General features: G+C 46.2%; 46 protein-coding genes. 44 read left to right on the top strand and 2 right to left on the bottom strand.

Annotation, left to right across the window (positions count from 1 at the left end):
* On the bottom strand, positions 1-1145 hold a 1145-nt coding region (locus OCV96_RS18135; RefSeq protein ID WP_262595097.1), incomplete at its 3' end, for an ATP-binding protein.
* Between the two features lie 193 nt (positions 1146-1338).
* Between OCV96_RS18135 and OCV96_RS18130 the strand changes: the two genes are divergently transcribed.
* From OCV96_RS18130 to OCV96_RS18035, 20 genes are all read left to right on the top strand, one after another.
* On the top strand, positions 1339-1542 hold the full coding sequence (locus tag OCV96_RS18130) for a helix-turn-helix domain-containing protein (RefSeq protein WP_262595096.1): 204 nt from the start codon (positions 1339-1341) through the stop codon (positions 1540-1542).
* Complete coding sequence (locus OCV96_RS18125; protein WP_055214723.1) at positions 1520-2191, top strand: response regulator transcription factor; 672 nt, start codon at positions 1520-1522, stop codon at positions 2189-2191. The genes OCV96_RS18130 and OCV96_RS18125 overlap by 23 nt, the downstream gene beginning before the upstream one ends.
* Position 2192: 1 nt before the next feature.
* Positions 2193-3200: a sensor histidine kinase gene (locus tag OCV96_RS18120; protein ID WP_262595095.1), complete on the top strand. Its 1008-nt coding sequence runs from the start codon at positions 2193-2195 to the stop codon at positions 3198-3200.
* Positions 3201-3316: 116 nt separating this feature from the next.
* Positions 3317-3997 carry an ABC transporter ATP-binding protein gene (locus OCV96_RS18115; RefSeq protein WP_055214727.1) on the top strand — a complete coding sequence of 227 codons (681 nt, stop codon included), beginning with the start codon at positions 3317-3319 and terminating at the stop codon, positions 3995-3997.
* Entirely contained in the window at positions 3997-6513 is a 2517-nt protein-coding gene (locus OCV96_RS18110; RefSeq protein ID WP_262595094.1) for an ABC transporter permease, read from the top strand. Before OCV96_RS18115 ends, OCV96_RS18110 begins: the two co-directional genes overlap by 1 nt.
* A 54-nt stretch (positions 6514-6567) precedes the next feature.
* A complete protein-coding gene (locus OCV96_RS18105; protein WP_055214731.1) occupies positions 6568-6942 on the top strand; it encodes a hypothetical protein in 375 nt (124 codons plus the stop codon).
* Between the two features lie 773 nt (positions 6943-7715).
* A complete protein-coding gene (locus OCV96_RS18100) occupies positions 7716-8330 on the top strand; it encodes a class I SAM-dependent methyltransferase (RefSeq protein ID WP_262595093.1) in 615 nt (204 codons plus the stop codon).
* Position 8331: 1 nt separating this feature from the next.
* Positions 8332-8940, top strand: a complete 609-nt coding sequence (locus OCV96_RS18095; protein WP_117568767.1) for a class I SAM-dependent methyltransferase — start codon at positions 8332-8334, stop codon at positions 8938-8940.
* A 14-nt stretch (positions 8941-8954) separates the two neighbouring features.
* Positions 8955-9860 carry an alpha/beta hydrolase gene (locus OCV96_RS18090; protein WP_262595092.1) on the top strand — a complete coding sequence of 302 codons (906 nt, stop codon included), beginning with the start codon at positions 8955-8957 and terminating at the stop codon, positions 9858-9860.
* A 195-nt stretch (positions 9861-10055) separates the two neighbouring features.
* The gene (locus OCV96_RS18085; RefSeq protein WP_262595091.1) at positions 10056-10757 is read left to right on the top strand and encodes an L-2-amino-thiazoline-4-carboxylic acid hydrolase; all 702 of its coding nucleotides are present in this window, start codon (positions 10056-10058) and stop codon (positions 10755-10757) included.
* On the top strand, positions 10757-11248 hold the full coding sequence (locus OCV96_RS18080; RefSeq protein ID WP_118668897.1) for a hypothetical protein: 492 nt from the start codon (positions 10757-10759) through the stop codon (positions 11246-11248). Before OCV96_RS18085 ends, OCV96_RS18080 begins: the two co-directional genes overlap by 1 nt.
* A 42-nt stretch (positions 11249-11290) precedes the next feature.
* Positions 11291-11512, top strand: a complete 222-nt coding sequence (locus OCV96_RS18075; protein WP_262595090.1) for a DUF6796 family protein — start codon at positions 11291-11293, stop codon at positions 11510-11512.
* A complete protein-coding gene (locus OCV96_RS18070; protein ID WP_227732531.1) occupies positions 11509-12141 on the top strand; it encodes an L-2-amino-thiazoline-4-carboxylic acid hydrolase in 633 nt (210 codons plus the stop codon). The genes OCV96_RS18075 and OCV96_RS18070 overlap by 4 nt, the downstream gene beginning before the upstream one ends.
* Positions 12142-12147: 6 nt before the next feature.
* On the top strand, positions 12148-12429 hold the full coding sequence (locus OCV96_RS18065) for a hypothetical protein (protein WP_262595089.1): 282 nt from the start codon (positions 12148-12150) through the stop codon (positions 12427-12429).
* A 387-nt stretch (positions 12430-12816) separates the two neighbouring features.
* Positions 12817-13257 (top strand): helix-turn-helix domain-containing protein, encoded by a 441-nt coding sequence (locus OCV96_RS18060; RefSeq protein ID WP_262595088.1) that lies wholly within the window; start codon positions 12817-12819, stop codon positions 13255-13257.
* Complete coding sequence (locus OCV96_RS18055; protein WP_262595087.1) at positions 13236-14588, top strand: MATE family efflux transporter; 1353 nt, start codon at positions 13236-13238, stop codon at positions 14586-14588. Before OCV96_RS18060 ends, OCV96_RS18055 begins: the two co-directional genes overlap by 22 nt.
* Positions 14589-14796: 208 nt before the next feature.
* The gene (locus tag OCV96_RS18050; protein WP_262595086.1) at positions 14797-15417 is read left to right on the top strand and encodes a non-canonical purine NTP pyrophosphatase; all 621 of its coding nucleotides are present in this window, start codon (positions 14797-14799) and stop codon (positions 15415-15417) included.
* A gap of 104 nt (positions 15418-15521) precedes the next feature.
* The gene (locus OCV96_RS18045) at positions 15522-16349 is read left to right on the top strand and encodes a YhfC family intramembrane metalloprotease (protein WP_262595085.1); all 828 of its coding nucleotides are present in this window, start codon (positions 15522-15524) and stop codon (positions 16347-16349) included.
* A 107-nt stretch (positions 16350-16456) separates the two neighbouring features.
* On the top strand, positions 16457-17299 hold the full coding sequence (locus tag OCV96_RS18040) for an HD domain-containing protein (protein ID WP_262595084.1): 843 nt from the start codon (positions 16457-16459) through the stop codon (positions 17297-17299).
* 257 nt (positions 17300-17556) lie between these two features.
* A complete protein-coding gene (locus OCV96_RS18035) occupies positions 17557-17811 on the top strand; it encodes a hypothetical protein (protein ID WP_022153493.1) in 255 nt (84 codons plus the stop codon).
* Here OCV96_RS18035 and ymfI read toward each other — a convergent pair.
* Entirely contained in the window at positions 17786-18520 is a 735-nt protein-coding gene (gene ymfI / locus OCV96_RS18030) for an elongation factor P 5-aminopentanone reductase (RefSeq protein WP_262595083.1), read from the bottom strand. The genes OCV96_RS18035 and ymfI overlap by 26 nt on opposite strands.
* A gap of 217 nt (positions 18521-18737) precedes the next feature.
* On the opposite strand from ymfI, the gene trxB reads away from it, so the two are divergent.
* From trxB to OCV96_RS17910, 24 genes are all read left to right on the top strand, one after another.
* Positions 18738-19652: a thioredoxin-disulfide reductase gene (trxB, locus tag OCV96_RS18025; protein ID WP_117465499.1), complete on the top strand. Its 915-nt coding sequence runs from the start codon at positions 18738-18740 to the stop codon at positions 19650-19652.
* Between the two features lie 284 nt (positions 19653-19936).
* Entirely contained in the window at positions 19937-21127 is a 1191-nt protein-coding gene (locus OCV96_RS18020) for a C40 family peptidase (RefSeq protein WP_118537757.1), read from the top strand.
* Between the two features lie 634 nt (positions 21128-21761).
* Positions 21762-22289: a ribosome hibernation-promoting factor, HPF/YfiA family gene (hpf, locus tag OCV96_RS18015; RefSeq protein WP_022313187.1), complete on the top strand. Its 528-nt coding sequence runs from the start codon at positions 21762-21764 to the stop codon at positions 22287-22289.
* A 165-nt stretch (positions 22290-22454) separates the two neighbouring features.
* Positions 22455-23495: a M23 family metallopeptidase gene (locus OCV96_RS18010; RefSeq protein WP_262595082.1), complete on the top strand. Its 1041-nt coding sequence runs from the start codon at positions 22455-22457 to the stop codon at positions 23493-23495.
* Between the two features lie 158 nt (positions 23496-23653).
* Entirely contained in the window at positions 23654-24838 is a 1185-nt protein-coding gene (locus OCV96_RS18005) for an acetyl-CoA C-acetyltransferase (protein ID WP_022313185.1), read from the top strand.
* Positions 24839-24927: 89 nt separating this feature from the next.
* Positions 24928-25752 (top strand): enoyl-CoA hydratase-related protein, encoded by an 825-nt coding sequence (locus OCV96_RS18000; RefSeq protein WP_022313184.1) that lies wholly within the window; start codon positions 24928-24930, stop codon positions 25750-25752.
* Positions 25753-25792: 40 nt separating this feature from the next.
* On the top strand, positions 25793-26665 hold the full coding sequence (locus OCV96_RS17995) for a 3-hydroxyacyl-CoA dehydrogenase family protein (RefSeq protein WP_022313183.1): 873 nt from the start codon (positions 25793-25795) through the stop codon (positions 26663-26665).
* Positions 26666-26762: 97 nt separating this feature from the next.
* Positions 26763-27929 (top strand): acyl-CoA dehydrogenase, encoded by a 1167-nt coding sequence (locus OCV96_RS17990; RefSeq protein ID WP_022313182.1) that lies wholly within the window; start codon positions 26763-26765, stop codon positions 27927-27929.
* Positions 27930-27980: 51 nt separating this feature from the next.
* Entirely contained in the window at positions 27981-28766 is a 786-nt protein-coding gene (locus OCV96_RS17985; protein ID WP_022313181.1) for an electron transfer flavoprotein subunit beta/FixA family protein, read from the top strand.
* A gap of 15 nt (positions 28767-28781) precedes the next feature.
* On the top strand, positions 28782-29843 hold the full coding sequence (locus OCV96_RS17980) for an electron transfer flavoprotein subunit alpha/FixB family protein (RefSeq protein ID WP_022313180.1): 1062 nt from the start codon (positions 28782-28784) through the stop codon (positions 29841-29843).
* A 255-nt stretch (positions 29844-30098) separates the two neighbouring features.
* Positions 30099-30590: a Cys-tRNA(Pro) deacylase gene (gene ybaK, locus OCV96_RS17975; protein ID WP_262595081.1), complete on the top strand. Its 492-nt coding sequence runs from the start codon at positions 30099-30101 to the stop codon at positions 30588-30590.
* 56 nt (positions 30591-30646) lie between these two features.
* Positions 30647-31741 carry an S-methyl-5-thioribose-1-phosphate isomerase gene (gene mtnA, locus OCV96_RS17970; protein ID WP_022313178.1) on the top strand — a complete coding sequence of 365 codons (1095 nt, stop codon included), beginning with the start codon at positions 30647-30649 and terminating at the stop codon, positions 31739-31741.
* Between the two features lie 10 nt (positions 31742-31751).
* Positions 31752-32417 (top strand): YkgJ family cysteine cluster protein, encoded by a 666-nt coding sequence (locus tag OCV96_RS17965; RefSeq protein WP_022313177.1) that lies wholly within the window; start codon positions 31752-31754, stop codon positions 32415-32417.
* A complete protein-coding gene (locus tag OCV96_RS17960; protein WP_262595080.1) occupies positions 32395-34164 on the top strand; it encodes a methyl-accepting chemotaxis protein in 1770 nt (589 codons plus the stop codon). The genes OCV96_RS17965 and OCV96_RS17960 overlap by 23 nt, the downstream gene beginning before the upstream one ends.
* On the top strand, positions 34151-35641 hold the full coding sequence (locus tag OCV96_RS17955) for an AAA family ATPase (protein ID WP_227063911.1): 1491 nt from the start codon (positions 34151-34153) through the stop codon (positions 35639-35641). Before OCV96_RS17960 ends, OCV96_RS17955 begins: the two co-directional genes overlap by 14 nt.
* Before the next feature lie 104 nt (positions 35642-35745).
* A complete protein-coding gene (locus OCV96_RS17950; protein WP_118504856.1) occupies positions 35746-36321 on the top strand; it encodes a cysteine hydrolase family protein in 576 nt (191 codons plus the stop codon).
* 54 nt (positions 36322-36375) lie between these two features.
* Complete coding sequence (pncB, locus tag OCV96_RS17945; RefSeq protein ID WP_262595079.1) at positions 36376-37590, top strand: nicotinate phosphoribosyltransferase; 1215 nt, start codon at positions 36376-36378, stop codon at positions 37588-37590.
* Between the two features lie 36 nt (positions 37591-37626).
* Positions 37627-38850 carry an acyltransferase family protein gene (locus OCV96_RS17940; RefSeq protein WP_262595078.1) on the top strand — a complete coding sequence of 408 codons (1224 nt, stop codon included), beginning with the start codon at positions 37627-37629 and terminating at the stop codon, positions 38848-38850.
* Entirely contained in the window at positions 38837-39334 is a 498-nt protein-coding gene (locus OCV96_RS17935; RefSeq protein WP_117465507.1) for a DNA-deoxyinosine glycosylase, read from the top strand. Before OCV96_RS17940 ends, OCV96_RS17935 begins: the two co-directional genes overlap by 14 nt.
* Before the next feature lie 285 nt (positions 39335-39619).
* Complete coding sequence (locus OCV96_RS17930; protein ID WP_262595077.1) at positions 39620-42019, top strand: hypothetical protein; 2400 nt, start codon at positions 39620-39622, stop codon at positions 42017-42019.
* A 50-nt stretch (positions 42020-42069) separates the two neighbouring features.
* On the top strand, positions 42070-42318 hold the full coding sequence (locus OCV96_RS17925) for a hypothetical protein (RefSeq protein ID WP_262595076.1): 249 nt from the start codon (positions 42070-42072) through the stop codon (positions 42316-42318).
* 315 nt (positions 42319-42633) lie between these two features.
* Entirely contained in the window at positions 42634-43131 is a 498-nt protein-coding gene (locus tag OCV96_RS17920) for a hypothetical protein (protein ID WP_227732499.1), read from the top strand.
* A gap of 378 nt (positions 43132-43509) precedes the next feature.
* Positions 43510-43755 (top strand): hypothetical protein, encoded by a 246-nt coding sequence (locus tag OCV96_RS17915; RefSeq protein ID WP_227732497.1) that lies wholly within the window; start codon positions 43510-43512, stop codon positions 43753-43755.
* A 6-nt stretch (positions 43756-43761) separates the two neighbouring features.
* The gene (locus OCV96_RS17910; RefSeq protein WP_262595075.1) at positions 43762-44595 is read left to right on the top strand and encodes a DUF6602 domain-containing protein; all 834 of its coding nucleotides are present in this window, start codon (positions 43762-43764) and stop codon (positions 44593-44595) included.
* Positions 44596-44671 lie beyond the last annotated feature (76 nt).

Genomic DNA, 44671 nt, shown 5'->3' with positions numbered 1-44671 from the left:
TTTACATTTTTCAAGATGACTCTGAAATCTGTCGCTGTTGAGGAAAATTCGGGCTTATATGCCTCTGTGTATCCAGGCAGCTTTTCGGTTTCACTGACGATTTTGCGTAGGCCACTTCCACGGCGTTCCATGTACTTCATGCGGTGGAACAGGTCAGCAATCACAGGGTTTCGTCGCATGGAACGGATACTGTAAATATCGTATTCCTGAATTGAGCCGCCGCCAAACATACCGCCCGGAGATGTGATTTCCACCCGATCATCAAACATATCAATATGGATTTCGCTGCCAAGCACAATATAATCACGATGGATAAGCGCATTAACAAGAGCCTCTGTCACAGCTCGTTCAGCATAATCCGGCTTGTCTACACGATACTGTGCCTTTTTGACAAAACGGACTTTGGAATTATTGCGAATAAATTCACTGCCGCTGTTCAGTAAATAAATCAAATTTCCCTCGTATTCTTTATCGTCCAGCGCATCATCAAAGATAGAGCCTTTTTCCAAGCCATTCCACCGGGTACAGAACATACGGGAGTTATAAACCGTGTGCTGATCGGTCATGAGTTTTCCGGCATTGGTCAGGAGTCCATTTTTATCAGTCAAACCAAAGGAAACATAATCGGATGGCTCAAAGCGGAGACCGGTTCGTTCCAGATAGGTTGCTTCCAGAAGTGTAAAGCTGTAATCCTTTTTTACCGCGTCTGTTGTTAGGGTATCAAAGGACTGATTGGTTCCCTTTAAGATCAGTTCATTCACAATGTAATCCGGTGCAATTACGCTTTCATTTCCAACACGGATATATGCTTCCATCACTCCGTCTGCCTTGTAATAGTATGGGGTGCTGCGGCCAGGAGAAACATCCAGAGCCAACAGATTTTTACCATCTTCCTGCAATGGCTTTAAGATAAACTGTGGTAATGGTGTGATACGTTCTTTGATTAAGCGGCTGATCGCTTCGGCATCCTTTTGAACATCGGACAAGCCGATAGGCTCCCGGTCATCAGAGACTCCGAAAAACAGAGTGCCGCCGATCCCATTGGAAAAGGCACTGACACTTTTTAACCAGCTTTTTGGCTTTTTTGTTTCGAGAGCAACTTTGAAATCACATTCCGTTGCTTCGGCAATGAGCTGTTCTATCATAAAATCCCTCCTTTGAGGTTGTAGAATGTTCTTTTTTATTATACCCAGCGGAGAAAGTTATTGCAACGATAGAAGCAAAGAGGACTGTTAAAACGGTATAATAAGGTTATTCCGATTATTATTGGAGAGGTTGTCTGCATACTTGTACTCTTCGAGCAAAAGAATTATAATGTAGTCTGTGGAGGTATGCGGTATGGATTACATGACATTGAAAGAGGCAAGCGAAAAATGGGGCGTGACCCCACGATGGATAAACTATTACTGCACTGCGGGTCGCATCCCCGGTGCTGTAAAAATGGCGACGATTTGGCTGATTCCGAAAACTGCGGAAAAGCCGATTGATGGTCGGACAAAAAGAAGAAAGGGAGATAAGCATGAAAAAAATACTGCTGGTTGAAGATGACCCCAATATAGTGTCCTCCCTTACTTTATTTATGAAAAATGAAGGCTATCTGGTTGACAGCGCAAATGGACAACAAACTGCTTTACAGAAAATAGCTCAGGAACAATACGACATTATCCTTTTAGATATTTCGTTGAATGATGGAAATGGTTTTAGCACTTGCTCAGCAATTAAGAGCCAAAAAGACATTCCCATTATCTTTCTGACCGCAGATGATGATGAATTTAGTGTTGTTAGCGGTCTGGAATTGGGTGCAGATGATTATATTTGCAAGCCGTTCCGCCCAAGAGAATTATTGGCAAGAATCAACACTGTGTTGCGCAGAAAAAATGGAAAAAGTGAATTTCTGTCTTGTAAAGATATTACAGTTGATGTTCAAAAGGCGGTTGTCCGAAAAGGAAATACAGAGCTATTCCTTTCGGCATTAGAATACCGTTTGCTGTTGGTGTTTTTGCAGAATCCGGGTGTTGTATTTTCAAGGAAAAAACTACTTGAAATGATTTGGGATGTTACAGGTGATTTTATTAGTGACAACACATTGACTGTCTATATGAAAAGATTGCGAGATAAAATTGAAACAAATCCACAAGAGCCGGAAATTCTTTTGACTGTTCGCGGGCTTGGGTATAAGGCTGGTGAATAACATGGATTTTTTACGAAACAAGGAAGTTCGATTGCAAATAATGCTCTGTATTGGTGTGACGGTGATTGGGAGTGTTTTAAGCTATTTCTTTTGCATGAAGTTCTATTGGGTTACATTTTTAACTGGCTGCGCCATCACCGCTATTTCCCTTATATTCACATATCGCCGCTATATGAAGATTTCTTCTTTAAGTCAGGATATTGATAGACTATTACATGGTGAAGAAAGTATTCGTTTTGACGATTATGGTGAGGGAGAGTTAGCTGTTCTGGAAAATGAGATTTCAAAAATGACATTACGGCTTTTAGCGCAATCGGGACAGCTGCAAAAAGACAAAAAATATTTAGCGGATTCTTTGGCGGATATTTCCCACCAATTAAAGACACCGCTGACTTCTCTTGAAATATTGAATGCTGCGCTTTCACAAGAAGGTATTGACTTCGAACAGCAATCTTCACTATTGCATGAACAGTTATTACTGTTGTCACGTATGGAATGGCTGATTGACGTTTTATTAAAGCTGTCGCGTCTTGATGCAGGGACAATCAAATTCGAAAATAAGTCCTTTCCTGTGGAAAAATTAGTCCAGCAGGCAACAGCGCCATTTGATATCATGCTGGATATTAAAAATATTAAAATGGATATTTCAGATATAGAGGAAATTCAACTATACGGGGATATCAAGTGGCTTGCAGAAGCTTTGTCTAATGTTGTAAAAAATTGTATTGAATCTACTCCCGATGGAGGACAAGTAAAAATCAGCGCTGAAGAAAATGCCATGTATGTGAAATTGTGTGTTATCGATAGCGGAACAGGCATAGCGGAGGAAGATATTCCACACTTATTTGAGCGTTTCTATCGAGGTAAGAACTCCGGCAAAAACGGGGCAGGGATTGGCTTGGCCTTAGCAAAAGCGATTATCACGCAGCAGAACGGAAGGATTATCGCTGAAAACATAATGCCATGTGGGGCAAAATTTACAATTTTCTTTGACAGAGGGGTTGCATAATGCAATCCCTTTTTTGCAAAGTGACATTTTTGTAATGAAAGCGTAATAATAGAGTTATTTAAATTTGCTATGATTTCATCATTGTACGGAATTACTTTCAGCAGGAGGAAACAACAATGGAAATATTAAGAGTTGAAAATGTTTGCAAAACATACCACACAGGTGAAACCACAGTGAATGCCTTGACTGATATTTCATTTTCAGTGCAAAAAGGAGAATTTGTTGCAATAATTGGCGCATCTGGCTCTGGTAAATCCACTTTGCTCCATATTCTCGGCGGTATTGATCGTCCCACATCAGGCGAAGTAATTGTAGATGGTCAAAGTGTGTATGAACAAACGGAAGATCAACTTGCCGTGTTTCGCAGACGCCAAGTAGGACTGATTTACCAGTTCTATAACTTGATTCCGGTCTTGAATGTAGAGGAAAATATTACCCTGCCTATTAGGCTGGATGGGCGAAAAATAAATAAGAAGCGTTTAGCAGAATTGTTAGAGGTACTTGGCTTAACAAAGCGTAGAAAGCATTTGCCAAGTCAGCTTTCAGGCGGGCAGCAACAACGTGTGTCCATTGGTCGTGCGCTTATTAACGCTCCTGCAATTCTCTTAGCTGATGAACCTACGGGAAACCTGGATACACAAAACACACAAGAAATCATGCAACTTTTGAAAGCTTCTAATAAATCCTATCATCAAACGATTGTCCTGATTACCCATGACCGGGAAATCGCTTTACAAGCAGATCGGATTTTGGAAATACAGGATGGTCAGCTTGTCAGGGATGAGGTGATTCGCTGATGGAAACAATATTTACCCTTACATTAAGGACACTGCAACAAAACAAAAAGCGTGCATTTCTTACGATTTTCACGATCATTCTTTCGGTAGGTATGATGACTGCTGTCTTGTGTGGCGGCTGGTCCATGCTTCGCTTTTTGCAAGAGAAAGAAGCCGTATACGGTGGAGATTATGCGTATCGTATTGAACTCACCTCGCAGCAGCAAGCGGAAACTCTTATGCAAGGAAAGAATATAGAGAATGTGTCGTTGCTACGTTTCGCTGGAAGTAGTTTTTACGGAGAACCATCTAATAAAAATTTGCTTGCCATTGCAGAAATCAACGATGCATTTGTCGAAAATTTTTATCTGGAACAATATTTACTGGAAGGCCGTTACCCGTTCAATGAAAATGAAATTGTCTTAACGCAAGATTTTATTGACGATAATGGGCTTACATTCTCTGTTGGGGATACGATACAACTTTTACTTGGTACGCGAGTGTGGGACGAAATCGACACAGAGTTATATGGATTAGTAAATTATCTGGGTGATAGGGAAAGTTTTCACCCAGATACTGCGGAGCGGACATATACCATTGTTGGTATTGTATCTGAAATGAATGGGTCTAAAGTAGCCAGTGATTTTAACGCTTATATCGGAATTAGCAATAATGAAACTAATTTATCGGCATTTGTAAAGTGCAAGGATATTTCTAAGTCTATATACGCCGAAGCGGAAGAAAATGCAAAAGCAGTTGGTGGTATTGTGTCAGCATTCCATTCTGATTTGCTCATTTATCATGGTGTGACTGCGGGTAAGGGAGCTGTAAAGATGATTGCGGCTGTTGCTGTAGTTATTTTATTGCTAATGGCTGCTTGCTCTGCCATGATTAGCAATGTCCTTTCGATTTCTCTGCAGGAACGTATTAAGCAGCTTGGTATGCTTGCGAGTATCGGTGCAACAAGTAAACAGAAGAAAGCCAGCGTTACCATAGAAGCCTTTCTACTTGGCATAATTGGTATTCCATTGGGCCTGTTATTTGGTTTGGGTTTAACGGTTGTTGTTCTGGCAATGATACGGATTTCCTTTAAAGACACTTTTACTTTTGGAATGATTGAGCTAAAAACATATATTTATTGGCTCCCTTTTCTCCTGGGAGCAATTTCAGGTATTGGTTCTTTGTTTTTTGCTTGTAAAACTCCGGGAAAAATCGCTTCAAAAGTTACAGTAATCGATACATTGAAGCAAACCAACATTTATCAAGTAAAGCAAAAATGGATAACACATGGAAAACAAATGTCAATATTTTTTGGAATCTACGGATCGTTGGCTTCAAAAAATATCCATCGGAATCCGAAACGCTTTCGTGCGATAACGCTTTCTATTTTTTTAGCTGTGGTTCTTGGGTTATCCTTGTATAGTTTTTCGGATTTTATGCTTTTTCAAACATCTATGGATATGAAAGAAGATGGTTCAAGTTATACAGATGTTCAAGCTGCTGTTCCGTATAAAGATTTAGCAACTGCTGCGAAAGCAATTTCTGATGAGGGTATTTCAGCAGACATATCCTATCGTATTTCCCGATACATGACAGCTGCATTTGAGGAAGAAAATATCAATTCAGGTATGGCGGGATACTTTATAAATGGCAACTTTGCAGAATTATATGTTGTGGGTATTGATGAAGAACATTTTCGCGCTATTTGTAAAGAAAATGATTTGAATTATACAGGATATGATGGCAAACCAAATCACGGAATACTATTCAATCATGCAACTGGGAATTATGGTACGTCTCCAAATCGTGTTGTAGTTGGTTCTCCGTTTGTGCTTGAAAATGGGTGTAAAATCGAACTGGAATACGGCGACGATACAAATAAAACGGTCATTGTTCAAGATATTGTGAATGGAAATAATGCGAGTATTCAATCACAATTTGTTCAAGATAGAGCTGTCTTGATTGTTCCAATGTCTTTTTTTCAGTGGCTGCTGAATGATGATACCGTTATTGAACTTACCATTAACACAGCACAGCACGAAGAAGTTGCGGAGTGTTTAGCGGATACGGGATTTTTTCAAGTGGTTGATGTGGCAAGTACAACGGAAAATTCCCGCCAGACATATATGCTTCTCAAAATGATGGTTTGCATCTTCACGGTCTTAATGACAATGATTATTGGACTAAATGTATGCAATACGATTTCAAATACCATAGATGTCCGTAGAAGTGAGTTTGCAGTATTGCGATCTGTTGGCATGACATCTGGTGGTTTAAAGAAAATGTTACTTTTGGAATCTGTATTATATGGCATGAAGTCGCTGATATTTGCAATACCGATCAGCTTAATCATTCATTATGTCATGTATTCCATGATTTCGAAAGGAATGACCCCATTTGTGTTTTATATCAATTGGGGAGCATACGGAATCGCTGTTATTATGGTTGCACTTGTAGTAGTAACGGCAATGCTGTTTTCTTTGCGAAGTATTGAAAAGGTTGAAATTGTGAAAGAATTGAAAACTGGGAGCATGTAGTTCAAGACAATCGGGAATTAGGCACATCTCGTAAAATGAAAGGAAAGAAATGAAATGAACAAAAAACATATTACTCATGGCAAGTTGAAAGTATTTATGATATTATTTTTGGCTGTTATTTTGATTGTTCTGGTTGTAGTATGCGCCAAGAAAATTAAACTTTCTCAAAACGAAAAAAATATTATCGGCACATGGAAAAACAGCAATTCAGAAAATGTAATTACAGTTCAAGACAGTGACACTCTAATACTGTACAATGACATTCCTGAAGCAGGTTTATATCATGGTAATGCTTCTTATCATTTCAGTTACACAGATACTATCTGTGTAACACAGGATGACATCAGTGCGGAGTTTTGTGTTGATGTTGATGAAAATCAATTGATAATCTACTTTGCAGGTCAGGTATATTTAGTGTTGCAAAAATAGTAACAGCGCGTAAATCAATTTAAGTATGTAGCATCATAGTACATATCGGAAAGCGGGACTCTCACCAGCTTTCAGTTACCATCCGAAAATCCAAGGCAACGCCTATTCTGATTCTGGCTTCCCAATTTTGTCATGCGGAGCACATGTGGGTATTTCGGCAAGGCGCACACGCATACATTTGAGAGCTGTATTTGACAGAGAAGTTTCTGGCAAAGGCTCAGGCACTCATACAGTTATATTGCGAGCTGAAGAAGTAGCTGGAAATATGCTATACGCTGGCTTTCGGCAAAGACCTTGTGATTGAGCCATTATTCAGGTGAGTGATACTTTGTCATCGCTCATTTTGAAAGGGATGGACAAGAAAATAAAACAAACACAATATTTCTAATAATCTGCCGTACGACGGCAAAAGAAAAAAAGCCGTCGTACAGCAGAGGTATTTTCACACACCTAGGGTTATAGTATGATGAAAATTACAAAATAGAATACTATACCATTGCAAATCAGAAGCAAGCACGGTATAATATAGACAAAAAAACGAAGGCTACTGCAACGGTGCAAAAAATAGATTTTGGCTGTTTCCACAAGGAGCAGATTGAGAATCGTTATCCTCAGTGGCTGAAAACGCTGGTGTGCAGTGCATGGAGGAAGTTATTTAATAAGGCGAAAGGCCGCAGAAATGCGGCTTTTCTTAAACACACGAGTTAACCGAACCTAACTTGCAGATCTGCGCGTGCTGGTTAGAGTGGTCTAACTATAAAAGGGAGACGGCAATGCAAGATCACAAGAATTTCTGGGACAGAAATGCAGGTCTGTATGACTGCTTTATGCGAAAAGACAGGGCAGCATACGAAAAAATATATGAGCTGATCCGTCCGGTCGTGAAAGACAAAACAGTGCTGGAGCTGGCTACAGGAACGGGACTGATCGCCAAGCATATCGTAAAAGTAGCGGCATGCATTGAGGCGACGGACGCCTCTCCAAAAATGATTGCAGAAGCCAAGCGGGGAAATTGCTCTGCGAAGCTGCATTTTTCCGTGCAGGATATGTTTTCTTTGCCATACGCAGGCAATTCATTTGATGTGGTGATCGTATCCAACGCATTGCACATCGTGCCGCAGCCAGAGAAATCACTGCGAGAAATCAAACGGGTGCTGAAGGACGATGGTGTGTTGATCGCACCAACCTTTACTCATGCGGAAAATTCACTTAGAGGAAGGATCAAAGTCCATTTTATGAAATTGGCAGGATTCCCTCTGCATAGCAGGTGGACGAGTGAGGAGTATCTGAGTTTTCTGCGGCAGAACGGGTGGAGGGTGCGAAAAAGTGCTGTGCTGGAAGCGTCCTTCCCGCTGACCTATGTCGAATGTGTGAAATCGGAGGTGTGATATGTCATTCTTTGAAAACACCCGAAAGCCCGTAGGACTTGGCGGGAAGATCATGGTTGCCATGATGAACTTCGGACACAGCGCAATGGCAGCGTGGGGACTTCAATTTTTGCAGCCTGCCCCGGATGCCATGGTACTGGACTGCGGCTGCGGCGGTGGAGCGAACATTAAAACGCTGTTGAAACTGTGTCCCAAAGGCAGGGTGCAGGGCATCGACTACTCAGCCGTCAGCGTGGAAAAAGCGCGAAAAGTCAATGCCAGAGCCATTGCGGCAGGACGGTGCAACGTGCAACAGGCAAGCGTGACAGAGCTGCCGTTTGAAGCGGAGCAGTTCGATGTGGCGACCGCCTTTGAAACGGTCTACTTCTGGCCAGAGCTTGCACAGAATTTCAGAGAGGTCTATCGGGTGCTGAAGCCCGGCGGGATCTTTTTCATCTGCAATGAAGCAAACGGCGAAACAGCAAAAGATGACAAATGGACACAAATTATCAATGGTATGACCATCTACACGGACACTGCACTGAAAGCATATCTGGAGCAAGCAGGATTTTGTAAGATCCAGAGCCACAAAAACAAAAAGGGGTGGCTGTGCGTTACAGCGCGGAAATGAGAGGAAAAAAAGCCATGAGCATTTTTGCATCCATCCTGCGGGCAGTGTATAGACTCTCCGGAGTGAAAAAGTCTTTCACATTGCCAGAGAACGAACTGCGAAAGGAAATTGAAAAGCAGAACCGACATCGAGGCGTTTTTACGCCGACCGACCACAAGGCATATTATGAGACGATTACAGTCAACGGTTTTCCATGCCTGATCGTACGTGAAAATCCGAATCCGTCAAAGCGCGCCATCCTCTATTTCTTCGGCGGCGGTATGGTGATCGGCCCGGACAAGGGCGATCTGCCAGTCATGCGTAAGCTGTGCCGTGAGACCGGCTGCGATGTGTGGTTTCCGTTCTACCCGCTCTGCATGGAGCATTGTATCACCGAAACCTACGAAATGGTCTATGAATGCTACCGCAGAATGCTCGAATTGTACGGCGGTGGAAATGTCAGCACCTGTGGCTTTTCCTCCGGCGGCGCACTGGCTCTGGGAATCGCAGCGCACAATAATGCGCAGCCGGAGCCGTTGCCGCAGCCACGGCATATCGTTGCCGTATCACCCGGCGAAGTGCCATGGAACGATGGCGAAAAATCGCGGATGAAGGCATTGAATGAGAGAGACGTTTCCATCGATTATGCCTTTATGGTGACGGTGGAAAAGTTTATGCGGCATGGCTGTAAGAATGTGCCGGACTATATGCTCTCCGGCTCCCGGGGGGATTTTACCGGCGTTGGCGATATTCACTTCTTCTATTCTGCGGATGAGGTGCTATACGGTGCGCTGCCGGACTTTGAGGAGGCCTGCAAACGCGCTAAGGTTTCCTATACAGTGTCCGCCCGCCCGAAGATGGTGCATTGCTACTGTATGCTACCAATCTTCAAGGAGGCGCGCGAGGATTTCAAGAAAATTACGGATATTTTGAAAAAATGATGCCGGAAACGGCCATATGATTATTGGTATCTGGAGGAAGAAACATAGAGCGAAAAGAAGCCATTCGCAGTGCCTATCGGCTGACAGGCGGCAACAATTTTTATGACGGCACGATCACCTGCTCTATGATGCCTACGACGAATCGGACGACACCGAAGAAAATGCAAAGAGCGGTTTTCGGAAAGGAGTGGGAAGATGAAGGACAGCGAATTACAAATTGACCGTAGCTGCCATGTGCTGTATTCCAAACCCTGCAAAAAGGAAATTCTGGCGAAAATCACTCTGCACTATCCGGAGGTGGAGCGCAAGGCGGTCTGGGAGCAGGTGCAGCTGAGATACGCAGAGCTTCTTTCCAAGTGGCGCACCGACCTCGGCGGTAAAAAGAATTTTCACAACGGCACGGGCGGCACCTACGACTGCATCGCCATCATGTGCTTTTACGATGTGTGCCGAGATGTGACCACATTCCGTGAAATTGAAGAGATCGAAGAAAATCTGATCCTGCCGGCCTTCCGGAAGCTGCGTTTCGTTGACGCCAACAAGCCATTCTGGAAAAAGCTGATGTATCGGGCATTCAGTACCGCCCAAAAGCACTGTGACACATGGCATGATTACGAGATGGATGTTGCACCTTACGAAAACAGCAAGCCCATCTATTATGAATTTACGGCGTGTCCGGCGGCGGAATTTGCTAAGCGGTTCGGATTTGCGGACATTATGCCCGCCCTGTGCAATGTGGACTATGCGTCCATGGAACTGCTCCATGCAAAGCTCGTGCGGACGACCACCTGCGTGGACGGCTGCCGATGCGACTATACCATCTGCGGCGATAAGGATCCATACGTAAAGGAACATCCCGAATACCGGGATGAAAACGGATACAGGAGGAATAAGTAATGCTTTTACAGGTGATTCTGGAAGGTCTTGGGTTGGGGGCTTTGCTGGCTCTTGTCTGTGCTGTGGGCATCCGCAAGGGGGCTGTTGGGATGGTGCATCTCTACAGCCCGGCAGTGCAGCAGCGGTGCGTGAAGCTGGGACTTACGACACACGAGAAAATCAAGCGCAATTCTCAACTTTTCAAAGCTGTTTGCATTCCCGGCTATATTGGTTATGTGCTGGTCTGTGTCTATGGGATAAACGGTGCGAAAGGCTTTGCGGCGGGCTTCTGGCAGCTGCTTGTCATCTTGTCCGTTATGAATCTCATTGACCGCTTTTTGATTGATGGCTACTGGGTGGGGCACACGAACGTATGGACGATTCCCGGAACAGAAGATCTGAAGCCCTACATTACTGCAAAAGACAAGCAGAAAAAGTGGCTTTTCGGCACGGTGGGTATGGCAGGTATAGCAGCGGTGCTGGCGGTCCTTATGACGGCTTTTATTCACTGAGGAAAGGAAAGACAATGAAGTTTAAGACATTGGGAAATCGGAATGCTCCCGCTGAAAAACACAGCACAGCGGATATTGGCATCCTTCTGCAACCCCATCGTTTTTACGGGGATTGTGGGAAATCTCTTCACGCTTCTGCCGTGGCCGCTGGATCAGATCAATCACGGCACGGAATCCACCGGACACCTGCTGGTTTTGGTATTGGGGCTGGTGTTGCTGCGGGAGAAGGCAAAATGCGGAGAATGTAAGGAGGCAGTGCAATGAAATACATGGGTATGCCAATGGGAATGTGGGCGTTGTTTGCAGGCTCATTCCAAAAGCAGTTGACGGCGGTGTTCGGCTATGATGCCGATGCGGCACAAGCGATCACGAAAAAAGCAAAGCCGAAGTACAAAGCAATCATTGCAGACCTGCCGGAGTTTGAAAAATCGGACCGCTTCAAGATGAACATCGTCAACTGCGCAATGCTCGGCGCGTTCATTCTCTCCATGCCGCAGCGCCCGGCGGTAGACCGCCTGACGGATTACTACGCAAAGGCGATGATGACAGCGCCCATGCAGTGGTTCTGCCGTAAGAGCGGAAAAAGCAAGTTCACCGCAAAGGATATCGCTGCCATGAAAACCACTGCCGCTCTGAAAGCCGCCGACCGCAACCCCTATTCGTGGAACATGGAGTTTTACGAATACCCGGATGGCAGCGGCTACGAGGGACGCTTTACCAAGTGCGGCATCTGTGTGCTGATGAAGGAGCTGGGGCTGTACGACCTGACCCCTGCTTTGTGCCGTCTGGACTACACCATGAGCGAAGCGGGCGGCGTGACAAATTTTGTGCGGCAGTACACCCTTGCCTCCGGCGGGCCCTACTGCGACTGCGGATACAAAAAGAAAGGGTAACGGACGATGAAGAGGAAGGAAACCTATCTTTCCCGTGATTTCCGGGAGACTGCGGCACAGCGCTTTCCCGCGCGGGCAAAGGAACTGAACACCGCTTTCGATATGCGCCTGAGTGCGCTGCTGGCTGAAAATGCAGATGCAAGCAAGGAAAAGCAATACCACCTCAAGCGGCAGATCTTGCCGGACATTGCGGCCTACGAGACCTTGCAGCGGGTCATGCCGAAACGCGGGATCTTGGCGTGTTTGGCAAGCTGCGCAACTGTTCGACATGATTCTGTTCCACACTAGGGTATGCGAGAATGGGAAGAAGATGGAGCAACCCTTGGAGAATAAGTGATGAACAATGTTCTGGGGAATGGCCCTTTGATCAGGACAAGGTGTACGGGGGATTTCTAAGAGAAAATCAAATCGGAAATGCAGGATTGGCCTGGAGAACAGAAGATTGTGCAGGAAATCTTGAAAGAGGACGAGCAGAAGAAAGAGAAGCTGCATGAGCAGGAAGAAGAAAATAGACAGAGCAGTTGACGATGGAATATCCGGTGCAGTGTGGGTGTAATGCTCATGTTGCATCGGTTTTTTTGCGTAAAAATAATATTTGATAATGTTGATTTTCAACTGTTCTTAACTCAAATATTGTATCTTAACTCAAAAAGAGTTAAGATTGGAGGCGAACACATGGAGTATCGCAATAAAGTCCTTGGAATCGAAGTGGCTTATGAGGATTTGCAGGAACGGTGCAGCGCCGAAAAAAAGACAAGGGAAGAAATACTTCCATCGGCGCAGATGCTTCTACTGCATTTCATTTATGGAGGCGCACAGGAACTATCTACAAGTCAAGCCGCGAAGAACTTGGAACTGACACCTACTTCTATATCAAGGGCATCGAAACAGCTTGAAGAAATGGGATTGCTGCATATAAAGAAAGAAGGTGTGCCGCAGTTTTATCGGTTTAGTCACCCAATTACAAATCAGTATCCTGCGATGATTGAACTTTTCATGCGAAAGCTGGATGCCATCCAACTTCCAGAAGATGCAGATGAACGAGTTGAAGAAGCCATGGAAGAATGCAGAAGGAACTGTGGAGGAATAGGATCATGTCAAAAGATGAGTATTTGATTACCGATGCACCGCTGAAAGCGCTGACGGTTTTTGCAATGCCGATGATTCTCGGCAGTTTTTTTCAGCAGGTATACAATATGGCTGACTCCATTATCGTCGGTCAGTTTGTGGGTTCCTCTGCACTGGCAGCTGTGGGTGCCTGTGCAGCCCTGACGAATGTTTTCATTTGTGTGGCACTGGGTGCCGGTGTCGGTGCTGGTGTGCTTGTGAGTCGCTATTTCGGCGCCAAAGAGTATGGCAAAATGAAGACCATTGTGTCTACGTCACTGATCAGCTTTTTGCTTCTGAGCATCCTCCTTGGTATCTTTGGCTTTTGCTTTTCCCATGCGATGATGAGCGGGTTACAGACCCCTGCCGATATTCTGGAGGAAGCGGTACTGTACTTGCGGGTCTATTTTGTGGGCTTTCCGTTTTTGTTCATGTACAATATTCTCTCCACCATGTTCACTTCCATTGGTGAATCAAAAATTCCGCTGGGGCTGCTGATCTTTTCATCCATTCTGAATATTGTGATGGATCTTTGGATGGTAGCCATTCTGGGGCTTGGTGTATTCGGCGCGGCGCTTGCAACCCTGATTGCCCAGGGAATTTCCGCTGTTTTTTCACTTTTGATTTTCTTATACCGGATGCGGCAATACCAAAGCCCGTTTCAGTGGTTTGACGGGCGCAAGCTGCGCTCGATGCTTCGGATCGCAGTGCCCTCGGTCCTGCAGCAGTCTACCGTGTCGATCGGTATGATGATCGTACAGGCAGTGGTAAATCCCTTCGGCACACAGGCACTTGCAGGATATGCGGCAACGATGCGGGTGGAGAATGTTTTTTCCCTGATCTTCGTGTCCATCGGCAATGCAGTTTCGCCGTATGTTTCCCAGAACCTTGGGGCAGGAAAAACCGAGCGTATCAAAAAAGGTTATCATGCGGCATTGGTGTTGGACGTGTGTTTTGCGGTGGTTGCCTTTCTTGTCATTGAAACACTGCACACGCAGATTTCTTCGCTATTTCTTGGAAAAGACGGAACCGCGCTGGCTTATCAGGTGTCCGGAGATTATATGAGATGGCTTGGTTACTTCTTTATCTTTATGGGAATTAAAATGGCGACCGATGGAGTTCTTCGCGGACTTGGAATCATGCGCCCATTCCTTATTGCCAACATGGTAAACCTTGCGATCCGCCTGTCCGTGGCTTTGATCTGTGCGCCGCGTTTTGGCATTGACTTTGTCTGGCTTGCTGTGCCTGCAGGCTGGCTTGCTAACTTTTTGGTTTCCTATGCGGCGCTCAGAAAATCCTGGCCGGGCGAGAAAGTGGAGCCATCTCGAATATTTTCATAATCCTTGAAATTGTCCTTGAAATATGCCATCATTAGTCCATGGGATGCAAAAGTATAAAAGAGTTAGAAAGAGCAGGTATCATATATGAAAAAGAAGATCATTGTTGCAGTAGTGGTAGTTGTTGTGATTTTGGCGGCGATCGCGATTATCTCTGTCCTGGCACAGACACCGGCGCTGATCTGACCGGAAAGGAAGCAGGACAACGCTTATGAAACTGTTATACGGTACCGGCAATCCGGCAAAGGCAGCTGCCATGCAGAACCGCATAGCCGGACTTGGCATTGAACTGATCAGTCTGCAGGATCTGCAGGCACAGGGTATGGAGATCCCCGATGTCCCGGAGACAGGCAATACGCCTCTGGAGAATGCCAGGCAGAAAGCGCATGCTTATTATGAAGCTTTTCGTATGCCTGTATTTTCCTGTGATTCCGGGTTGTATTTTGAAGATGTCCCGGAGGCGGTCCAGCCTGGGGTACATGTGCGTACGGTGAACGGTGTGTATCTGACGGATGAGCAGATGCTGGAGCACTATATCGGACAGGTAAAACGCTATGGGAGGCTTACGGCAAAATACCGCAATGCCATCTGCTATGTGCAGGATGAGGAACATGTATATGAGGCGATGGAGCCTGACATGGAAAGTGAGAAATTCTGGCTGACGGATGTACCCCACAGCAGCATCCGCAGAGAGGGGTTTCCGCTGGACAGCATTTCCCTGGATCCCGGAACCGGGAAATATTTCTATGATCTGCCTGAGACGGCGGTGGATCAGGTGGCGGTAGAGGAAGGTTTTCTTACCTTTTTCCGGAGAATCTTACAATACAGATGAAGAAATGTAACTATTCAGAGGCGGTTTTGCGAATGGGGTTCTGAATAGTTACAAAGAAATCATAAAACAACAAAGTGCGGAGAGGCGCCTGGATAGGAGAATATATGGCAGTTGAGAGTATAACAGAAACGGCAATGATCTGGGGAACTGTAAGCAGTGCAAGTATGGTGGGGATGGTGATATCTCTGCTATTATCCGTGGGTTTACCCATATTTTTGTGTATTTTTATCTATAAGAAGACAAAGGCGTGGGTGCCGGCATTTTTCATCGGCTGCGGTATCTTCGTGGGCTTTGCCATGATCTTAGAGCAGATCTGCCATGCCATCGTGCTGACGGTGACCGGAAGCGTGATCCGGGACAATATCTGGCTGTATGCGATTTACGGTGGGCTTGCAGCAGCACTTTTTGAGGAGTGTGGCCGGTGGATCGCCATGAAGTTCTGCCTGAAAAAGCATCTGACCCGGGAAAATGCGTTGATGTACGGCGCCGGACATGGCGGCATTGAGGCTTTTCTGATCCTTGGTATGTCTTCTATGAGCAATCTCCTTACCGCAGCCATGATTAACGGTGGCCTGATGGAGAAGACTATGACGGCATTGGAGCCCGCACAACAGGAGGTAACCTACCATCAGCTCTCTGTTCTCTGGACCACGCCGGCTTACCAGTTCTACCTCGCACCGGTGGAGCGGATCAGTGCGATCGCCCTGCAGATCGCGTTGTCGATTCTTGTATACAGTGCGGTGAAGACAGGCAGAAAGTTGCATTTGGCAGCAGCCTTCGGACTGCATTTTGCAGTGGACTTTCTGACTGTGGTGTGTGCCTCCACGATTCCTACATGGGCATTGGAGCTTGGATTGCTGATGGTGGTTGCAGTGATCTGTGTAGCGGTATACAAGCTGGCCTATGTATCGTCGGCAGAGAAAAAGGCCTGACAGAGACAAAAACCATCAGATAAGAAGGAATGGATTTGAAAAAAACGAACAGGTCATGAGTCATGAAACATGATATAAGAGATAAGAGGCAAAAGAGGCAACGAACAATGAAGATCAACAGAGAAAAAGCACTGGCAGCATTTCAGGAATACACGGACCGTTATGACAGCAGCCGGGACATGATCCGCCTGAAAATAGAACACACCTACCGGGTCTGCGGATTGTGTCAGCAGATCGCCAGATCTCTGGACCTTCCGGAGGAAGAGGTGGACATTGCGTGGCTGACCGGACTGCTCCATGATGTGGGACGCTTTGAACAGCAGCGGGTATATGGTACCTTCACCGATGCAGATTCCATCGATCATGCGAAATACGGAGCAAGGATTTTATTTGGTAAGGTCTGGGAAGAGAAACACGGACTTGCTTCCGGAAGCGAAGAAAACCTGTCCGAGGAAATTCAGGCAGACGCCGGAATCAGTATCCGGGATTTCGTGGAAGATGCTTCCTGCGATGAGCTTCTGTGGACGGCGGTGTTTTATCACAGCGCCTACCGGATTCCGGAAGAACTGGACGAACGTACGGCAATGTTCTGCCATATCTTACGGGATGCGGATAAGATTGATATCTTGAAGGTCAATGTGGAATTCCCGCTGGAAGAGATCTACAATGTGGACACCGAGGTATTATATCAGGAGGAAGTGACGCCGGAAGTGTTGCAGAGCTTTGATGAGGAGCACGCTGTACTGCGTTCCCTGAAGAAAACAGCGGTGGATAATGTGGTGGGACATATTTCACTGGTGTACGAGCTGGTCTATCCAGAGAGCTGCCGTATTGTGAAGAGACAGGGGTATCTGGATAAGCTGATGAATTTTGAATCACGGAATCCTCAGACGAGAAAACAGTTCGAGCATATCAGAGAACATATGAGAGAATATCTTGCCGGAAAATAATGTTGGATACCTGACAGACAGAAACCAAACTGAAAATCTCACGGATGGCGGGGAATACCGTTATTCGTGAGATTTTCATTTACAAAGAGCGAGTTTTCGTTTTGTATATCGCAGATTCCTCCTGCACAGACTAAACAGTAGCACTTGATCGATAACATATGCAAAATTATGTTATCGATCAAGTGCACGATTGTTATGCAAAAACAGGATGCCTGTAAAATGAGGCATCTTCGCAGAACGCGGGAAAGGAGTTTGCAATGGATGGATTGACTGGGGGAAGCGGCGGAACAGAAGCGTTTCCCTTGAATGAACTGCCGGTAGGATTCGGCATGGCGCTGGCGATGAATGAACAGGCCATGCAAGGCTATGCGGCACTGACAGAGACGGAGAAGGAACATCTGATCCTCCGGTGCCGGGATGCTGGATCCAAAGAAGAGATGGAGCGGATCGTGGCATCACTGGTACCGGGAGAATCGGCGGAGAGTGTTATTGCCAGCCTCCGTCAAGAGTAAGGATCTGTCCGGTGAGATAGGTTGGCGCCTGGATGAGCTGGAGGACAAGTTTTGCGACTTCCTCCGGCTGGCCCAGACGGTCGGCGGGAATCTCTTCCCGGAGGGCGTTCATTTCCTCGGGGGAGAAGCAGTGGTTCATGGCAGTATCAATAACACCGCAGGAGATGGCGTTGACCTGGATATTACTGGGAGCCAGCTCCTTGGCCAGTGCTTTGGTGAAGCTGTTCACACCACCCTTGGAGGCGGAGTAAGCCACTTCCATGGAAGCTCCCACATTTCCCCAGACGGAGGAAATATTGATAATGCGTCCGCTGTGCTTCAGCAGCATCAGAGGCACTGCCAGACGGCTGGTGTAGAAGCAGGAGCTCAGGTTCGTATTCAGGACATGCTGCCATTCTTCGACACTCATATCCGTGAGCAGACCAATGTAAGAGATTCCGGCGTTGTTGACCAGTACATCCAGATGGTCCAGGGAGGCAAAAACTTTTTCGATGGCAGCGGGTTCCGATGCGTCCGCAGCCATGGCGGTGCAGGTGATGCCATATTTTTCTTCTAAACAGGCGGCCACTTCCTGAAGGTCCGGCAAGGTATGGCTACAGGTGAGGATCAGATGGTAGCCGGCTTCGGCCAGGGCTTCTGCGATGGCCCTACCGATGCCGCGGGAGGCACCGGTGACAAGAGCCAACGGTGCGTTCTTTCTTGTATTCATGTAAAGTATCCTTTCTGAATTATTGTTTTTCATTCACGGCGGCAGCCCGGCATAAGTCATCCGCAAAGTCCATCAGCTACCACGGGTTCCGCTATTCTACAGCAAACTTTGGAGATAAAACAGTGCCGGATGCTAAAAACCTGTAAAACGAGTGTAGCACAGATGGACTTGCTTTTCCATAGGGGAACTGCTACACTGGACAAAAGGAGAGAAAATTATGTACGATTTGATCATTATCGGTTCCGGTCCCGCAGGGCTGTCAGCTGCAGTCTATGGTAAGAGAGCGGGACTGAATCTACTTATTATAGAAGAAAAGCCCATGAGCGGCGGTCAGATCCTCAATACCTATGAGGTGGATAACTATCTGGGACTTCCCGGCATCAGTGGATTCGATATGGGAATGACGTTCCGGCATCATGCAGAGAAACTGGGAGCGGAGTTCCTGGAGGCTACGGTACACAGTGTGGAAGAACGAGGCGATTACAAATGCGTCTATGCGGGCAACCAGGAACTGGAGACCCGTACGGTGATCTTTGCCACCGGTGCGGAACATGCCAGATTAGGAGTACCCGGCGAGGAAGAATTGAACGGCATGGGGGTATCCTACTGTGCTACCTGTGACGGTGCCTTTTTCCGGGGCAGAACGGTGGCTGTGGTCGGCGGCGGTGACGTGGCACTGGAAGATGCCATCTATCTGGCAAGAACCTGCGAAAAGGTGTATCTGATCCACAGAAGAGATAGTCTGCGGGGGGCTATGGTATTGCAGGAGGAATTAAAGAGTCTCCCTAATGTGGAGATTCTCTATGACCATGTGGTTACAGAGATCTGTGGCGAGGACATGGTGGAAAAGCTGCGTATCAAAAATGTGAAGACAGAAGCGGAAAAAGATCTGGAGGCAGCAGGCATCTTTATCGCTGTAGGCATCCATCCCAACACGGAACTGCTGCGGGAACTGGTGGCAGTCGGGGAAGACGGTTATATCCCTGCGGATGAGACCGGAGAGACCGGCCGCCCCGGCATTTATGTGGCCGGAGATATCCGTAAGAAACCTCTGCGCCAGGTCGTAACAGCGGTGGCAGACGGTGCCAATGCAGCAGTCAGCGCGGGAAATTACTGCAACCGTTTTCGTTAACAGACACAGATTAGTAATAAATTCATTAAGAAATTCGGAAGAAAACCGAAGAATATTTAAAGAAAAGAGTCACCTGGATGGTGGCTCTTTTTATGTAAAAACACCGCAAACCCGCATGAAATGGGAATTTCTTACAACATTGACAATTAATTCACTATATTGACAAATGGGAGTTCGCGTGATATATTTGTTAACGGATGTAACAAATTCGTAACAAATGATTTGAAAATGTAAAGAAATAAGTTAAGAAATTGAGACAGCTCCAAGAGTTTCAGGAGGATAGAATGGTTCGTAAATCTGTAAAAATTACCGTTTGCACCATGGCAGCGGTTATGGCTTTTTCCGGAATGAATATCACTGCAAATGCAGCAGCATCTTCATCTGTACTGCCCAGCGGCGGTATCGAGCTGACCCTGGCAAAGGGCAACAAGCTGGAGAGCCTTTCCACAGGTACCAACAGCACGAAACAGATTGAAAGCATTATTGAGACTGTGATCCGTGACGATCAGATGGATACCACCCCGGAAGCATCCGAGGAGGAGTCCTTCAAGAATCTGGTAATCGCACAGGTGAATGATTATGTAAATGTAAGAAGCCTGCCCAGTGAGGAAGGTGAGATCGTCGGTAAATTGTATGACGATTCCGTTGGTCTCTTCATTTCCGAAGAGAACGGCTGGTATCAGATTTCTTCCGGTTCCGTAACCGGTTATGTAAAAGCCGAGTACTGTGTGACTGGCGACGAAGCAGTAGAACTTGCCAAGAAGGTAGGAACCCGACTGGCAACCGTTAACACCACCACATTGAAAGTTCGTACCGAGCCTTCGCTGGAAGCATCGGTGCTGGGTCTGGTTCCTCTGGAGGACGATCTGGTAGTATCCGATGAGACCGATGGCTGGGTACAGGTAGATACCGAGGAAGGTCTTGGATGGGTCTCTACAGAATTTGTTTCCCTGCATACGGAATTCGTAGAAGCAGAATCCAAAGAGGAAGAAGCAAAGCGTCTGGCAAAGGAGAAAGAAGAGAGAGAAAGAGCACGTGCCGCAGCGGCAGCCAAGGCAGCCACAAGCAGCAAGAGTTCTGGCTCTTCCAGTAGCGCTCCCGCAGTTACTTATGCGGCCAGCGGAGACAGCGAGATGGGTACCGCAGTTGCCGACTATGCATTACAGTTCGTTGGTAACCCTTATGTATACGGCGGATCCAGCCTGACCAACGGCACCGACTGTTCCGGATTTGTAATGAGTGTATATGCTAACTTCGGTGTAAGTCTGCCTCATTCCTCTTCCGCAGACCGCAGCCAGGGTTCCGCGGTTGACGGACTTGCCAATGCACAGGCAGGTGACCTGATCTGTTACTCCGGTCATGTGGCACTGTATATCGGTAACGGCCAGATCGTTCATGCATCTACCGCCAAGACCGGTATCATCGTATCTAATGCGGATTACAAGAAGGTACTGGCAGTTCGACGGATCTTCTGATTATATAACAGAAAGTACAAGGCACTGTGTGGAAACACACAGTGCTTTTTTGTGTGTATACGATGAGCGAGACTACTCGATTGCACCGTGTCATGTGGTCGGTTTATTTTCCATGTGGACAGGATGCTGTGGGGACAGTGGAACTTAAGTGCCGATAAGGCAAAAAACTATAAGTTGTATAACGAATTGTGCAATTTGTCAAAATATTGTTACGCGATGAAATGGGGATTGACAAAACGGAACTATACAAAGTATACAAAAAAAGTGACACGAACGTAAAAACGATAGAAAAGAAATTTAAATACAAAATAAGTTATCCACATCCAAAATGCCAGAAAATAGGATAAAAGTTACTTATACACCAAGTTATACACATTATCCACAGAAAAACCGGCACTGCAAGGGGGATAAATTTACGAAAAAACAGGAACAAATGTTTTGTGAACATGTAATAAAAATAATAAAATGACAGGATTTGTCGATTTTAGGGTTGACATACAGAATGTCAAAAACAAGTAAAAAACTTCTTAAATTGTTGCAAAAAGCTGTGCTATTGTGCTATAATGACTATACAATAAATACAAGGGATGCTACATAAAACCTTGTAAATAAATACTTGGAAGGGATGATCAGCATGAAGTTTATTATTGTTGGCAGAAACATCGAAGTTACACCAGGATTAAGAGCAGCAGTGGAGGAAAAGATCGGCAAGCTGGACAAGTATTTCAATCCCGACACAGAAGTACATGTAACATTAAGCGTTGAAAAAGAACGTCAGAAAATTGAGGTGACCATTCCGGTAAAGGGAAGCATTATCCGTTCGGAGCAGGTAAGCAACGATATGTATGTATCCATTGATCTGGTGGAAGAGATCATTGAGAGACAGTTGAAAAAATATAAGAACAAGATCGTTGACAAACAGCAGGCGGCAGCTTCTTTCAGCAAAGCCTATGTAGAGAATGATTACACAGACGATGACGAGATCAAGATCGTTCGTACCAAGAAGTTCGATATCAAGCCCATGTATCCCGAGGATGCCTGCATTCAGATGGAACTGTTGGGACACAACTTCTTCGTATTCTGCAACGCAGAGACAGATCAGGTAAATGTAGTGTACAAGAGAAAGGGCGATACCTACGGACTGATCGAGCCGGAAGTATAAAACCGGACAGAAAATTAAATAAAGACAAATTTACAGCCTGCCGGAATTTCCGGCAGGCTGTTTTGTTGTATGGGAAATGATATGCCCCGGAGATTTTCGAATTGTCTGAATACCGGAAAAATCAGAAACATAACCTGTAAGGAGGAACTGAAAGCAGGACAGGGAATGGACAGAGAAAAGAGAATGCGGGCATGGATCCGGGCAGAGGTGATGCTTCTATTTATAATGATGGGAGCATTTCTGCTCCGGGAGACAGGACGGACAGAAAGCATGGAACAGGCGGTGGTCACCGCAACCTCGGCTGCGGGAAAGGATTATATCAAATGGGTGGACTTTACCGTATCCTATGAAGCGCTCTGCCAGGCATATGACTGGGATGTGGATACGTTTGACACGGAACATCATGTGGAGTGGATCCCGCTGCTTGCATATACCGCAGCCAGAACCGGAGGGGAATTTGACAAAAAGGCGCTGAAGATCCTGAACGAGACGGCGGAGAAGCTGGTTGAGGGAGAGGCAGAGATAGAAACTCTCACAAAAGATATGAAATACTATCCGTATTATCTGGAAGCTTACAGCGCAGCGCTGGGAGGACTGGTGGGAGAATACGAGGCAGAGGTGATCGGAGAAGACGGACAGAGCACCTGGCAGAAAAAATACGGATTAAAAGGTTATTGCCCCATTGCGAGAGGATTTGATTATACTCATTATGATGATTTCGGGGCGGGAAGAAGCTACGGATATAAACGAAGGCATCTGGGCCATGACATGATGGGGCTCGTCGGTGTACCTATCATTGCTGTCGAGTCCGGCACTGTGGAAGCCCTGGGCTGGAACCAGTACGGCGGCTGGCGCATTGGTATCCGCAGCTTTGATAATAAGCGCTACTATTACTATGCACATCTGAGGCAGAACTACCCCTATGCGGAAGGACTGGAAGAAGGCAGCGTGGTGACGGCGGGGGATGTGATCGGTTATATGGGACATACCGGTTACAGTACCACAGAAAATGTAAATAATATAGAAGTAACCCATCTGCACTGGGGATTGGAACTGGTCTTTGATGAAGAACAGAAAGAGAGTGACAACGAGATCTGGATCGATGTCTATCCGCTGACCTGTTTTCTGGCAAAACACACGCAGGAAGTGCAGAAAGTCGAGGGAACAAGAGAGTGGATCCGCACTACAAAAATCCGGGAATTCTGATTTCTAAAAATTTCATTTGTTATTTTGTTATTTTTTTGACAAAAGCATTGCAAAACAGATTTCGCTATGTTAAAATGGGGACAGTGAAATGATAAAAAAATAACAATCTACATTTCAGAAAGCAAACCAAACGAAAACAAAAAGTGGAGGACAAACAAATGGCAAAGAAAGTTGTATTAGCAGGCGCTTGCCGTACCGCAATCGGTACCATGGGCGGAACCTTAAGCACAACTCCTGCACCGGAGCTGGGCGCAATCGTTATCAAGGAGGCTCTGAAGAGAGCAGGCGTTGCTCCCGAAGCAGTTGACCAGGTATATATGGGATGTGTAATCCAGGCTGGCCAGGGACAGAACGTAGCACGTCAGGCAGCTATCAAAGCCGGACTTCCTATCGAAGTTCCCGCAGTTACCATGAACGTGGTATGTGGTTCCGGCCTGAACTGTGTGAACCAGGCAGCACAGATGATCATGGCCGGTGATGCAGATATCGTAGTAGCAGGTGGTATGGAGAACATGTCCATGGCTCCTTACGCAATTCCTCAGGGACGTTACGGATATCGTATGGGTAACGCAACCATGGTTGATACCATGATCAAAGATGCACTTTGGGATGCTTTCAATGATTATCATATGATCAAGACCGCAGACAACATCTGCGAAGAGTGGGGACTTACCCGTGAAGAACTGGATGAGTTCGCATTAAAGAGCCAGTTAAAGGCTGAAGAAGCTCAGAAGAACGGTGCCTTCAAGGCAGAAATCGTTCCCGTAGAAGTTAAGAAGAAAAAAGAGACCATCGTATTCGATACCGATGAAGGCCCTCGTCATGGTTCTACCATCGAAGGTCTGGCTAAGCTTCGTGCCATCAATCCCGGTGGATTCGTTACCGCAGGTAACGCTTCCGGTATCAACGACGGTGCAGCAGCTATCGTTGTTATGAGCGAAGAGAAGGCTAAGGAGCTGGGCGTTAAGCCTATGGCTACTTTCGTAGCAGGCGCTCTGGCTGGTGTTCGTCCCGAGGTTATGGGTATCGGCCCTGTAGCTTCTACCAAGAAGGTAATGGCTAAGACCGGTATGAAGATCGAAGACTTCGATATCATCGAGGCTAACGAAGCATTCGCAGCACAGTCCGTAGCAGTTGGTAAGGAACTGGGCATCGATGTAGATAAGCAGCTGAACCCCAACGGCGGTGCTATCGCTCTGGGCCATCCCGTAGGAGCTTCCGGATGCCGTATTCTGGTAACTCTGTTGCATGAGATGCAGGCAAGAGGTGCCAAGACCGGTCTGGCTACTCTGTGCATCGGCGGTGGTATGGGATGCTCCACCATCGTTAAGATCGAGGATTAATTTTATAAATATTCGCTGGGGCGGTAGAATCTCTATCGCCTTAGTGTGGTTTTGAAAACACGAATAGAAATGTGAAATGAGGTAAAAACATGGATTACATTTTGTATGAGCAGAATGGTAATGTGGCAACCATCACCATTAACCGTGAGAAAGCACTGAACGCTCTGAATTCTCAGGTACTGGATGAACTGAACGCTACATTGGATGCAGTAGATCTGGCAACGGTTCGTTGTCTGGTGATCACCGGTGCAGGCAGTAAGTCCTTCGTGGCAGGTGCAGATATCGGAGAGATGAGCAGCCTGACCAAGGCAGAGGGCGAGGCATTCGGCAAGAAGGGTAACGATGTATTCCGCAAGATCGAGACCTTCCCCATTCCCGTGATCGCAGCTGTCAACGGCTTTGCTCTGGGCGGCGGATGTGAGATTTCCATGAGCTGTGATATCAGAATCTGTTCCGACAATGCAGTCTTCGGACAGCCCGAGGTAGGACTGGGAATCACTCCCGGCTTCGGCGGAACCCAGAGACTGGCTCGTCTGGTAGGTGCAGGCATGGCAAAACAGATGATCTACACCGCACGCAATATCAAGGCAGCAGACGCTTACAGAATCGGTCTGGTAAACGAAGTTTACAGCGCAGAAGTAGATGCAGATGGCAATGTGGTAAAGAGTGCACAGGAAGTAATGCTGGCAGCAGCACAGAAGATGGCAGCCACCATTGCAAAGAATGCTCCCATCGCAGTCCGCAACTGCAAGAAGGCTATTAACGAAGGCCTGGATGCAGATATGGATCAGGCAGTAGTGATCGAAGAGAAGCTGTTCGGTGACTGCTTCGAGACAGAAGATCAGAAGTATGGTATGGCTTTCTTCCTTGACAAGAACAAGGAGAAGGTAAAAGAGCCTTTTAAGAACTGCTAATCATTACGAATATAAAAGTATAAAATCAGGAGGATTTACCATGAAAGTAGGTATTATTGGTGCAGGTACTATGGGACAGGGCATTGCAAAGGCATTTGCCCAGGTAGACGGATATGAAGTAGCTCTTTGCGATATCAAGCAGGAGTGGGCTGACGGCGGCAAGGCCAAGATCGTAAAAGGCTATGCAAGACTGGTAGAAAAAGGAAAGATGACTCAGGAGGCTGTTGACGCTATCGTAGCTAAGATCACTCCGGGCCTGAAGGAAGATCTGTGTGCAGACTGCGATCTGATCGTAGAAGCTGCATTTGAGAACATGGAAGTTAAGAAGACCACCTTCGGTGAACTGGACAAGATCTGCAAGCCCGAGTGTGTATTTGCTTCCAACACTTCCAGCCTTTCCATTACCGAGATCGGCAACGGACTGACCCGTCCTCTGATCGGTATGCACTTCTTCAATCCCGCAGACCGTATGAAGCTGGTTGAGGTAATTGCAGGTGTGAATACTCCCGCAGAGACCGTAGACACCATCAAGAAGATATCTGAAGAGATCGGCAAGACCCCTGTTCAGGTAAACGAGGCAGCAGGCTTTGTTGTTAACCGTATCCTGATCCCTATGATCAATGAAGCAGCTTTCATCAAGATGGAAGGTGTATCCGATATCGCAGGTATCGACGCAGCTATGAAGCTGGGCGCTAATCATCCCATGGGACCCCTGGAACTGGGCGATTTCGTAGGACTGGATATCTGCCTTGCCATCATGGATGTTCTGTACAACGAGACCGGCGACAGCAAGTATCGTGCATGCCCTCTGATCCGTAAGATGGTTCGCGGCGGTAACCTTGGTGTGAAGACCGGCAAGGGCTTCTATGTATACAATGCAGACCGCACCAAGACTCCTGTGGATGCACAGTAGGCAAAAGGTAAAATAACTGTTCGGAGCCGGATACGGCTCTGGACAGTCTAAGTTCATAATTACAACCAAGTATAAATAACAATGGAGGATTAACATCATGGATTTTACATTATCCAAAGAGCATGAGATGGCGAGACAGCTGTTCAAAGAGTTCGCCGAGAACGAAGTAAAACCTCTTGCGCAGGAAGTTGACGAGACCGAAACCTTCCCCAGAGAGACCGTTGAGAAGATGGCTAAGTACGGCTTCATGGGAATTCCCGTTCCCAAGGAGTACGGCGGACAGGGCTGTGATACCCTGACCTACGCTATGTGTGTTGAGGAGCTTTCCAAGGTTTGTGCAACCACCGGCGTTATCGTATCCGCACATACCTCTCTGTGTATCGATCCTATCATGACCTTCGGTACTGAGGATCAGAAGAAGAAATATGTTCCCGATCTGGCAAGCGGCCGTAAGATCGGTGCTTTCGGTCTGACCGAGCCCGGTGCAGGTACCGATGCTCAGGGACAGCAGACTAAGGCTGTATTAGATGGTGACGAGTGGGTCATCAACGGATCCAAGTGCTTCATCACCAACGGTAAAGAAGCTGATGTATATATCGTGATCGCAGTTACCGGTATCGTAGAGAAGAGAGGCAGAAAGATGAAGGAGATTTCTTCCTTTATCGTTGAGAAAGGTACTCCCGGATTTACCTTCGGTACCAAAGAGAAGAAGATGGGTATCAAGGGTTCTTCCACTTACGAGCTGATCTTCACCGACTGCCGTATCCCCAAGGAGAATATGCTTGGTAAGCAGGGACAGGGATTCAAGATCGCAATGCACACTCTGGACGGCGGACGTATCGGTATCGCTTCCCAGGCTCTGGGTATTGCAGAAGGCGCTCTGGAGAGAACCGTTGCTTACACCAAGGAAAGAAAGCAGTTCGGAAAGTCCATTTCCGGATTCCAGAATACACAGTTCCAGCTGGCTGATATGGCTACCAAGGTGGAAGCTGCCAAGATGCTGGTATACAAGGCTGCACGCAAGAAGGACGAGTACAAGACCAATCCTAAGATCTCTTACTCTGTAGAAGCTGCTATGGCTAAGCTGTATGCTGCTGAGGTTGCTATGGAAGTTACTACCAAGGCTGTTCAGCTGCACGGTGGTTACGGTTACATCAGAGAGTACGAAGTTGAACGTATGATGCGTGATGCAAAGATCACCGAGATCTACGAGGGTACTTCCGAAGTTCAGAGAATGGTTATCTCCGCAGATCTGCTGAAATAAGCAAGCAGGCATTTGTCGGAAATTTTATTAGAAAAGTAAGGAGAAAATACAATGAAGATTGTTGTTTGTATTAAGCAGGTGCCCGATACCAAGGGCGGTGTTAAATTCAATCCTGACGGAACTCTTGACAGAGGCGCAATGCTTGCTATCATGAATCCCGATGATAAGGCTGGTCTGGAAGCTGCACTGAAGCTGAAGGACGAGTTCGGCGCAGAAGTTACCGTACTGACCATGGGTCTTCCCAAGGCAGCAGATGCTCTTCGTGAGGCGCTGGCTATGGGCGCTGATAAAGCAATTCTGGTTACCGACAGAGTACTGGGCGGTGCTGATACCTGGGCTACTTCCACTACCATTGCAGGTGCACTGAGAAACCTTGACTATGATCTGATCATTACCGGTCGTCAGGCAATCGATGGTGATACCGCACAGGTTGGTCCTCAGATCGCTGAGCATCTGGGACTTCCCGTAATCTCTTATGCACAGGACATCAAGGTTGAGGGAGACAAGGTGATCGTTCAGAGACAGTATGATGACAGATATCATGTAGTAGAGGCTCAGATGCCCTGCCTGATCACTGCACTGTCCGAGCTGAATAAGCCTCGTTATATGACTCCCGGCGGAATCTTCGATGCATGCAAGGCAGAGATCACTACCTGGGGCAGAGCTGATCTGAAAGATGTTGATGACAGCAACCTTGGCCTGAAGGGATCTCCTACCAAGATTGCAAAGGCATCCGATAAGGTTCGTAAGGGCGCAGGTGAGAAGATCGTTCCCGATTCCCCTGAAGACGGAGCAGCTTACATTGTGGCTAAATTCAAAGAAAAGCACATCATCTAATATAGGAGGCAAACCATGGTAACCAATAATATTGAAGAATACAAGGGTGTATATGTGTTCGCCCAGCAGGTAGACAATGAGATCAGCGGTATCGCATTGGAGCTGCTCGGCAAAGGTAAAGAGCTGGCTGCAAAGCTGGAGACCGAGGTAACCGCGGTTCTGATCGGTTATAATGTAAAGAATCTGGCAGATAAGCTGGCTGAGTATGGCGCAGATAAGGTAATCCTTGTGGACGATCCCGAACTGGAGACTTACAGAACCGAGCCTTATGCACATGCACTGGCATCTGTTATCGAGAAATATAAGCCTGAGATCGTTCTGGTAGGTGCAACTGCTATCGGACGTGACCTCGGCCCTACCGTTTCCGCAAGAGTTAAGACCGGTCTGACTGCTGACTGTACTGTACTTGAGATCGGTGATTTCCCTCTCGTTGCTATCCCCGGACAGGAGCAGAAGCACAACCAGCTGCTGATGACCCGTCCTGCATTCGGTGGTAACACCATCGCTACCATCGCCTGCCCCGACAACAGACCTCAGATGGCAACCGTTCGTCCCGGCGTTATGCAGAAGATCGCTCCTATCGCAGGTGCAAAGGCTGTAATCGAAGAGTACAATCCCGGATTTACTCCGAACAACAAATATGTAACCATCAAGGAAGTCGTTAAGGCTGTATCCGATACCGTTGATATCATGGATGCTAAGATCCTGGTATCCGGCGGACGTGGAGTTGGCAGCGCAGAGAACTTCAAGATCCTGGACGATCTGGCAGAGGTTCTTGGCGGTACCGTATCCTGCTCCCGTGCAGTTGTAGATAATGGCTGGAAGCCCAAGGATCTGCAGGTTGGACAGACCGGTAAGACCGTTCGTCCTCAGATTTACTTTGCAATCGGTATCTCCGGTGCTATTCAGCATGTAGCAGGTATGGAAGAGTCTGATCTCATTGTTGCCATCAACAAGGATGAGACCGCGCCTATCTTCGATGTGGCTGACTACGGTATCGTAGGCGACCTGAACAAGGTAGTTCCCGCTCTGACCGAGCAGCTGAAGGCTGCAAAGGCTGAGAAGGCAGCAAACTAATTCGTAACAACGGATTAAAAACATATAAGAACTCCGCCTGATTCCCCGGTCCGTCCGGGAGTCGGGCGGAGTTCTTTTCTGCAAAAAACTGATGCAACTTGTGCAAGTTTCTTGCCTTGTATGCTTGCGCTGAGGGAAGCAAAATAGTAAAATAAAATGATACCAAGGGTAACAAGGTGAAAAATAAATTTTTCACCTGCAAATTTGTGCCTTCGGCTCAAAGTTTGCAGGTTGTTGAAAGGCGTGAGTAGTTTTATGGCAAAACAAAAAGAAGTAAAGACCAACGCAATGCGGATTCTGGAATCTTTGAAGATTCCTTATACCCATTACACCTACGAGTGTGAGGAATTCGTGGACGGTCTTCAGATAGCTGACAAATTATCCCTGCCCTATGAACAGGTCTATAAGACGTTGGTCACCGTGAGCAACAGCAAGAATTATTTTGTATTCGTTATCCCTATTGCGGCGGAGCTGGATCTGAAAAAGGCAGCGAAATCGGTAGGGGAAAAGAGCGTGGAAATGATCCACGTAAAGGACATTAACGCCATTACCGGTTATATCCGCGGCGGCTGTACTGCCATTGGCATGAAAAAGCAGTACGTGACCAGAATCGATGAAAGCGCAAAGACACAGGAGCAGATCTATGTCAGCGGCGGCAAGATCGGATCTCAGATCCGTCTGACACCGGAGGATCTGGCCAAGGCAGCGAAAGCAGAATTTGCCGATATTATCCGGCATGAAAATTAACCGGGAAGGTACCGTAAGGATCTGACAATTACGAAAACATATATAAAGGAGTACCTATGGAAAAAGAAAAAACAATTCTCGATTACGACACCGTGGCACTGGATGAAGCACAGGATGCGGTGATCATCATAGACCAGACCTTATTACCCGGCAGGATCGAACTGATCGCTTTACATACGGCACAGGAAATCTGGGATGCCATTTATCTGTTGAAAGTCAGAGGGGCTCCGGCCATCGGCGTAGCGGCGGCACTGGGTATTTATCTGCTGGCAAACCGCATCGAGACCGAAGATTTTGAAAAGTTTTATGAGAAATTTACCGAATATAAGGAATATCTGGATTCTTCCAGACCCACCGCAGTCAACCTGTCCTGGGCATTGAAGCGTATGAATGCCGTGGCTGTGAAGGCTGGCAGAGAAGAACACAAAACAGTGGCAGAAGTGAAGGAAATCCTGCATGATGAAGCCTTGCAGATTCGGGCAGAAGATGTGGAAGTATGCCGAAAAATCGGAGAATTTGGACTGGAACTGGTGAAACCGGGAGATGGCATCCTGACTCACTGTAATGCAGGACAACTTGCAACCGTAAAATATGGTACTGCAACCGCACCGATTTATCTGGGACAGGAGAAGGGCTATAACTTCCATGTATTTGCGGATGAGACCAGACCCCTGTTGCAGGGAGCCAGACTGACTGCTTTTGAACTGCATTCCGCGGGCGTGGATGTCACACTGATCTGCGACAATATGTCTGCTTCTGTAATGTCCAAGGGCTGGGTACAGGCAGTGTTCGTGGGTTGTGACAGAGTGGCGGCTAACGGAGATACGGCCAACAAGATCGGCACCAGCGTAGTAGCAGCGGTAGCAAAGCAGTACGGTGTACCGGTATATATCTGTGCACCTACATCTACCATTGACATGGCTACCGTTACCGGCGCAGATATCTGCATCGAGCAGCGCAAGGCGGAAGAGGTCACCGAGATGTGGTATAAGGAGCGCATGGCCCCGGAAGGTGTAAAGGTATACAATCCCGCTTTTGATGTAACGGATCATGAACTGATCGCTGGAATCGTAACAGAGTACGGTGTGGCAAGAGCGCCTTACACCGAGAGCCTGAAGGAGATCATGGAACGCAAGGCACAGAGAGGCTGATGGTGTAGATATGAAGCGAAATGTAAGTCTTGCGGAGATATCCGATGGCCGATTATACAAAGCAAATGATATGGTAAAAGCGGATTGCGGTGGTTGCAATGGCTGTTCCCGGTGTTGTCACGGCATGGGCAATTCCATTATCCTGGATCCCTATGATGTGTACCGGATGACTACAGGAATGGGGAAAAGCATGCAGGAGCTATTAGCGGCATCGGTGGAGCTCAATGTGGTGGACGGTGTGATCTTACCGAATCTGAAAATGCAGGGAGCAGAGGAAGCCTGTGCGTATCTGGACGGAGAGGGTCGATGCAGTATTCACCCGTACCGTCCCGGAATCTGCCGGCTATTTCCGCTGGGAAGATATTATGAAAATGGAGGATTTTCCTATTTTCTCCAGACCGGGGAATGTGCAAAGGAGAACCGCAGCAAGATAAAAGTCAGTAAATGGATCGATACTCCGGATCTGACCCGCAATCAGCAATTTACCTTACAATGGCATGACCTGTTACATGCCATGGAAGAAAGACTGACAGGAGAAGACGAAGGGAAACAGAGGGAAGAAAATCTCCTGCTGCTGCGTCTGTTTTATTTATTGCCGTATGAGGGGACGATAGATTTTTACACACAGTTTACAGAGAGGATGGAACATTGGAATGGACAGAACGGACAGATTTAACAGTTTAAACAAGCTCTCCATTGAGAAGCGCCTATTGAAAGTATTTCGTAAGACCACGATACTGCTGAGCATGACGGGTGTCATCGCCTGTGTGGCCATGGGAATCGTGAGTTATCAGTATTCCTACGCCTTGAAGCATTACGGTTTCGCGCAGGGTGACATCGGTAAGGCGATGATCGTTATCGCGGAGATGCGGAGTGAGACCCGTGCCGCCATCGGCTATGATGACGATACACTGATCGCTACAGCAAAAAATGCCCATGACCTGACGGCGGAACAGTTGGATACCTATATCAGTGCCCTGGAAGATGACATGATCACGGATGAGGGAAGAGCTACCTACCAGCAGATCAAGGACGGCGTAGCTTCTTATCAGCAGATCGAGGCACAGATACTGGAACTGGGAACAGCTTCCGATTCTGCTAAGCGGATGCAGGCACAGCAGATGGCAGGCGAACAGATGGATCCCGTGTTCCAGCAGGTCTATGCAGATATGACGAGCCTGTTGGACAGCAGTGTAACGAACGGAAATGCCATGGAAGCCAAACTGAATGTTTTCCGTGTGGTTATTTTTATCGTAATCCTTCTGATCATCGGAGTAGGCTTTGCGGGATCTGAAAAAGCGGGAAAAAGAATAGCCAAAGGAATCGCCGGACCGCTGAAAGCGCTGGCAGACAGACTGGATGGGTTTGCTGCAGGTGATCTGTCTTCAGAGTTCCCGGAAGTAAAGACAGAGGACGAAGTGGCAGAGATGAATCGTGCCGCCATTGCAATGGCTGAAAATCTGCGAATGATCATTGAGGATATCAAGCAGGCTCTGAATGCCATGGCAAATGGTGACTGGACGGTAAAATTTCTTTACCCCGATCTCTATGCAGGGGATCTGGATGAATTGAAGGAAGCCCTGAGAGATATCAAATATAAGATGAACGAAGCATTGTACAATGTAAATTCCGTATCCGGCCAGGTATCCATGGGTGCCGGAAGCCTGGCAGATGCCGCACAGTCTCTGGCAGAGGGCGCTACTGAGCAGGCCGGAGCCGTACAGCAGCTACAGGCAACCATTACTAATATTGCCTCTATGGTAGACAATACTGCAGAGCATACCAAGAATTCCAGCAGGCAGGCACAGGAATACTCTGCTAAGGCAGATGAAGGCCGTACCGAGATGAATCATCTGATGGAGATCATGGAACAGATCAACGAGACTTCCGAGAAGATCAGCAACATCATCAGTGAGATCGAGGATATTGCCAGTCAGACCAATCTGCTGTCCTTAAATGCGTCCATTGAGGCAGCCAGAGCGGGAGAGGCCGGAAGAGGTTTTGCTGTGGTGGCAGACCAGATTGGTAAGCTGGCAGAGCAGAGTGCGCAGTCCGCTGTCAATACCAGAGAGCTGATCGGCGGTACACTGGAGGAGATCCATGCCGGCAATGAAGCTGTGGATCATGCGTCCCAGACGTTGAGCGTTATCGTGGAAGGCGTCCGCAGGATCGCACAGGATTCTGAGGAACTGACCCAGATTGCAGCTGCTCAGTCAGATGCCATGAATCAGGCGGAGAGCGGTGTGAACCAGATCTCCGAGATCGTACAGTCCAACTCTGCGGCAGCAGAAGAATTATCCGCTACCAGTGAGGAACTGCTGACTCAGTCCGAGAATATGACCAATCTGGTAAAGCAGTTCAAGCTGATCGATGAGGAGAAGATTCAGGCGAGAAAAAAGGAGGCTGACAATGCCGGTATTTGATTTCAGCAGTATTCCGGAAAATGAGAAGAAGCAGGATCCCGTATGCACCTATACCATGTTCCGTTCCAATGAGGCTGCGGCAAGTCCCGAAAAGCCGATCCTGATCCTGGACAACAGCAGCGAACCGTGGAAGCACCATGCTATCGGTGTCTTCGGCAATCAGAACAAACGCACGAATTTCGAATTCAGGGAAGAGGGCAGCAGTGCCTATGCCGATATTTTACAGATCGATGCAAGATTCGTAAGCCTCGTCAGATGGTTAGGAGAAAATCACATCAATGTCCGGCTTTCCGGGGAAAACCGGGAAGAAGGCTATGCGGTATACAAGATCCGAGAGACTGCATTTGGCGGCGGAACCAAGCTTTCGGCAGAAGATGGATTTTTACAGTTCATGATGGAAAGACTGTTCGCCAGCAGTGCTCCCGCAGAAGAGGAACAGGGGGAGGACGAAGAGGAAGACGGCGATGATATGAAGCTTACCAGCCTTCAGAGTATCTCCGATTTCATGACATGTGCTGGAAGGACCATGCCGGAAAACATCCGCCTGTGGGCCAGAAGAAATCTGGCGGTGGCCAGATCCCATGAGGTGTCTCCGGAAGAGAGAAGACATGCCCAGAGAGCGCTGTCCATCATGATGAACATTCAGTGGAAGGGCAATTACTTCGAAGCCATTGATCCGATGGAAGCCAGACGGATCCTGGACGAGGAATTGTACGGCATGGAGAGAGTCAAGCAGCGGATCATGGAGACCATTATCCAGATTAACCGTACTCACACCTTACCGGCTTACGGACTGCTTCTGGTGGGTCCGGCCGGAACCGGTAAATCCCAGATCGCTTATGCGGTGGCGAGGATCCTGAAATTGCCCTGGACAACATTAGACATGAGTTCCATTAACGATCCGGAGCAGCTGACCGGAAGCTCCAGAATCTATGCCAATGCCAAGCCGGGCATTATCATGGAGGCTTTTTCCATGGCGGGAGAGTCTAATCTGGTATTCATCATCAATGAGTTGGACAAGGCGGCAAACGGCAAGGGTAACGGCAATCCGGCGGATGTGCTTCTGACACTGCTTGACAATCTGGGATTCACGGACAACTATATGGAATGTACCGTTCCCACCTTTGGTGTCTACCCCATCGCCACTGCCAATGACAAGGAGCAGATCAGTGCTCCGTTAATGTCCCGTTTTGCAGTGATCGATATCCCGGATTACACACCGGAGGAGAAGAAGATCATTTTCTCCAGATTTGCATTGCCGAAGGTGCTGAAAAGGATTGGACTGCAGGCAGACGAATGCACACTCACCGAAGAGGGACTGGATGCGGTGGTGGAGATCTATTCCAACACCAGTGGAATCCGTGACCTTGAGCAGGCGGCGGAGCATCTGGCAGCCAATGCCCTGTATCAGATCGAAGTGGACGGGGTAAAGGAAGTTGTATTTGATGCAGAAAAAGTGAAGAAGTTATTTCTATAAGTAATAGAAGCAGGTAGTCGCAGGATGCGGTTGCCTGCTTTTTGTGCAAAGTCGGGGGCTTTTGCCCCGGCATCATTATAGAAAAACGAGTAGAGGAGAGGGACATGACAAAGAAAGTATTAGTGATCACGGATGCACAGAACGAATTCATCACTGGGGCGCTGGGAAACAAGGAGTGCGAGGCGGCGGTAAAGTATATCGTTGCGGCAGCAGAAAGCGGGGAATACTACAAGGTGATCTTTACAAAGGATACCCATACGGCGGATTATCTGCACACCCAGGAAGGAAAGCGTCTGCCCGTTCTGCACGGACAGGAAGGCACAGAAGGATATAAGATCCATCCGGATATCATGAAGGCGGTACAGGAGCATTATGCGCCGGAACAGATCCTTACGGTGAAAAAGCCTACTTTTGGCAGTCTGGATTTTGGAAATACGCTGAAGGCAATCTGGGAAGAGGTGACGGCAGCAGGAGAGGCAGCAGAGGGTGAATATCCCATGGAAGTGGATTTTACCGGATTCTGCACCGGAATCTGTGTGTTAAGCAATGTGGTCATGGCAAAGGCATTTGTACCGGAAGCGAGAGTGTGTGTCATTGAGAAGGCCTGTGCCTGTGTGACACCCCAGACGCACCAGACGGCCATCGCAGCTATGGGACCGATCCAGGCGGATGTGATTTAGAGAACATATCATATTTACACAGTTGTGAATCTAAGAGAGAAAGAGGATAAAATCATGCAATTACCACAGATCATCAACAGCTTACTGGAAAATGATATGTACAAGTTCTCTATGGGACAGTGTATCTACCACCAGTTCAGCGCTTATAAGACTACCTGGACCTTCAAATGCAGGAATACAGATGTATTTTTCACATCTGAAATGGTAGAAGAAATCAAGGCGCAGATCCGGGCCTATTGTGACTTACGTTTTACGGAAGAGGAACTGGCTTATCTGGAGAACGTAAAATGGATCAAGGGTTCCTATGTGGATTTTTTACGTTTGTGGCAGCCCAGATACGAGGATTTTGAGATCGGCACGGAGGCGGACTGCGGTCTGACCATCGAGACCAAGGGATCCTGGCTGAATACTTCTATGTATGAGATCCCGACGCTGGCTATTGTTAATGAAGTATTTTTCCGTATGAATTATGACTATGAGAAGCTGTATGCCTCCTTCCGGGAGCGTCTGGCAGACAAGCTACAGAAGCTGGTGGACGGAACGTATTGCCTTGGAAATTTCAGTGAATTCGGTCTGAGACGCCGTCTCTCTGCAGAGGCACAGGAACTGGCAGTACAGGAGCTGGTGGGTCATAATAAGGATTATAAGGACTCCGCCTGCATTGGTACCTCCAATGTCTATCTGGCAAAGAAATGGAACGTGACACCGGTAGGCACTATGGCCCATGAATGGATCATGTGTACCGGGCAGGGCAATCACAAGCACAATCCGGCATATTCCAACTGGTATGCCCTGGATGCCTGGGTGAAAGAGTATGGCATTTTGAACGGAATTGCTTTGACGGATACGATCACCACGGATTGTTTCCTGAAAGATTTCCAGCTGACCTATTCCACTCTGTTTTCCGGCGTGCGGCATGACAGTGGGGATCCCTTTGCCTGGGGCGAGAAGATGATCGCTCATTATGAATCCCTGGGAATTGATCCGAAGCGCAAGACCCTGCTGTTCAGTGACAGTCTGGACTTTGCACGGGCGGATGAACTGCGTAAGGCATTCCGGGACCGGGTGACCGTGGCTTTCGGTATCGGAACCTATATTGCCAATGATACCTGCGAGGAACCGTTGAATATTGTCATGAAGACCACTGCCTGCAACGGCATGGATGTGGCAAAGATCTCCGATACTCTCGGCAAGGAAATGTGTAAGAATGCGGATTACGTGGATTATCTCACCAGATGTATCAGGTGGAGACTGGAACATGACAGATAGGAAGCAGCAGAAAATCAGAAACGGCGGGAATACAGCATGGATGAAAAAAACAGAATAGAAAACAGAATCGGTGTGCTGGATGGAATCCGTGCCATAGCCATCGGGATGGTAGTGTGGTTTCATTTCTGGCAGCAGACATGGCTGACACCGTATCTTCGGATTCCAACAGAGTACACAAAATATATTGGAATCACAGAGATCAACTTAGCTGGATGGGTCAGATATGGATTCGTTTTTGTGGATATGATGATCCTGCTCAGCGCATTCTGCAATTTTTATCCTTATGCAAGATCTATTGTTCTGGGAGAGGACTGGCCGGATACGAAGACATTTTACAGAAAGAGGGCAGCAAGAATACTGCCTTCTTACTATTTTATGTTGGCGATCGATCTGTTTTTCTATATTTTACCGGGACATAAATATCGGAATGTGGGAGCATTGTGCAAGGATATTGTGACACATGTATTTTGCGTTGCACCAAACTGGTCGGACACTTATATATCCACCTCTTTTAACGGTGTGTTGTGGACGGTACAGATGGAAGTGATTTATTATCTGCTGCTGCCGTGGATCGCAAGATTGTTCCGCAAGTGGGCCTTTGCCACTTATAGTGTGATGTTGATGATTTCCGTTACAAGTACTGCGGTAATTCTGAACTGTTTTGCGGGAAAAGAGAGAAATTATGGAAATAATATTCTGACGTTTATGGGAATCTATGCCAATGGCATGCTTTGCTGCATCCTGTATGTCATGTGGAAGAAATATGTGACAGAAAATAAATACTCGCGGCTGGCAGGAACAGTGATCTCTGTTTTGTGTATTTTTCTGATGAACGGGATGATTCATAAATACGACGGGGATGTGAATCTGCAGGCAGTTCAGTTGCAGAGCCGGCTGGTGCAGTCGTTTCTGTTTGCATTGTTCCTTTTCAGTACGGCCTGTGCGGGAGAATATTATCAGAAACTATATTCCAACCGGGTGGCATCACTTTTTTGCAAATTTTCCTATAATCTGTATCTTTGGCATCAGATGATCGCCGTCTGGCTGAAAGAAAAAAGAATTCCTTATTGGAGCGGGGATACGCCGCCCAATATGACAGGTGACCGTGTATGGCAGTGGAAATATCAGATACTGATTATCGTGGTGTCTGCGGCGGTGGCGGTAGCGGTTACTCTGATCGTGGAAATTCCTGCGGCCCGATATCTGCTGAAAGACAGGGACAGCCATAAGGAAGAAGGAAAACAGCATGACAGGATATGAACATATTGAGCACACGTTTGCACCGGTGTACGATGCGGATTCGCTGGTGCTGATCCTGGGAACATTGCCCTCGGTGAAATCCCGGGAGAACCATTTTTATTACGGCCATAAGCAGAACCGTTTCTGGAAAGTGATGGCAGATCTGTGCGGGGAACCGGTGCCGGAGACCATAGAGGAGAAAAAGAAAATGCTACTGGCTCATCACATTGCCGTCTGGGATGTAATCCAGAGCTGCGATATTAAGGGATCCAGCGACAGTAGCATCCGCAATGTGGAGCCGACGGATATTCGAAGGATCCTGGCGGAATCACAGATCACGCGGATCTATGCCAACGGTAACAAAGCAGGAGAGCTTTATCGAAAATATCAGCTGCCCCTGACCGGCATAGAAGCCACGGTGCTGCCCTCCACCAGCCCGGCCAATGCGGCATGGAGGCTGGAGAGTTTGTGCGAAGTGTGGCGGGAGACGATAGTACTTTTATAATTTTTGAAAAAACGACAAAAAATGAAAGTACTATTGACAATTCATGAGATGTTTTATATAATTTATGAAATGATACCAAAGGTATCAAAAGCAAAAGGGGATTATCGTATAGAACAGACCGCGCATCTAATAAGGATGCGCGGTCTGTTTTTATATATGGCATATAGTAAAATATAATTTAGTAAATCATGATTGACTAAATTATAAATTAGCATTATGGTAAGGATGCGGAAATGGAGGGCAAGGGAAACTTGTAGATAGCGGAGAAAGGCCTGGTAATATAAATTGAGCAAGGAAAATGTGGATATAAAATGTGAATTGATACCCTATGATGGGTTTATCGGCTCAAAAGAATTTGATTTTGATAAAGCCATTTATGATTTGAATAGTCAGATTGAATTATTATCAAGCCAGGCGGATAACTTGGATTATGTTGTCGCAATTGCAAGTGGTATTGCTTGTGGCCTATTGGACATTCTTTGGGTCGGAGAGTTTGATCTGACGAATGGACGCAGTATTGCCAGTGATAAAGTGGATGCCTTCGTAAAAAGGACAGCAGAAATGTTTGAGGGCGAGAAATTTGATGATGTAAAATCCGCAGTGAAAGCGTTGGAGAAACGATTCCCAATTCCGAGTGATGGAAATACACCTGATTTCGGTGGTGGACTGCAACATCATCTGAGAGATTTTGCTCACCATCCAACAATTGTAGGTTTGGCATTCTCTTTATTAACGCAGTTTACGGAAAAATCATATGGAACAGATGTTAACGGGGTATTCCTTGTTGTTGATGTTCCGGAAAAAAGCAAGCCTTTCATTGGAAAGGATGTACCGCAGAAGATTTTAATGGGAACTATAACATGGTTCTTCCATCTTGTAAGTGATGTTGCTGGGTCAAGCAGCACGGCGGGTGTTACCGGTGGTACGGGAATTCCTGGACCAATCCTTGCTTTGGCAAAGGAGATTTCGGCAATACCGTTTTTCAAGGATATAAAGGTCGATGATGATATGTCATTGTCCCTCTTTCTTTCAAAGTTGTTTAACGGTACGCTTATGATGCAGCGTGATGAAAATGGACAGATTATCAAGGAGTCCGTTGTTAAATTTGATTTGCGTGGCGAACTTGGTGTTGCTGTGGAATTATGTAAACAGGCTGTTCCGGTAATTGCTAACGAGTGCATTGTGCGTGCATTTTATTTTATAAGACGACTTGCAATGGCAATGAAAGAAAAATGTGTGAGTTGCCTTGCAGACATGAAGAAGATTGACTGGAATTCTGTTAAGCCCGCAAACAACCCGACCATTGCACGTATGCTGACTGTTTCAACGGGGGTATTTACTGCACTTGATATGGGTGAGGCAATTGCAACACAAAAATATTGGGTATCCATTAATTATGTAGGTGTGGGAAGATTTGCGGTTGCTATCGGTTCTGATGTGAGTTGGGGACTTAAGGCTCGAAATGTTAAAAAGGTTCGAGATGTGTATGAGAATATAAAGCAGCAGACATTCAGAAAGGCCGATGCAGATATCTATAAAAGAATAGGAGCAGACATGGATATACAGATGGATAAACTCGGTCTTTCGTTGGAGCAGACAGAGATACTTTATAACCTTGAATATTACAAAACACTCAATGATATAGAGCGTACCAACATTCCTATAACCAGAGAAGGCGTTAAAGAACTGAAAACTACATGGCTTCAAGACTGGGCGAAGTTTATCTCTGATGGTTTTGAGAGTTTTACACAGGTTCCTGGAGCGAAAATGCATTGGTACACTATGGATGAATTGCAACAGTGCATTGCCGGACAAAATCCTAATGAACCGTGGTATCGATTAATTCTTCTTGAAGCAATGTTGTTTGAACCGTATTATCCGCTTGGAATGGAGAAGGATAAAAAAGGTAATGATGTACCGTGCAAAAAATACAAGCATCTGAACAATCCGATTAACGGTTTCAAAAAAAGCGAAGGTGACCGATTCCTAAACGAGCAATTTACGGGCAAGTATTGTGAAAAAGAATATGTAAAACGATTGCGTAAGTCTTATGACAAGCGAATGAATGAACTTAATGAGGTCCTTAAGACTGTGATTACGTCTCTGTCCATCACTGCGGTTATCTCAATAGTTACTGTTGCAACTGCGGGTGCCTTTGCGGGACCGATTGCTGTGGCATTGGTAGGCTCAAATTTTGCCGGGCTTAGTGGGGCAGCATTGACCAGCGCCTGTCTTGCATATCTTGGTGGAGGTGCTATAGCAGCAGGCGGTGCTGGAATGCTTGGTGGAACAATTGCTATCGTTGGCGGCGGAGCTGCACTTGGAATAGGGGTTGGTGCCGGAGCCGGTGGTGCTGTTGGTTCAGCAGGACTTTTAGGTAAGAAAAATACCATTATGCAATCGGCAAAATTGCTCACTTCTGTACGAGAAATTTTCCTTAATGATGAACACGATGTCGAGTTTTCTAACAGCGTGTATGAGCAATATCTTCAGAATATTACTGAAGTCGAAAAGGGTCTTGTGGAACTCAGATTAAAGAAAGATGTTGCAAAGGGCAAAGAGAAAAAAACCATTGCAGAATCTATAAAAAAGGCAGAAGAATCTGTGGAAGCAATGAAAGTTGCCCGAAAGAATATGCTCAAGTACAACAGCTCTTTTGCAGAAGGCTTGCAGGTACAACGATAAATCGCATTGAGAAATGGGGTGGATAATAACACTGAAATCGAGGTGAGAACATGGCAAAGAAGAATAACGGAAAAGATTTTCTGCTTTCTGATGACTGCGGATTTATAAATGGTGATGATGAGGGTGGAGAGTCTTATCAATATTCTGATGGAAGTGGATACTATCACGGTGCTGATGGAAGCGAAGGATACATTTATTCTGATTTGACATTCATTTTGTTGGGAACAAATATGGACCTTCATGGAGTACCAATCTTAGTATTTCTTATTTTGAGAAGTATGGAAGAATTCCAAGTATAGAAGAAAGAAAACAAATTAGAGAGTATTTGAGTTTTTTTGTTGGAAAGAGATTGATGTATGTAGGGGAGTCTTCATTTGACGAAAATGGCAATCAAATCGGTTTCGTTATGAAAAATCCAGGGACATATGGTTTTGATATAAAAAAAAGAATGTATATCTGGGGCAAAGACGCCTATTAAAGATGATGTATCGTTTCTTCATAATTATTTGGATACAATTCAAAAATATATAGAGCCATTTTCGGAATTATATGAGAAACTTGATTTTGCTTCTTTTTTTTCGGCATATTGGTATGCTCAAAAAGTTACACAGCCTATGGACTTACCTATACTTTCCGCTGCATTGGAAAATTTGAAAAGAAAGTGGTATGAAGAAGTTGAAATTAATCCAGAAACAGTGCTTATGGACAAAAAAGATTTTTCTAAAAGAATAAAACCAATAAAAAAAATGGTGGAAACACAGTTTGCAGGAACGGAGTATGTGGAAAGAATGAAGAGAAGTGTTGAAGGTATGAACCGCATGTCTGTGAGTGAACAATTAACACATTTTTTTGAAGGAATAGACATGCCCGTTGGTAAAAAAGAGAAGAAGGCGTTGCAAGCACGAAATTTTTCTGCGCACGGTTTATATGCTGGAGATAGTATTGATTACGAAGAACAGTTTATGACAAGTCAGGTATACGAGTGTATCTTGGTTAGGGTAATATTAAAATTGCTAAAATATGAAGGAAATTATATTGATTATGGGACTATTGGATATCCGGAAAAGAACATTAACTGTCCAAGCGGAAGTGAAGTTGGTGAAACCCCTTAGTAGTAAGAATTCCCATTTTACTACCAATTTTACTACTAACAGGTAGTAATAACTTGCTCAATCTTGCTCTGATTTGCCACAATCTGCATTTTCAGAGCATATCATCATAACCCAGGAAATCCTTGCAAAACAGGGCATTCTGGGGCAAAACAAGGAGAAACAAGACAATGATAAAAATACTATTTGTTTGCCACGGCAATATCTGCCTTGCTCCGCAAATCCTTATAAATGTTGAGTTTTTCACATAGTAAGTTTGCATTACGACAGGTTTACGACACCAATTTCGGATGATTTTTTGAGTGAAAATGGAAGCCGGGCTATGATGAAAAAATCAAATGGCAGATAAAAATTTGTCAAGTCAAAAAAGGAGCGGTGAAAATGGTGTATAACATATGCTTTTACGACAGCGAAAAAGATGCTGTTGTCGTAACGGACATGGATGGAAAGCAACTGGTAATAGATTGTAAAAAGGCAGAGACTCAGGTGGTATTTGATGAGCCTGAGGATGCAGGAATCCTTGCCAGGTTCGCAAGAGAAGAGCCAGCAGGATATGTAGGCATGGCGATGCGTCCGGGCGGCTTGCAGGATTATGTGGATGTGTGGAATGAGTTGAATAAGAGGTGATGAATTGTGGATGGTAAACGTATAAGAGAATATTGGTCAAATGAAATGCAAGCTTTACTTGATACTTATAAGCAGTTTCAAGTGCTGATTCCAGCAAAAAATAGAAATGGTGCAGATCACAATGGAGAAGATGGAAGATATGTTGAAACTTTAATCAGAGAATATCTAAAAAGATATCTTCCTAAGGATTTGGAAGTTTTGACAGGGTTTATTTTGCGCCCTGCGGTAAAAACTGGGCTTAAAAATAAATGTAGACAAGACCAGCAAGATATGCATTCAACACAGTTGGATATTATAGTGTACGATAGTGCAAAATATCCAATATTTCAGAGATTTGGGGAAAGTGTAATTGTTCCCCCAGAAGGAGTTGTTGGGATTATTTCAGTAAAAAAGCATTTGCATGACACTGATGTGACCCATGAATTATCTGTGTTAAAAAAAGCTGCTACATTATGTAAATGTGAGAACGATAAGAATGTTAATATTAGGGGCCCGTTTTTAGCTTTGGTAGCAATGGATTCTTTTGAGAAAAAAGAGAAGTGCACGGAAGATTGGATTTTTGCCAAGATGCAACAAGAATATAAAAGTGAAGAGGATTATTTCGACGATTTGATAGGATATATTGGGGCTTTGAGTAAATGGAGCATTTTTAAAAAGCGTCCGAAAACAGGCGCAAAGGCTGAATACATATTTTTCGATCATACTGATGAAGAGCAGCATATAGGATTTCAATTCCTTTTAACAGGATTATTGAGTGTGTATTATGATGAGACGAGAAACTTTATTTCTAGACCAGGATTCACAGCTTTTCCCTCATATAGAAACTGTAATAAAAAGTAAACGTCAAATCCTGCGCCTTGGCTAATTGATCTTTTTGTGCCACACTCTAAATGACACGAAAAAACTATTAGTTTTT

Source organism: Waltera acetigignens, from assembly GCF_025567015.1.
Taxonomy (GTDB): domain Bacteria; phylum Bacillota; class Clostridia; order Lachnospirales; family Lachnospiraceae; genus Acetatifactor; species Acetatifactor acetigignens.
The sequence above is the reverse complement of the archived record's forward strand: the minus strand, read 5'-3'. Positions and strand labels throughout refer to the sequence as shown.

What these genes read in the sequence shown, in the direction of transcription:
- OCV96_RS17950 (WP_118504856.1), top strand. Translation starts at nt 35,746, where the DNA reads ATGACAAAGAAAGTATTAGTGATCACGGATGCACAGAACGAATTCATC.
- OCV96_RS17955 (WP_227063911.1), top strand. Translation starts at nt 34,151, where the DNA reads ATGCCGGTATTTGATTTCAGCAGTATTCCGGAAAATGAGAAGAAGCAG.
- OCV96_RS18105 (WP_055214731.1), top strand. Translation starts at nt 6,568, where the DNA reads ATGAACAAAAAACATATTACTCATGGCAAGTTGAAAGTATTTATGATA.
- trxB (WP_117465499.1), top strand. Translation starts at nt 18,738, where the DNA reads ATGTACGATTTGATCATTATCGGTTCCGGTCCCGCAGGGCTGTCAGCT.
- hpf (WP_022313187.1), top strand. Translation starts at nt 21,762, where the DNA reads ATGAAGTTTATTATTGTTGGCAGAAACATCGAAGTTACACCAGGATTA.
- OCV96_RS17935 (WP_117465507.1), top strand. Translation starts at nt 38,837, where the DNA reads ATGACAGGATATGAACATATTGAGCACACGTTTGCACCGGTGTACGAT.
- OCV96_RS17990 (WP_022313182.1), top strand. Translation starts at nt 26,763, where the DNA reads ATGGATTTTACATTATCCAAAGAGCATGAGATGGCGAGACAGCTGTTC.
- OCV96_RS18020 (WP_118537757.1), top strand. Translation starts at nt 19,937, where the DNA reads ATGGTTCGTAAATCTGTAAAAATTACCGTTTGCACCATGGCAGCGGTT.
- OCV96_RS18095 (WP_117568767.1), top strand. Translation starts at nt 8,332, where the DNA reads ATGTCATTCTTTGAAAACACCCGAAAGCCCGTAGGACTTGGCGGGAAG.
- OCV96_RS18040 (WP_262595084.1), top strand. Translation starts at nt 16,457, where the DNA reads ATGAAGATCAACAGAGAAAAAGCACTGGCAGCATTTCAGGAATACACG.
- OCV96_RS18010 (WP_262595082.1), top strand. Translation starts at nt 22,455, where the DNA reads ATGGACAGAGAAAAGAGAATGCGGGCATGGATCCGGGCAGAGGTGATG.
- ybaK (WP_262595081.1), top strand. Translation starts at nt 30,099, where the DNA reads ATGGCAAAACAAAAAGAAGTAAAGACCAACGCAATGCGGATTCTGGAA.
- ymfI (WP_262595083.1), bottom strand. Translation starts at nt 18,520, where the DNA reads ATGAATACAAGAAAGAACGCACCGTTGGCTCTTGTCACCGGTGCCTCC.
- OCV96_RS18120 (WP_262595095.1), top strand. Translation starts at nt 2,193, where the DNA reads ATGGATTTTTTACGAAACAAGGAAGTTCGATTGCAAATAATGCTCTGT.
- OCV96_RS18090 (WP_262595092.1), top strand. Translation starts at nt 8,955, where the DNA reads ATGAGCATTTTTGCATCCATCCTGCGGGCAGTGTATAGACTCTCCGGA.
- OCV96_RS17960 (WP_262595080.1), top strand. Translation starts at nt 32,395, where the DNA reads ATGGACAGAACGGACAGATTTAACAGTTTAAACAAGCTCTCCATTGAG.
- OCV96_RS18055 (WP_262595087.1), top strand. Translation starts at nt 13,236, where the DNA reads ATGTCAAAAGATGAGTATTTGATTACCGATGCACCGCTGAAAGCGCTG.
- OCV96_RS18115 (WP_055214727.1), top strand. Translation starts at nt 3,317, where the DNA reads ATGGAAATATTAAGAGTTGAAAATGTTTGCAAAACATACCACACAGGT.
- OCV96_RS18035 (WP_022153493.1), top strand. Translation starts at nt 17,557, where the DNA reads ATGGATGGATTGACTGGGGGAAGCGGCGGAACAGAAGCGTTTCCCTTG.
- OCV96_RS18130 (WP_262595096.1), top strand. Translation starts at nt 1,339, where the DNA reads ATGGATTACATGACATTGAAAGAGGCAAGCGAAAAATGGGGCGTGACC.
- OCV96_RS18050 (WP_262595086.1), top strand. Translation starts at nt 14,797, where the DNA reads ATGAAACTGTTATACGGTACCGGCAATCCGGCAAAGGCAGCTGCCATG.
- OCV96_RS17920 (WP_227732499.1), top strand. Translation starts at nt 42,634, where the DNA reads ATGGACTTACCTATACTTTCCGCTGCATTGGAAAATTTGAAAAGAAAG.
- OCV96_RS18070 (WP_227732531.1), top strand. Translation starts at nt 11,509, where the DNA reads ATGAAATACATGGGTATGCCAATGGGAATGTGGGCGTTGTTTGCAGGC.
- mtnA (WP_022313178.1), top strand. Translation starts at nt 30,647, where the DNA reads ATGGAAAAAGAAAAAACAATTCTCGATTACGACACCGTGGCACTGGAT.
- OCV96_RS17980 (WP_022313180.1), top strand. Translation starts at nt 28,782, where the DNA reads ATGGTAACCAATAATATTGAAGAATACAAGGGTGTATATGTGTTCGCC.
- OCV96_RS18085 (WP_262595091.1), top strand. Translation starts at nt 10,056, where the DNA reads ATGAAGGACAGCGAATTACAAATTGACCGTAGCTGCCATGTGCTGTAT.
- OCV96_RS17995 (WP_022313183.1), top strand. Translation starts at nt 25,793, where the DNA reads ATGAAAGTAGGTATTATTGGTGCAGGTACTATGGGACAGGGCATTGCA.
- OCV96_RS17925 (WP_262595076.1), top strand. Translation starts at nt 42,070, where the DNA reads ATGGCAAAGAAGAATAACGGAAAAGATTTTCTGCTTTCTGATGACTGC.
- OCV96_RS18060 (WP_262595088.1), top strand. Translation starts at nt 12,817, where the DNA reads ATGGAGTATCGCAATAAAGTCCTTGGAATCGAAGTGGCTTATGAGGAT.
- OCV96_RS17940 (WP_262595078.1), top strand. Translation starts at nt 37,627, where the DNA reads ATGGATGAAAAAAACAGAATAGAAAACAGAATCGGTGTGCTGGATGGA.
- OCV96_RS18100 (WP_262595093.1), top strand. Translation starts at nt 7,716, where the DNA reads ATGCAAGATCACAAGAATTTCTGGGACAGAAATGCAGGTCTGTATGAC.
- OCV96_RS18065 (WP_262595089.1), top strand. Translation starts at nt 12,148, where the DNA reads ATGAAGAGGAAGGAAACCTATCTTTCCCGTGATTTCCGGGAGACTGCG.
- OCV96_RS17985 (WP_022313181.1), top strand. Translation starts at nt 27,981, where the DNA reads ATGAAGATTGTTGTTTGTATTAAGCAGGTGCCCGATACCAAGGGCGGT.
- OCV96_RS17915 (WP_227732497.1), top strand. Translation starts at nt 43,510, where the DNA reads ATGGTGTATAACATATGCTTTTACGACAGCGAAAAAGATGCTGTTGTC.
- OCV96_RS18075 (WP_262595090.1), top strand. Translation starts at nt 11,291, where the DNA reads ATGCTCCCGCTGAAAAACACAGCACAGCGGATATTGGCATCCTTCTGC.
- OCV96_RS18125 (WP_055214723.1), top strand. Translation starts at nt 1,520, where the DNA reads ATGAAAAAAATACTGCTGGTTGAAGATGACCCCAATATAGTGTCCTCC.
- pncB (WP_262595079.1), top strand. Translation starts at nt 36,376, where the DNA reads ATGCAATTACCACAGATCATCAACAGCTTACTGGAAAATGATATGTAC.
- OCV96_RS18045 (WP_262595085.1), top strand. Translation starts at nt 15,522, where the DNA reads ATGGCAGTTGAGAGTATAACAGAAACGGCAATGATCTGGGGAACTGTA.
- OCV96_RS18005 (WP_022313185.1), top strand. Translation starts at nt 23,654, where the DNA reads ATGGCAAAGAAAGTTGTATTAGCAGGCGCTTGCCGTACCGCAATCGGT.
- OCV96_RS18000 (WP_022313184.1), top strand. Translation starts at nt 24,928, where the DNA reads ATGGATTACATTTTGTATGAGCAGAATGGTAATGTGGCAACCATCACC.
- OCV96_RS18110 (WP_262595094.1), top strand. Translation starts at nt 3,997, where the DNA reads ATGGAAACAATATTTACCCTTACATTAAGGACACTGCAACAAAACAAA.
- OCV96_RS18080 (WP_118668897.1), top strand. Translation starts at nt 10,757, where the DNA reads ATGCTTTTACAGGTGATTCTGGAAGGTCTTGGGTTGGGGGCTTTGCTG.
- OCV96_RS17965 (WP_022313177.1), top strand. Translation starts at nt 31,752, where the DNA reads ATGAAGCGAAATGTAAGTCTTGCGGAGATATCCGATGGCCGATTATAC.